This is a genomic window from Flavobacterium sp. UBA6135 (assembly GCF_002428305.1).
Classification (GTDB): domain Bacteria; phylum Bacteroidota; class Bacteroidia; order Flavobacteriales; family Flavobacteriaceae; genus Flavobacterium.
Genome location: NZ_DIVJ01000043.1, coordinates 1 through 41,933, shown reverse-complemented (window position 1 = coordinate 41,933; position 41,933 = coordinate 1). Strand labels below are relative to the sequence as shown.

General features: G+C 36.6%; 34 protein-coding genes, 1 tRNA gene and 1 pseudogene. 18 read left to right on the top strand and 18 right to left on the bottom strand.

Annotated features, from left to right (window positions below):
* The 7 genes and pseudogenes from B3L86_RS10885 to B3L86_RS10855 all read right to left on the bottom strand — a co-directional run.
* A partial coding sequence (locus tag B3L86_RS10885; protein ID WP_291118905.1) for a beta strand repeat-containing protein occupies positions 1-2,018 on the bottom strand: 2,018 nt, incomplete at its 3' end.
* Positions 2,019-2,653: 635 nt separating this feature from the next.
* The gene (locus B3L86_RS10880; protein WP_291118902.1) at positions 2,654-5,161 is read right to left on the bottom strand and encodes a T9SS type A sorting domain-containing protein; all 2,508 of its coding nucleotides are present in this window, start codon (positions 5,159-5,161) and stop codon (positions 2,654-2,656) included.
* 468 nt (positions 5,162-5,629) lie between these two features.
* Entirely contained in the window at positions 5,630-6,403 is a 774-nt protein-coding gene (locus B3L86_RS10875) for a sulfite exporter TauE/SafE family protein (RefSeq protein ID WP_291118899.1), read from the bottom strand.
* A 75-nt stretch (positions 6,404-6,478) separates the two neighbouring features.
* A complete protein-coding gene (locus B3L86_RS10870; RefSeq protein ID WP_291118896.1) occupies positions 6,479-7,111 on the bottom strand; it encodes a class I SAM-dependent methyltransferase in 633 nt (210 codons plus the stop codon).
* Between the two features lie 381 nt (positions 7,112-7,492).
* Positions 7,493-7,765, bottom strand: coding sequence for a DUF4242 domain-containing protein (locus B3L86_RS10865; RefSeq protein WP_291118894.1), 273 nt, complete (start codon positions 7,763-7,765; stop codon positions 7,493-7,495).
* 114 nt (positions 7,766-7,879) lie between these two features.
* On the bottom strand, positions 7,880-8,884 hold the full coding sequence (ahr, locus tag B3L86_RS10860; RefSeq protein WP_291118891.1) for an NADPH-dependent aldehyde reductase Ahr: 1,005 nt from the start codon (positions 8,882-8,884) through the stop codon (positions 7,880-7,882).
* A gap of 677 nt (positions 8,885-9,561) precedes the next feature.
* Positions 9,562-10,397: pseudogene (locus B3L86_RS10855) on the bottom strand (IS982 family transposase).
* A 718-nt stretch (positions 10,398-11,115) separates the two neighbouring features.
* On the opposite strand from B3L86_RS10855, the gene B3L86_RS10850 reads away from it, so the two are divergent.
* From B3L86_RS10850 to B3L86_RS10835, 4 genes are all read left to right on the top strand, one after another.
* Positions 11,116-12,519, top strand: coding sequence for an MBL fold metallo-hydrolase (locus B3L86_RS10850; RefSeq protein ID WP_291118888.1), 1,404 nt, complete (start codon positions 11,116-11,118; stop codon positions 12,517-12,519).
* Between the two features lie 52 nt (positions 12,520-12,571).
* The gene (locus B3L86_RS10845; RefSeq protein ID WP_291118885.1) at positions 12,572-12,937 is read left to right on the top strand and encodes a rhodanese-like domain-containing protein; all 366 of its coding nucleotides are present in this window, start codon (positions 12,572-12,574) and stop codon (positions 12,935-12,937) included.
* A 12-nt stretch (positions 12,938-12,949) separates the two neighbouring features.
* Positions 12,950-13,255 carry a thioredoxin gene (gene trxA, locus B3L86_RS10840; protein ID WP_291118882.1) on the top strand — a complete coding sequence of 102 codons (306 nt, stop codon included), beginning with the start codon at positions 12,950-12,952 and terminating at the stop codon, positions 13,253-13,255.
* Positions 13,256-13,327: 72 nt separating this feature from the next.
* Complete coding sequence (locus B3L86_RS10835) at positions 13,328-13,525, top strand: hypothetical protein (RefSeq protein WP_291118879.1); 198 nt, start codon at positions 13,328-13,330, stop codon at positions 13,523-13,525.
* Positions 13,526-13,582: 57 nt separating this feature from the next.
* Here B3L86_RS10835 and B3L86_RS10830 read toward each other — a convergent pair whose 3' ends face one another.
* From B3L86_RS10830 to prfB, 4 genes are all read right to left on the bottom strand, one after another.
* Entirely contained in the window at positions 13,583-14,833 is a 1,251-nt protein-coding gene (locus tag B3L86_RS10830) for a pyridoxal phosphate-dependent decarboxylase family protein (protein ID WP_291118877.1), read from the bottom strand.
* A 109-nt stretch (positions 14,834-14,942) separates the two neighbouring features.
* The gene (locus tag B3L86_RS10825) at positions 14,943-15,365 is read right to left on the bottom strand and encodes a hypothetical protein (protein ID WP_291118874.1); all 423 of its coding nucleotides are present in this window, start codon (positions 15,363-15,365) and stop codon (positions 14,943-14,945) included.
* 38 nt (positions 15,366-15,403) lie between these two features.
* Positions 15,404-17,032, bottom strand: a complete 1,629-nt coding sequence (locus B3L86_RS10820; RefSeq protein ID WP_291118870.1) for an acyl-CoA carboxylase subunit beta — start codon at positions 17,030-17,032, stop codon at positions 15,404-15,406.
* A 136-nt stretch (positions 17,033-17,168) separates the two neighbouring features.
* Positions 17,169-18,264 (bottom strand): peptide chain release factor 2 gene (gene prfB / locus B3L86_RS10815; protein WP_291118868.1). Its coding sequence is split into 2 segments (ribosomal slippage): positions 17,169-18,200 and positions 18,202-18,264, totalling 1,095 coding nucleotides; the frame shifts between segments, so codons are not numbered across the junction.
* Between the two features lie 179 nt (positions 18,265-18,443).
* Between prfB and B3L86_RS10810 the strand changes: the two genes are divergently transcribed.
* Positions 18,444-19,469, top strand: a complete 1,026-nt coding sequence (locus B3L86_RS10810; RefSeq protein WP_291118865.1) for a threonine aldolase family protein — start codon at positions 18,444-18,446, stop codon at positions 19,467-19,469.
* 54 nt (positions 19,470-19,523) lie between these two features.
* Here the strand turns inward: B3L86_RS10810 and B3L86_RS10805 are convergent, their stop codons facing one another.
* The gene (locus B3L86_RS10805) at positions 19,524-19,913 is read right to left on the bottom strand and encodes a hypothetical protein (protein ID WP_291118863.1); all 390 of its coding nucleotides are present in this window, start codon (positions 19,911-19,913) and stop codon (positions 19,524-19,526) included.
* A gap of 76 nt (positions 19,914-19,989) precedes the next feature.
* Positions 19,990-21,765 (bottom strand): AMP-dependent synthetase/ligase, encoded by a 1,776-nt coding sequence (locus tag B3L86_RS10800; protein ID WP_291118861.1) that lies wholly within the window; start codon positions 21,763-21,765, stop codon positions 19,990-19,992.
* Between the two features lie 131 nt (positions 21,766-21,896).
* Here B3L86_RS10800 and B3L86_RS10795 point away from each other — a divergent pair, with 131 nt between their 5' ends.
* Complete coding sequence (locus tag B3L86_RS10795) at positions 21,897-23,825, top strand: LTA synthase family protein (protein ID WP_291118858.1); 1,929 nt, start codon at positions 21,897-21,899, stop codon at positions 23,823-23,825.
* A gap of 59 nt (positions 23,826-23,884) precedes the next feature.
* Here B3L86_RS10795 and purL read toward each other — a convergent pair whose 3' ends face one another.
* Together purL and B3L86_RS10785 are read right to left on the bottom strand one after the other, a co-directional pair.
* On the bottom strand, positions 23,885-27,538 hold the full coding sequence (purL, locus tag B3L86_RS10790) for a phosphoribosylformylglycinamidine synthase (RefSeq protein ID WP_291118855.1): 3,654 nt from the start codon (positions 27,536-27,538) through the stop codon (positions 23,885-23,887).
* A gap of 76 nt (positions 27,539-27,614) precedes the next feature.
* Positions 27,615-29,183: a hypothetical protein gene (locus B3L86_RS10785; protein ID WP_291118852.1), complete on the bottom strand. Its 1,569-nt coding sequence runs from the start codon at positions 29,181-29,183 to the stop codon at positions 27,615-27,617.
* Between the two features lie 130 nt (positions 29,184-29,313).
* Here B3L86_RS10785 and B3L86_RS10780 point away from each other — a divergent pair, with 130 nt between their 5' ends.
* The 5 genes from B3L86_RS10780 (at position 29,314) to B3L86_RS13690 (ending at position 32,241) form a co-directional block, all read left to right on the top strand.
* Positions 29,314-29,742, top strand: coding sequence for a PaaI family thioesterase (locus tag B3L86_RS10780; protein WP_291118849.1), 429 nt, complete (start codon positions 29,314-29,316; stop codon positions 29,740-29,742).
* Positions 29,739-30,803, top strand: coding sequence for an isochorismate synthase (locus B3L86_RS10775; RefSeq protein WP_291118846.1), 1,065 nt, complete (start codon positions 29,739-29,741; stop codon positions 30,801-30,803). Before B3L86_RS10780 ends, B3L86_RS10775 begins: the two co-directional genes overlap by 4 nt.
* A 28-nt stretch (positions 30,804-30,831) precedes the next feature.
* Positions 30,832-31,548 carry a bacillithiol biosynthesis deacetylase BshB1 gene (bshB1, locus tag B3L86_RS10770; RefSeq protein ID WP_291118843.1) on the top strand — a complete coding sequence of 239 codons (717 nt, stop codon included), beginning with the start codon at positions 30,832-30,834 and terminating at the stop codon, positions 31,546-31,548.
* A gap of 62 nt (positions 31,549-31,610) precedes the next feature.
* Positions 31,611-31,686 (top strand) — tRNA-His (locus tag B3L86_RS10765).
* A 450-nt stretch (positions 31,687-32,136) separates the two neighbouring features.
* Positions 32,137-32,241, top strand: a complete 105-nt coding sequence (locus tag B3L86_RS13690; protein ID WP_414655134.1) for a YegP family protein — start codon at positions 32,137-32,139, stop codon at positions 32,239-32,241.
* A gap of 48 nt (positions 32,242-32,289) precedes the next feature.
* Here the strand turns inward: B3L86_RS13690 and B3L86_RS10760 are convergent, their stop codons facing one another.
* The 3 genes from B3L86_RS10760 to B3L86_RS10750 all read right to left on the bottom strand — a co-directional run bounded on the left by B3L86_RS10760 (position 32,290) and on the right by B3L86_RS10750 (position 34,932).
* Positions 32,290-33,021 carry a sulfite exporter TauE/SafE family protein gene (locus B3L86_RS10760; RefSeq protein ID WP_291118840.1) on the bottom strand — a complete coding sequence of 244 codons (732 nt, stop codon included), beginning with the start codon at positions 33,019-33,021 and terminating at the stop codon, positions 32,290-32,292.
* A gap of 79 nt (positions 33,022-33,100) precedes the next feature.
* Positions 33,101-34,132: a M28 family metallopeptidase gene (locus B3L86_RS10755; protein WP_291118838.1), complete on the bottom strand. Its 1,032-nt coding sequence runs from the start codon at positions 34,130-34,132 to the stop codon at positions 33,101-33,103.
* 41 nt (positions 34,133-34,173) lie between these two features.
* Complete coding sequence (locus tag B3L86_RS10750) at positions 34,174-34,932, bottom strand: dienelactone hydrolase family protein (RefSeq protein ID WP_291118836.1); 759 nt, start codon at positions 34,930-34,932, stop codon at positions 34,174-34,176.
* Positions 34,933-35,032: 100 nt separating this feature from the next.
* Here B3L86_RS10750 and B3L86_RS10745 point away from each other — a divergent pair, with 100 nt between their 5' ends.
* From B3L86_RS10745 to B3L86_RS10715, 7 genes are all read left to right on the top strand, one after another.
* Entirely contained in the window at positions 35,033-35,494 is a 462-nt protein-coding gene (locus tag B3L86_RS10745) for a DUF1801 domain-containing protein (protein ID WP_291118833.1), read from the top strand.
* Entirely contained in the window at positions 35,491-36,120 is a 630-nt protein-coding gene (locus B3L86_RS10740; protein WP_291118830.1) for a Crp/Fnr family transcriptional regulator, read from the top strand. The genes B3L86_RS10745 and B3L86_RS10740 overlap by 4 nt, the downstream gene beginning before the upstream one ends.
* A gap of 63 nt (positions 36,121-36,183) precedes the next feature.
* Positions 36,184-36,990 carry a sulfite exporter TauE/SafE family protein gene (locus B3L86_RS10735; protein WP_291118827.1) on the top strand — a complete coding sequence of 269 codons (807 nt, stop codon included), beginning with the start codon at positions 36,184-36,186 and terminating at the stop codon, positions 36,988-36,990.
* A gap of 1 nt (position 36,991) precedes the next feature.
* On the top strand, positions 36,992-37,975 hold the full coding sequence (locus B3L86_RS10730) for a YeiH family protein (RefSeq protein ID WP_291118825.1): 984 nt from the start codon (positions 36,992-36,994) through the stop codon (positions 37,973-37,975).
* Between the two features lie 16 nt (positions 37,976-37,991).
* Positions 37,992-38,516 (top strand): methylated-DNA--[protein]-cysteine S-methyltransferase, encoded by a 525-nt coding sequence (locus B3L86_RS10725; RefSeq protein WP_291118822.1) that lies wholly within the window; start codon positions 37,992-37,994, stop codon positions 38,514-38,516.
* Positions 38,517-39,219: 703 nt separating this feature from the next.
* Complete coding sequence (locus tag B3L86_RS10720; RefSeq protein ID WP_291118819.1) at positions 39,220-39,939, top strand: hypothetical protein; 720 nt, start codon at positions 39,220-39,222, stop codon at positions 39,937-39,939.
* Positions 39,940-40,154: 215 nt separating this feature from the next.
* Positions 40,155-41,882, top strand: coding sequence for a tyrosine-type recombinase/integrase (locus B3L86_RS10715; RefSeq protein ID WP_291118816.1), 1,728 nt, complete (start codon positions 40,155-40,157; stop codon positions 41,880-41,882).
* The last annotated feature ends 51 nt before the right edge of the window (positions 41,883-41,933 follow it).

The following is a 41,933-nucleotide window of genomic DNA, read 5'->3' as shown; positions in this document are numbered from 1 at the left end:
CTTAATGTTGTTGATCCAACTATACAAATAGCTTGTGTACCACTTAAAGTTCCTGCAACAACTGGTGCTGTTACCGTTATAATTCTTGTAGCAGTAGCATCAGAACATCCACCTATACCGGCTACGGTATAAGTCATGGTAGCTTCTCCGGCAGCAACACCTGTTACTTCACCAGATTGACTATCTATAGTTGCAATAGTATCATCACTTGAAGACCAAGTACCACCAGAAACTGTTGAACTTAATGTTGTTGATCCAGCTATACAAATAGCTTGTGTACCACTTAAAGTTCCTACTGATGGAGCCGCATTGATTACAAAATCAGCTTTTGTTCTACATGCACCTGGAGTTGTTGTACATTCTACCCAATATGAAGTTGTTCCTGGTGTATTGGTATCCACGAGACCAGAATTCGAAACGCCTACCGGATTAAAGCTTGAGCCTGTACCTATGATAGTACCCCCAGAAGATACGGTGTACCAGTTTAATGAACCTGGAAGTGTATAGGTGACTGTAATTTGCATGTGAGCTACATTGGCAGTTCTACTACTTGAAGTATTTGCATTTCTTGCAGATAAAACGACACCAAAATCAGCAGCATTAATTTCTTCTGCAGTTAATGAAATTCCCCATAAATCAGTAGGTTCACCGTAAGTTACATCATTTGAACTAGTTAGCCAATTTGTAGCTGTAACTGCTTTGTTTGTAGTTTGAATTGTACCTCCAACAACTAGTTTTACTTCATTGTCTTGAATTCCACCACTACTAACACTTGAAGATTGGCGATTTATGATTACAGATATACCGTTAATAATAGCGTTTGAAGGGATTTGAAAACCATAATTAGTCCCTCGCAAATAATTTGATATTTGACCACCTGATAAAGTTCTTGTAGCATTAGATCCTGAAATAGTTATATTATTAGGATTTGACCAATTATTAGATCCACCAACACCTGTCACATTAGCACCTGTACCTGCATCATTTGGACCACTTGTTTGTCCTGTTAAGTCTAAACATGATGAGGTAGCAGTTAATTCTCCCGTTCCACCGGCACAGACAATAGCGTTAGCTGTGATAGGAGTCTGATTTACTGTTACAGTTCGTGTAGCGGTACCATTTAAACATCCTCCTATACCGGCAATAGTATAAGTGATGGTTGCTGTTCCTACAGAAAGGCCTGTTACCACTCCTGAAGAGTTGACTGTTGCAACAGCTGTATTATTGGAAGACCAAGTTCCACCTAAAACTGTAGAATTTAATTGTGTAGCTCCGTTTAAACATATTGCTTGTGTACCACTCAAAGTTCCTGCACTTGTAATACATGGACTCAATACAATGGTTTGTGCTATCCAAGTTTCGGATACAGAGGCTATAGCCGTTTTAGCTCCTGTTTCACCCAATGTGGCTTGAACATAAGTAGCCATCATGTTTGAAGGAAGACCTCCTGAAGTATTTGGAGCATCATAACGCTCTGTAGTTCCTGAAGCAGCTGTATAAGTTGCATCTTTTTTATTAGAATAAAAATTTAAAATTAAATTATTTGCTGAAGTAGTAGTGATAGAAGGTGCTACTACACTAGTTGAAGAAGAACTACTTGCTGTTCCATTTGAAATAATGTTATCTACAGAAGCACCGGTTATTCTACTGATTCCGATGGACCATTTGCCTCCACCAAAACCCCAACTGTCTGAAGCAGATTCTGTGGCACTAGCAATTTTATAATAAGTTGCCATACCGATATTACTACTTTGATTAGTTCTAAGTATTAAAGTCCAACCCGTTGGAACTGCTAAAGTAGCACTAGAACCAGACTCAAACATCACTCCGGCTATCAGTAAATCTCCTGCTACTATTCCGCTTGGTTTAGTAATATTTGCACTGCTGTTGCTCCCAACAGCAGTGGTGGAAGATTGCCAAGTAGGTTGTGCAATGACCTGCAGGCTAAGTGAGAAAAAAATTAAAACACAAAAGCGTTTAATTAGTCTCAGTAAGAAATTAAATTCATTAGTTTTCATAATACACACGGTTTGTTTTTAAATAATTTGGGTTCATGAAATTTTACTTTCATTTTACGAGGACAAACTTATAAGCATAAAAATGAATTACAACAAATAGGAGTTGAGATGTTAAAAAAAATCGTTTAGCTACAAATCATTGAAAAAAAGAAGAAAAACATTATATAAATGGTGTGTTTTTATCGATAAACTACCTGTTTTTAAACAATTAGGGGAAAAACTCCCAATTCATTATACAATTGGAGACAACAATTATTGACATTAATTCCGTAGAATAGCAATTTTAAGAGAGAATATTGATTAAAAATTAAAAACATTTAATTTTCAGTTGATTATTATAAGTTTATAATAGTCAATTAGACTATTGAATACACTATAGTTCCTTTTATAAATTGTATACTTTGAACTTTAATCCAAGGACTTTGGTTTGGATTATTTGGTAAGTACTTTTAAGCTTATCCAATAAAGCAGGGTTTACTTTTGTACTTTTAGTTTTCAACAGCAAATACAGCAAGTGTGTTTTCAGAAAAATTCCGTTAGTACCTCTTTGAACAACCTCATTCCTAAAAAAAAATAATGGCCGGAATCTCTTCCGACCACTATTAGGGTTATTGTTTTTAAAAATTTTAGTTCAATTATCTTTTAATCAATTTTAAATGATTTTTATAATTGGTCCCTTGAATCTCTACCAAATACATACCTGCTTCATACTCTAAACCAAATTCATAGTTGGATTGTGCAGGTAGAATATGTTGTTTTGTAACAACTTTACCACTAATCGAGTACACAGTAACCGTCACATCAAATGCAGATGGATTAGTAAGTGTAAACGAAGCATTGGATGGGTTTGGATAGGCTGTAACTACAGTTTCCAAAGCTTTTGTTGACAATTCTTCTGCTGCCATTCTGGCTTCATTAGGCTGACAATCTACATAACCTGTAGCCACCCCATGGAAACTAAGATTTACTGCTTCACAGGCATTAGATAACTTAGATAACAAAGTACTGCTCACCGGCGTACTTGAACCAATCTTAGCTTGTGACTCGGCAATTAACCAAGCAATTGTTTTTCCATTAAAGCTTGCATCTTGCGAAACGATGGTGGCTTGTTCCATTCCGGGGTTCGCCGCAACATTTAATAGTAATGCAACTAACTGACCCGCAAATACATTTTTCACTTGCTTGTTGTTTTGATTCTCTTTATTACCCGAAGCTAATCGATCCGGTGTTCCTCCGTTAGGAAGGAAGTTTCTAATAGCCTGGACAGTAGTCAGTTTTAATGACCTTCCTGCTTGACCAATCATTAAGCCATTCGGGAAATATTGATTCATAAAACTAACACTCAAGGGTGAGTTCGTATTTGACCATCCTCCTTGGGAATAGGTTTGGAACTGACATGGTTGCGGACAAGCCTCTAAGTTCAAATTCAATACATAGATAACACAGTTGGCTGTAATAAACTCATAACTACCACTGTTCGTATAAACCAAACCACTAATAGCCCAAGTAAACGAATCACATGCGGTTTCATTAACTTCTATAGCATCCGGTTTTGTTCCGGTATTGTCCCATTTACAACTTACTGTATTAAAGACAAAAGCATCCCAACATTTTACTTTAGCTGGTTCAGTTGGTTGTGAACCTTGGTTTACCCATGAACAACTAGTTGTGTTGAATTGGTAATCATCCCAACAGTTAACTTTAGCTGGTTCAGTTGGTTGTGTTCCAGTTATATCCCACTGACATGATATAGTATTGAACGTTGCTGTTTCGTAACAAGCCGTTGTTGGTCGTTCCGGTTGAGCAACAATAGTCAATTCCAACTTTTTAGTTACACAATCTCCCGGTATAGTATAAGTACCGCTTTGTGTATAGGTTTGATTGTTTTCACTCCACGTATAAGTAACACAAGCACTAACAGTGGTCGTTTCAATCTCTGGTGTTGGCGGAGCCAAAGTCACCGTTGAAGTTGCCACACATCCTGCCGCATCAGTAACAGTAACAGTATAGGTTCCTGGTAATAAATTTGTTGCCGTAGCGGTGGTTTGAACAGGATTGGTGTTCCAACTGTAGGTAACCCCTGAATTTCCAAAACAATCAGTAACTGCTGTACCAGGAGCAATGGTAACCGTTGCAGATCCATTAGCAGCAATCACGCCATTTGAACAACTCACCGGCTGTGTTTCTGCAGCAGATATACTTAAAACACAAGCAGCCTCAGGACAACTAAAAGCTAAATTAGTAATAGCCGTACATGCTTGTGTAGTATTGTTATTTGTAATGCTGTTAGTAAAAAAGCTAGCAAAACTTCCACTTACACTTCCTCCACTTCTACAAAAATTAAAAATTTTTGCAGACCAAGATTTTTCTATAGAAGCATTTCCATTACTTATTCGTAAGGCTACTAAATCAGGTACTGTTGTACTGCCTGAGCCAAAAACGCCTTGTGAGCCAGAGGTGTTTTCTAACGAACCCGACCCGCTTAAACGTAAACTGCAATTGTCTTTAAAAGTAATTTTGTATTCATTTTTAAAATTACCACTACCGTGTAATCCGATAGTAATATTTGTAGATTCAAACAAATCATTGGCTCCTTTATTGATAAAATTTTCGCCAACTTTCAAACAGCTGTTTACTAATTCTCGAATACCACCATTGGAATTACTCTTGTCTTCCCAATTTTGAGCAATTTCAACGACGGAATTATATATGTATATTTTTCCGTTTTCGTTGACAAAATTCCCGGATTTGTTATCTCCTGAAAGAGAACCATAAGAGCCACTGAAAATCGGTAAATACATTTTGGCATTACACATGTTCCACGTAGCATTGGAATAAACAAATACGGACCGGTCTTCTCCATTACCACTCAAAGCGGTTCTGAATGTTCCGTTAATGATGTTGACTTTCCCATACACTTTCAAGTCATTACTGTTGTTGTAAGTAACCACATGGTTAATTGTAACTACATGATTGGAAGCAATCGTACTACTCGGTACTAATCCGTTTTGCCAAGTAGAAGCGCTGGTCCAGTTTCCGTTAGCTATCGTTTTATAAACGGTTTGGCTGATACTTAAATGACTAACTAACAGTAGCAAAAAAGTAAGTGATTTGAGATAGTTTTCTATCAATTTTGTTTTCATAATTAAGAACGGTTAAAATTAATTTAGGTTTACGAAACCAATTTGGGATTGATTTCTAGGCAAACTTACTACCGGTTATAAATGTTAAAACAAAAAAACAGTCATAAATCAAATTAAAATCGTTAAAGTGTAATTACTACATTTTATAACGATATGGTTGTCGATGACTAGTATTTATTTATTGATGAAGTGCATAATTTGTAGTTAATTACTACATAAAAACCAGATTAAAGGTTTTGGATATTTACATAAATAAGTCAATAAGTAGTCAAATTAAATGGTAATTATGAGAAAAATACTTTAAAAAGTAAAATTTCCATAATTGGTATCATAAAAAAACAAAATGAGTTTTCATTCACTTAAAGTAATCCTAAACAAAAAATACCATGTAAGCGTTTTTTTTATCTTGAGATTTTAGTGGCACGTGTTTCAGAGTGTATTCTAACCCAAACAGGATAAAAAAACCGATTATAAAAGCCCTGCTGCGAGTGCAAGGGAAATGGTCATGAGCAGTAGGGCTACCGTTACTTGTATAAAGCGTAGGGTTACTTTCTTTAAAAGTTTGTTGCCTAAATAGGATCCTGCAATTCCGGAGACAGTAGCAGCAATTACCAAAGTCAGATTGTCGGTTAGGCCTGATGTGGCAAATTTTGTAGCATAAAGGCTCAAACGAGTGAAGTCTACAAAAGTGGAGACTACTACTGCCGTGCCTACAAAAGCTTCTTTTGAAAGACCGGCTTTTATTAAAAAAGCACTTCTCAGAGCTCCTTGATTTCCTGTAAGTCCACCAAAAAAGCCACTCAATGCTCCTCCTAATGGAAGCTTATTTTTATTAAATTGTAGCTTGCTGAAATAGGGGATAAGTTCCATACTTGCAAAAATGAGGATTAAAATTGCAACAATGAACTTCAACGGGTATACCTCAAAGTCCTTTCCAAATGCCGTATATGAAAATAGGGGGTGCCAATCAGAACTATTTATTAATAGCCATGAACCTAACACTGCGGCTATAACCGCAGGTATGCCAAATCGTAATAATACCGCTTTATTTGCCTTACGACCCACTAATAACAGTTTAAATATATTGTTAAAAAAATGTACCACTCCCGTTAAGGCTATTGCTATTTCTACCGGAAAAAAGAGCATGAATACCGGTGTTAGAATCGTTCCGAGACCGAAACCCGAAAAGAAAGTGAGAATCGCTACCAGAAAAGCAGCTACGGAAATAATTACTAGTTCCATTTATTCTTGATTGGATGCGTGGTTAGCTTGTATGTCATAAACTGATACCTTTATAATACCTAATTGTAAACGTCACTATTGTTTAACTTGTAATTTTCTAAAACTACAAAAAACAAAATTCTGAATCGTATCAAATGGTGTTTTGTGGTCAATAGTTTTACATTGTAACTTTTCAAACTGTTTACTCAGTCGTTCTGCCATAGTTTTTTCAGAATATTGTTTGATACTTATGCCACTACATTTTTCGGGACCTTGTTCAGAAAAAGTTGCAATAACTAAAATACCGGTTGGGGTGATACTTTTTTGAACAGTAGAGAGATAGTTGGATATTTCTGTTTCATCTGTCAAAAAATGAAATGCCGCTCGGTCATGCCAAAAATCATATTGCTCAGTTGGTGTAAACTTAGTGACATCGGTTACAATCCATTTGACTTGATTTGAGCGTTCGCCAAGACGAAGTTTAGCTTTATCAATAGCAGCTTCTGAAATGTCTAAGACGGTTATATCTTGATAACCGTTATCTAACAAATGGTCTACTAGAAAACTGTCGCCACCGCCAATGTCAATAATCTTTGCAGTGATTGGCAAATTATAATGTTTGATAAAATCTAATGAAGTTTTTGGAGTGGGTTCAAACCAACTTACGTCTTTCAGTTCTTTTGTTTGATAAATGGATTCCCAATGTTTTTTGCGGTCAAATTTTTCCATTCCTTGTTTTACGATATTGTTGACTTGAAAGGTGAGTAAAATTATGTTTTTTTTTACCTATTTCTATTAGGTCATAAAAGTACGAAATTCTATTTTTCTTACAAAGAATATAGTATTTTTTTAAGAAACTAGTGAGGTTGTTCATAGACTGTCTAATAATAGTAACCTTATAAGTAGACAGTTCAAATAGCTGAAAAACAGTATTTAAGAGCTCAAAGGAACAATTGATTTTTAACAAAAGTTAAAGTTGATAGAATGACCTTTATCAACACGAGTCTTCGGTTAAATAGTAAAAAAAAAGGCAATTAATACTTTAGCTCAACCCAATTTGTTGAGTTTATAGAAAGAATAAATTGGCATTATCTAATCCAAGTTTTGGCTTCAATTGGCGGTTGAGGGATCAATGATTGTGGCCACTTCAGAAATAACATTAGCCGGAAATCCACCTCTTTTTGCGTGTTCACGAACCAGCTCCTCTGTTGAGGCGTTATACACACAATAAATTTTATCGGTGGTGACATAGCTGTGAACCCACTCAATTTCGGGCCCCAATTGATTCAAAACCCCACATGAAGTTTGCGATATTGCTTTCAATTGGTCAGGGGTTAAACTCCCGGCTCCTTGAATTTCTCTTTCAATGACATACTTTGGCATACGTATTTGATTTTAGTTTCTACTCGTTTGGCTTTTGGGATTCACTGCTTTTGAAGATATTCCGATGTTATTACATTTTTTCTCCAATTGGTGTTTCTCCATTTTTATAATTGTTTAATTCCGCAATACTATTCTAAATCTTGCTTTTCCTTCTTCTAAATGGGCAATCGCTTCGTTTACCTTAGCCATAGGAAATTCTTCTACTTCCGGATAAATGTTGTGTCGTACACAAAAATCAAGCATCGTTTTTGTCAACGCAGGACTGCCAATCGGACTTCCACCTACTGTTTTTTCTCCCATAATTAAACTAAAAGCAGGGATTGCCATCGGTTCCAAAACAGCACCTACCGTGTGAAAACGACCTTTTGGTGCTAAAGCTGTCAAATAGGAGTTCCAATCCAATGTAACATTAGTAGTATTCAAAATAAAATTTAGCTTTCCTGCTATACTTTCCAATTCTTCCGGAACTGTAGAGTTAATCACTTTACTCGCACCCATAGCTAAAATATCTTTCTTTTTATCGGGATTGGAACTAAATGCAATGACCTCACAGCCCCAGTGTTTTAAAAATTTTATAGCCATATGTCCCAATCCGCCAATTCCTATAACACTTACTTTATCCGTGGGTTTTACTCCGGCTAAAATGATAGGATTAAAAACTGTTATCCCGCCACAAAGCAAAGGTCCGGCTTTGCTTAGGTCTATGGCTTCCGGTAGTGGAATAGCCCATGACCAATGACCACGAACCGTATCAGCAAAACCACCGTTTCTGCCAACAATAGTTGCTTCGCCGTGAGAACAAAGATGATGTTGACCATCCATACATTGTACGCAGCTCATGCACGAGCCACTCATCCATCCGATTCCGACTTTATCGCCTACTTTTAGATTTTTAACCGCAGCTCCTGCAGCTATTACTTCTCCAATTATTTCGTGACCGGGAACTAAGGGATACTGCGTCATTCCCCAATCATTATTAATCATACTCAAATCGGAATGACAAATGCCACAATAGGCTACTTTGATGTCAACTTGTTCTGTCCCTAAAGGACCTAATTCATACGAATAGGGGGTTAGTTTTGCTTTGGGTTCAAGGGCTGCATATGCGTTTACTTTCATGGGTTTAGATTTTTAGATGAGTCATTTCAATGTCGCAGAATGATTCTTGCTTTGCGTTTTTGGCAATTTGTTCAAGTGCCTTAACAAATATAACTAAAATTCTAATACAATCGCTCTAATTTATTGATTATCAAAACATAAATGTGGGGATTGCTATAAGAGATAAATTGTGTATGGCTTGGTAAACGGTGTACTGCTTAAGAGGTTCCTGACTTCACTTCAATATTCCTCGGAATGAAAAAACTGAACCTGATAAGCTGCTTGTGACTTGGATAATGGGATCTCTCCTTGCGTCGAGGTTATAGGTTCGGTGTAATATGATTTGTGTTCCTTTTATTGTGAAAACTCTTCAGTATCGGCGGATAGGTCTCTGTAGGGATGACATAGTATTCTAGATTAACTGAAGAAGACAAAGTAACCTTATTCTAAAAATAATTATTTTAAATATAATAAAATTTGAAATTGTTTATTTGCTGAGAAGTCGTAGACAATGAGTAGGGTATTTATACTTGTTTTAAAACTTCTAAACCTAACCCGTTGGGTGTAATTATTTGTTTCAAGATTATCTTGTTTTTTTACCACGAATTCTCGAATTGTAAATTGATTAAACGCAATAATTTGTTCATCTTCGATGAAAATTCGAATTAAATCTAATAATTATAACCCGTTGGGTGTAATTAAATGATTTGATTTTTGATATTATTAATTGGTCTGTCAAAGATAAATTTATTGATATATTGAACTAAAGTTAGAGACGTTATTTTTGCTAAGATTCTTGTTTTAAACCTTTCAAAAGATTTGGCATAATTTCTTCTGATCATGAACTGGTCGCACAACTGCGAAAACAAAGTTTCTATTCTTTTTCTTGATTTTCTAAAGATGTAAGGCTGTGATTTATATTGCTTCTGATTTATTCTCATCGGTGTCTCTAATTTTACATTTGCTGTTTGAAATAAGTCCAACTGAATGCTTTCCGACAAATATCCTCTGTCACCAAGAAGCACACAATCAGACATTTGTTGTTTTATGTTCTTCAAAAAATGTACATCATGAACTCCTGCTTTTGTAATATCCAATGAATGAAATACTCCAGCTACAGAACAAACCCCATGAAGTTTATACCCATAAAACCAATTGTTTTGTGATGCACAAAATCCTTTTGATGGGGGCACTTTCAAATTCCTCTTTACATATTTTTACTCTATTATGGCGAGAAAATTTACATATCTCAAGCGGCATACTATCGACAATAAAATAGTCTTCAAATTCTAAAAAATTTCTTTGCTAATTTGGTTCTAACTTCCTCTGAAAACAAGAACAGTTTTCTTCTTCTTTTATTGAACTGACTTCGCTCTATTAAATTTGGAATTTCTACTTGATTTATCTGCTTAAACAATGAATTTTCACTATCTATAGACATAAATTCAGCAGTCAAACTCAATGCAACTACCTCTAAATCAGATATTTTTTCTCTTCTTCCAACACCTGATTTATAAACTAACTCACAATTCAAAGAACTTATAACTTCTAAAACTTTAAAATAATTTTTAACTATATTTGTCATAGATATTGGTTTGTTTGGCGACATCAAGATACTGAATTTCAGTATCTTGACCAATATCTAATCCATTTATTTTACTAAAAATAATTACACCCAACGGGTAATTATAATAAAAAATTAGTGAATTAGTGGCAAAATTATTTCCAAAATTTAATTACACCCAATGGGTTAAACCTATTATTTTTATAATTCATTTTTTCCGGGGCTGAAAGTTAACGACTAACTATTGAATCCACTCAAATATAATCAACTCTTCCATCCTTTTCAAAAGCAAATCAAGTTTTTCCTTAAAGACTTCGTTAGCTAGATTACCTAGTTTTACAATCACTAACCAAGTTTACCTGACAATACCTACAAGGAAATCCAAATCTAGAAAGCCAATAAAAAACAAATAATGACCTGTCATAATACATTGAAACCTGACTTCAGGTGTGTAGGTCAATGGTAAAATAAAACTGTAAACGCTATAATACAAAATTCAAAACAAGAGAGTCACTTCGATTCTTAACAATGGTAAACTACTCATATAGATACACCAAACACCTTTCTTAATTTCCTCACAAACTAACCCATCCCTTTCAATCCTTTTCAAAAATCCGTATCTTTGTAACTAATGTTACTGTATGAGTACCCATGCAGGTTTACTTTTGTAATCAAAAAAAAACGAATTATGAAAATTGAACAAATATACACCGGTTGTTTAGCTCAAGGAGCTTATTTTATTGAAAGTCAAGGCGAAGTTGCCATAATTGATCCGTTACGGGAAGTACAATCTTATATTGACAAAGCAGATGCAGTTGTTGGAAAAATTAAATACATTTTTGAAACACATTTTCATGCCGACTTTGTTAGCGGTCATGTTACTTTAGCGGAAAAAACAGGAGCTACTATTGTTTACGGTCCCAATGCTAATCCGAGTTTTAAAGCTCATATTGCCACCGATGGTGAAGTATTTCAACTCGGCGATATCACCATTACTGCTTTGCATACCCCCGGACATACAATGGAAAGCACCACCTATCTGTTGAAAGATAAAAACGGTAAAGATCACGCCATCTTCAGTGGTGATACCTTGTTCTTAGGTGATGTAGGTCGTCCCGATTTGGCTCAGAAAGCCGCACACATGACACAAGAGCAATTAGCAGGCTTGTTGTTTGATAGTTTACGTACAAAAATCATGACATTGGCCGATGATGTTATTGTTTATCCGGCTCATGGTGCAGGTTCTGCCTGTGGGAAAAACTTAAGTAAAGAAACGGTGGGTACTATTGGGGAACAAAAAGCAACCAATTATGCCTTGCGAGCCAACATGACCAAAGAAGAGTTTGTCGCAGAAGTAACTGATGGTTTATTACCTCCTCCGGCTTATTTTCCAATGAATGTGAAACTTAATAAAGAAGGCTACAGTAATGTAGAAGACATCATAAAAGAAGCAAAAGCATTGGATGCCAATGCCTTTGAGTTGATTGCTAATGACACCAACGCCTTGATACTGGACGTGCGTCATCAGGATGAATTTGCAAAAGGCCATATTCCAAAATCCATTTTTATCGGTCTCGAAGGTGGTTTTGCTCCTTGGGTAGGTGCCTTAATTTTAGATTACAAACAACCCATTCTAATTGTAGCCCCCGAAGGAAAAGAAGTAGAAACCATCACCCGTTTGTCTCGTGTGGGGTATGACAGTGCCATTGGCTATTTAAAAGGTGGCTTTGACGCATGGCGTAGTTCCGGTAAAGAATATGACACGGTTACTACCGTATCTGCTACCGAATTGGAACAAAAGATGAACGAAAATGCCGCAGTCTTTGATGTCAGAAAGCCGGGAGAGTACAATTCGGAGCACATTGAAAATGTACCGTCCACACCTTTGGACTTTTTAAATGACCATATCGCTGAATTCCCTAAAGACAAAGATTTCTATGTGCATTGTGCCGGAGGCTATCGCAGCATGATTGCCGCTTCTATTTTAAAAGCTCGTGGCTACCACAATGTGATTGATGTCAAAGGAGGTTATGCCGCGATTAAAAATACAGGTATTAAACGTACGGCCTATGTTTGTCCGAGTACGTTGTAATAGAACGAATGCTTTACCTGTTTAGAAAAATAATAAAATAAATGTAAAGAAGATGAAAAAAATACTGGTTATACTATTACTGTCGGTAATGACAATTTCGTGTCAGTCGCAGTCAAACCCCAAAGTAAAGATCATTGCTCCCGATGCTTTTAAAACAGCAATCTCAAAAGGGGAGGTGCAACTGGTAGATGTCAGAACTTCCGAGGAATTTTCTGAAGGAGCTATTGCTCACGCCCTGAATATCAATGTTAATGGAGCTGATTTTGAAACGGAGATTCAAAAACTAGACAAAACCCAACCCGTTTATATTTATTGCCGTAGTGGAGCTAGAAGTCAAACCGCAGCCAAGAAAATGGTTGACTTTGGTTTCACTGAAGTCATCGATTTAGAAGGTGGTTATTTGAATTGGAAACAATAAAATGGATTACTAATGAAAACCTTTCAAGATATCATCAACACTGACAAACCTGTGTTAGTAGATTTTTTCGCCACCTGGTGCGGACCTTGTCAATCCTTAAGTCCAATACTCAAAGAAGTAAAGGACAGCCTAGGTGAAACCATTTCAATTATCAAAATTGACGTAGATAAAAATCAGAGCCTAGCGTCTCAATACCAAGTAAAAGGAGTACCCACCATGCTCTTATTTCAAAACGGAAAACAAGTGTGGCGACAGTCGGGTGTATTGTCCAAACAACAGTTGCTTCAAATCATTTCTGAAAAAATTATACAAAATTAACACTGTTCGTTTTAAAAAAATATATATATTTGTTTTTCAATTCATTACATTAACCGTTAAAATTTAAATAGTATGAAAAAAATTGTAGCCTTATTTGCAGTAGCATCGTTCTTATTCTCAATGGATGTTATGGCTGGTGAACCAAAAAATAAAGACAAGAAAAAAGCGAAAGCTAAAACAGAAAAAGCAGAAGCTTCGGAAGAGAAGAAAGACTGTGGTTCTGCTAAAAAAGCATGTTGTTCTGCAAAAAAAGCAGAAACAAATTCGTAATTAAAGTTCTATACAAACAGAAAAGCCACTTTTAGTGGCTTTTTTTATGTTTACTAGTTAAGAAATAATCGTCACGGTGTTTTCTTTAAGTTCTTCCAACAATTGGTTAAGATGATCTACTTCTACATGTTCCATCAAAACCACTTTATACCATTGGTTTTGGTCATTGTGTTTTTGTGGAACTAAATCAAAATGAGCCGCTATTTCTGCCGGAATATATTCAGACTTGATGGTCACAATATTCATATTGACTTCTCTAAAATAAGTAATTTTCATTTGGTCTAATTGTTTGCAAAACCAATCGGTACGCATTTGAAGAATTTTAATTTTTTCAAACCATCCATTCGGTCCGTAGGTATTTAAAATCATCCAAACAGCAACTGCATTTGCTCCGGAACGACTTCCCGATAAGGTCAAATCCATCCCTTCAACATATTGAGCTTCTTGTGTTAACACATTTTCAATTAAATTTTTTCTACATAAAAAAACTCCCGTTCCATAAGGAGCTTGTAACATTTTATGAGCATCCACAGTAATAGACGATACCTTTGGGTTTTTGAAACTTAAAGGGGTATTATCCTTTGCCAAAAAAGGATAAACAAACCCTCCATAAGCGGCATCAATATGAATAGAAAATTGGGCATCATAGTTTTCCAATATCTCACAATAGTCTTCTGGGTTGTCAACAGAACCAAACATTGTGGTTCCCATATTACAGACTACAATAAAATACTTTTTACCTTTTTCAATCGCATCAGCAAGCATAGTATTCAAAGCTTCTTTGTCGATTTTTCTATTTTCAAACCCAACCGGAATGCTTATCCAATCAATTAAAAGTAAGTTGGCTCCTTTGGCAATAGAGTAGTGGGTATCTTCAGAAGCTATGATTGCAATCTCATTGGGTTGTGCATTGAAATGCTTCATAAAATTGTTTCGATACATCCACAAGGCTTGCAGGTTGGCTTCAGTCCCGCCTGAAGCTATGTATCCATCAAATTGATTTTTTTCAGCTCCAAAAATATCTACAGCCAAAATATCCAATGTTTCTCTTTCAATTTGCTGTGTCCCTTTAAACGCCTTTTCCGACGTACCTGTGGTATGACAACCGATATGATTCGGATTGGCCACAAAAGTCATTAATACCGGAGCATCTTTTAAGAAAGGAGCATCATCATAAAACACTTTACCGTCTAATTTTGACGCCGGATAACCTAAAGAGGCATCTTTTGAAAAATTTACATTTTCCTGTAAGGCTTTTTCAATATGTTGTAGTCGTTCTGCGGCTGTTCTTTTTTTCCAAAATTCCATGTTGCTATATTTTGGAGCAAAATTGGGTGTTTTTTTAACCCTAAAATATGATTTTAGTCATATTTAATGAAGTGTCACAAAAAGGTATGATTTTGTGTTTTAGAAATAGTTATTCTACAAAAATGAGTTTTAGATTGGCTATCCAAAAAATTTTAGATTTATAAAATTGAAGTGCTGTGGGCACTACTTTGTCTGACATATCTCTGGGTGACTTTTTGATGATTCTTGCCGTTGTTCCTGTAAAGTCTAAAGTGATCTTTTCCTCTAAATCAATATCTTCAGTTGAAAAATGAATCACTTTATTTTTAACCGTCCATTTACCTTTGCTGTAATGATGGTACTCATTTTTTCCAATATCTGTGCGATAACTAGTAAACTGAAATGTGCCGTCACCATTCAAATCGAGTTTATATTCTAAAACTTCATTTTTTTCTGATTCTCTATTAAATACATATGTTCCTGAATATTCTTCCGTTTGAGCAGATAGATGAAGACTTAAGCAAGCAATAATAAAAAGTATATATTTTTTCATAAGAGTTGTTTTTTGTTTTTAATCAAAAAACAGACCAATTACACTTGTATCACCCCCAAATTAAATTTCTTTTCAATAGGAGCGTGGTTAGCCGCTTCAATACCCATAGAAATCCAAGTACGTGTCTCTAATGGGTCAATAATCGCATCAGTCCACAATCTTGATGCGGCATAATAAGGTGAAACCTGGGCATCATAACGGGCTTTTATTTTGTCAAAGAGTTCTTTTTCTTTTACTTCATCAATTATTTCCCCTTTAGCTTTTAAAGAAGAAGCTTCAATTTGTGCTAAAACTTTAGCGGCTTGCGTACCACCCATTACGGCTAATTCGGCACTTGGCCAAGCAAAGATTAATCGAGGGTCGTAGGCTTTTCCACACATGGCGTAGTTTCCTGCTCCATAGGAGTTGCCTACAATCACAGTGAATTTGGGTACAACAGAGTTGGAAACCGCATTCACCATTTTGGCTCCGTCTTTGATAATGCCGCCGTGTTCTGATTTACTTCCTACCATAAATCCGGTGACATCCTGAAGGAAAACTAACGGTATTTTCTTTTGGTTGCAATTCGCAATAAAACGGGTCGCTTTATCGGCAGAATCCGAATAAATCACACCACCAAATTGTATTTCCCCTTTTTTTGTTTTGGAAACCGTACGTTGGTTGGCCACAATACCCACGGCCCAACCGTCAATTCGAGCATAGCACGTGATGATGGATTGTCCGTAGCCTTCTTTATACATATCCATTTCGGAGTTATCAACCAGTCGTTTGATTACTTCCATCATATCGTATTGGTCTGATCTCGATTTTGGAATAATACCATAGATATCTTCCTCCTTCAAGGCAGGTTTTTCTGCTTTTATTCTGTTGAATCCGGCTTTGTCATAATCGCCAATTTTCCCAACAATACTTTTAATGCGGTCTAAAGCATCTTTATCGTCTTTAGCTTTGTAGTCTGTCACCCCTGAAATTTCGCAGTGTGTTGTGGCTCCACCTAAGGTTTCGTTGTCTATGTTTTCGCCAATGGCGGCTTTCACTAAATAACTTCCGGCTAAGAATATACTTCCGGTTTTGTCCACAATCATGGCTTCATCACTCATAATTGGTAAATAGGCTCCACCAGCCACACAACTTCCCATTACGGCAGCAATTTGTGTAATTCCCATACTGCTCATTATAGCATTGTTCCTGAAAATGCGACCGAAATGTTCTTTATCCGGAAAGATTTCATCTTGCATCGGTAAATATACGCCGGCACTATCTACCAAATAGATAATGGGTAATCGGTTTTCAATGGAAATTTCCTGAGCTCTTAAGTTCTTCTTTCCGGTAATCGGAAACCAAGCTCCGGCTTTTACAGTAGCATCATTGGCTACGATCACACATTGTTTTCCTTTAATATAACCTATTTTTACAACCACACCTCCGGAAGGACAACCACCGTGTTCGGCATACATACCGTCACCTACGAAAGCTCCAATCTCAATGCTTTTTGCTTTTGGGTCTAGCAAATAATCAATACGTTCGCGAGCCGTCATTTTACCTTCTGCATGCAGTTTGGCAATACGTTTCTCACCGCCACCCAATTTTACTTGAGCAAACCGCTGTTTTAAATCAGAAAGTAAAAGCTTGTTGTGGTCTTCGTTTTTGTTGAAGTTGATGTCCATTATATGTTGTAGTGTTTTTATTTGTTGCTAAAATACGAAAACGTTAGAGAATTTGAAAAATGATTTTTAGGTAACAATAGCGTATACTTTTTTCAGCGTTTCTAAAACCCGTAACTCGCAACCTGCAACCCGAAAACTATTCCTCTTTCTGACCCATCATCATCAAATACGCTTTTAAAAATTCGTCTATTTCGCCATTCATGACGCCGTCTACATCGCTGGTTTCTTGTCCGGTTCTTACGTCTTTTACCAATTTATAGGGTTGCATGACATAGTTTCGGATTTGAGAACCCCATTCAATTTTCATTTTTCCGGCTTCAATATCAGCTCGCTGTGCCATTTGCTTTTTCAATTCAATTTCATATAACTGCGAACGCAACATTTGCATGGCTCGTTGACGGTTGTCTTGTTGTGAACGGGTTTCCGAGCATTGAATTTGAATTCCGGTTGGTTTGTGAAATAATTGTACTTTGGTTTCCACTTTGTTTACATTTTGACCGCCAGCACCACTCGAACGAGAAGTAATGATTTCTAAATCAGCCGGATTGATGTCAATTTCAATAGTGTCATCCACCAAAGGATACACATATACAGACGCAAACGAGGTATGTCGTTTGGCATTACTGTCAAAAGGGGAGATACGCACTAATCGATGTACGCCGTTTTCCCCTTTTAAATAACCAAAAGCATAATCGCCTTCAATTTCTAGGGTAACGGTTTTGATTCCGGCTACATCGCCTTCCTGAAAGTTGAGTTCTTTGATTTTATAGCCTTCTTTTTCGGCCCACATCAAATACATCCGCATCAGCATAGAGGCCCAATCACAACTTTCTGTACCACCGGCTCCGGCAGTGATTTGCAACACAGCACTCATGCTGTCTCCTTCTTCGGAAAGCATGTTTTTGAACTCTAAATTTTCGATTAAAAGATTCGCTTGGTCAAAGACAGCATCTACTTCTTCTTCAGACGCATCACCTTCTTTGTAAAACTCAAAAACCATTTGCAGTTCTTCTGAGAGATTGACTGCTTTTTGGTAATCCTCTACCCATTTTTTCTTGGAACGAAGTTCTCGTACTATAAGTTCCGCTTCCTTAGCATTGTTCCAAAAATTGGGGTCAAACGTTTTTTCTTCTTCGTTGGTAATTTCTATTAACTTCTTATCGATGTCAAAGATACCTCCTCAACGCACCAAGACGCTCCACAATACCTTTAATTTGTTCGGTATTTGTCATAATTATTGTAGTTTTGTTTTTTGCAAAGGTAGGAACAAGTTGTGATTTGTCCTAATCAAAAAAATGGGATTTACTTTTTAGACCTATATGTCATATAAGTAGTTGAATGTAAAAGATTAAGTTCTTTTTAATGAGTTCACATAACAAGTAGTAAGATTTAATTAAAATAGATTTTAATAATGGAAATAAATTTAGTGAGTGATACGGTTACCAAACCAAATGCGGATATGTTACGTGCCATGTTTAACGCCAAAGTAGGAGACGATGTTTTCAAACAAGACCCTACCGTAAATGAACTGGAAGCAAAAGTTGCTGCATTTTTTGGCATGGAAGCCGCTTTGTTTTTTCCGTCAGGAACGATGGCCAATCAAGCAGCAATCAAATTGCATACGCAACCCGGAGAACAATTGATAGCCGATAAATATGCGCATATTTATAATTATGAAGGTGGTGGTGTTTCGTTTAATAGTGGGGTTTCCTGTAAATTGCTTGAGGGCAATCGAGGGATGATAACCGCACAACAAGTGGAGGAAGCTATTAATCCGCCTGACTTTTACCATAGTCCGTTGACTTCCTTAGTTTCTTTAGAAAACACGACTAATAAAGGAGGAGGAGCTTGTTATGAAATGTCAGATTTAGCAGCCATTAAAAAAGTATGTGTAAAACATGGATTGAAATATCATTTAGATGGAGCCCGTTTGTGGAATGCTTTAGTGGCAAAAAACCAAGACCCATTGCAATATGGACAATTGTTTGATACCATATCCGTCTGTTTTTCAAAAGGTATGGGAACCCCAATTGGGTCCGTACTCTTAATGTCGCAAGAACACTACAATAAAGTCATGCGAATCAGAAAGGTGTTAGGTGGTGGCATGCGACAAGTAGGTTTTGTTGCCGCCGCCGCTATTTATGCACTAGAAAATAATATCGAACGTTTAGCAGAAGATCACAGACGTGCAAAAGAATTGGGCTTACTGCTGCAACGATTGCCTTGGATTCAAGGGGTGGAACCGGTGGAAACCAATATTGTGATTTTCTCGGTACAACCTAAAATTGCGGACTTAGATGTAATTGAAAAACTAAAGCAAAAAAACATAGCCATTAGTTCCTTAGGAAAAGGAAAATTGCGAATGGTGACGCATTTAGATTACAAAGAAGTCATGCATACTTATGTGCTGGAAACGCTGGAAAAGATTACTTTTTAAAAACAAAAAAAAACGCTCTGTTTAGAGCGTTTCTTTTTATAATCCATGCTTTTTTTATTTCAGCTTACCATTAATTACCGCAATAATAGCACCAATAGCTGCACTCATTATAATAGTGATCGCAACATCAAGCAGCATCATTTGTACATCTAATTCACTAGAAGAGGCCATAAACAGATTCACCGATAGTGCATAGAAAAATCCAAAAATAGCTCCTGCAAGTGCTCCTGTTTTTGCTAAACTTATAGTGGCCCATTTAACAAATACATAGGCCATAAAAAGACCGTAGACCAAACAGCCTAGGAAGATAATGACTAAATTCATATCTTCTTCATTAGACTGCGGAAAGAAATCTTTAAAGAGCATGGCATAAAAAACCCAGCCTAAAAAGAAATTAACAATACCTCCAACTACACCGGAAATTAAAACGTTTTTTGCATTCATAAATTTAAATGTTTTTTGGTTAGTGGCGTAAATTTATGAAAAATGATAAACACTTGTTAAAAAATGCTAAAATTTTTTATGAATTATATATTTTATTATATAAATGTTGGTATTTTTCTTTAACTATTTTTCTTTTCAGTTTCATAGTTGGAGTTAAATGGCCACCATCAATGGACCAAACATCAGGAGTCAATTCGAAACGTTTGATTTTCTCCCAATTACCAAAATTTTCATTGGCAGTTGTAATTTCTTCTTGAAAACGTTCAATAACTTTAGGATTATTTACCAATTCTTCATTGGTAGCTATATCTATCACTTGATGTCTTTTTGCCCATTCGCGTACAAAATCAAAATTAGGCTGAATGAACGCAGCCGGCATTTTTTCGCCATCACCAATCACCATCACTTGTTCAATAAAGAACGATTGTTTTAATCGGTTTTCTATTAATTGAGGAGCGATGTATTTTCCGCCAGACGTTTTAAACATTTCTTTTTTACGGTCGGTGATACGAAGAAAGCCATCACTATCAAATTCACCAATATCTCCCGTATGAAAATATCCATTTTTGATTACTTCGTTGGTTAATGTTTCGTCTTTATAATAGCCCATCATGACGTTAGGTCCTTTACAAAGAATTTCACCGTCTTCAGCAATTTTAACGTTAACGTTTTTAATCAATTTTCCAACTGTTCCAATGCGGAACAAGCCATTACGCATGTCATTTACAGAAATAACGGGAGATGTTTCCGTTAAACCATAACCTTCCATTACGGGAATACCTGCTGCGGCAAAAATTCGAGCTAATCGCGGCTGAAGAGCGGCACTACCGGAAACCATCACATCAAGATTACCTCCCAAAGCTTCTTTCCATTTACTGAAAATCAATTTTCGGGCGATACCTAATTGTTTTTCATACCACCAGCCATTTTGGCCATACGGTTGGTATTTTAAACCTAAATCGATGGCCCAAAAGAACAACATCTTTTTAATTCCGGTTAATTCAGCTCCTTTTCCATAAATTTTATCATATACTTTTTCTAACAAGCGAGGCACAACGGTCATTACGTTGGGATGCACTTCTTTTAGATTGTCTGTTAGCTTCTCTATGCTTTCGGCAAAATAAACAGACACAGAATAATATTGATAGATGTATAAAATAACCCGTTCAAAAATGTGACAGATGGGTAAAAAACTTAAAGCGGTACTTGTACCTTCATTAAATGGTATTCGCGGAGCACTGTCCAATACGTTTGAAACAATATTGTTGTGGGAAAGCATAACACCTTTGGGTCTTCCTGTAGTTCCTGAAGTATAAATTATAGTGGCCAGTTCCTCTGGTTTGACGTTGTTTTTTCTTTCTTCAACCTCATTTTGATTAGAAGCATCAGCCCCTAATTCCAATAATTCTTTCCAATTTTTACATCCTGAAATTTCATCAAATGAATAAATTTCAGTTAAGGTTGGTACGTTATTTTTAATGGCTATCAATTTATCATAAACCACTTGGTCTGAAACGACACAAATCTTAGATTCCGAATGGTTTAATATATATTCATAATCTTCGGATGCGATTGTTGGGTAAATAGGTACCGTTTGAGCTCCTACTTGAAGCGAACCAATATCAAAAATGTTCCATTCTGTTCTGTTTGTTGAAGAAATCAGAGCAATTTTATCGTTTTTTTTTATTCCCAATCTTATAAAAGCACGAGAAATAGCATTGGCTTTATCTACATATTCCTGAGTGGATGTTTTAATCCATTCTCCATTGTATTTGGTTACCAAGCAATCGGCAATATTATTTTTTTCAAGTTGATAATAAGGAAAATCAAAAAGTCGGGTTATGTTAATCATGAGAATACAGGTTATATTTTCTGCAAATTAGTAAATTTTGTTAGGAATAAAAAATATTAGTTTTTAAAATTTTGATGCTTCATGTTTTGTACTTTTGCAAAAAAAAATTACATTCATTTAACCATTTAATAATGAAAGCTTTTTTTAGAATAGGAGAATACAAAGTGTTGTTATACAGACTGCTATTAGTGTATGTCTTTTATTTTATTAGCCGATTTCTGTTTTTATGTTATAATAATGAAGTTTTAAAAGTTACCTCTGTGGTTGATTTTTTCTCCATTTATTATCATGGATTGGCATTTGATACTACCGCTATTTTGTATGTAAATAGTCTTTTTGTCTTGTTGTCTGTCTTACCTTTTTGGGTAAATACGCGTCAAGGCTATCAGAGAATGTTATTTTATGTGTATTTTCTAACGAATTTATTAGCATATGCTACCAATTTTATAGACTTAATATATTACAAATATACCTATGCCCGAACGACTATATCGGCTTGGGAGTTAGTGCAAAATGAATCAAACAAAGGTGGTATGCTATTTCGCTTTTTGATTACATATTGGCATGTGTTTTTGCTTTTCATTCTATGTTCACTTTTATGGATTTATCTATATAAAAAAGTCAGAATCAAACACATCATTTATCCCAAAGGGAAAATTAGTTATGCTTCAACGTCTATTTTTTCACTTTTGGTTATTTCAACCTTGATGGTTGGAGGAATTAGAGGCGATTTCAAAAAAAGTACCCGTCCTATTAATTTGGTGGATGCCAACAGACACGTCACCCGAATGGAGCAAGCTGATTTAGTGTTAAATACTCCATTTGCTATTTTAAGAACAATCCGTGTAAAAACTTTTAAAAAGGCGGATTATGAGTTGGATGATCAGGTTATTGATTCTTTATTTCATCCAATAAAACACTATACTAATAATCCTAAAACAACACCAAACATTGTGTTGATTATTACCGAAAGTTTTGGTAGGGAATACATTGGTGCTTTCAATAAAGATAGCGGTATAAAAAATCATGTGAGTTATACACCATTTATTGATTCTTTGTCCACTAAAAGTTTGATTTTTCCAAACGCTTTTGCCAACGGTAGTAAATCCATCCACGGAATGTCTTCGGTTTTGGCGGGAATACCTTCTTTTAAAGATGCATTCACCTCGTCACCATACAGCAAACAAAACATAGAGTCGTTAGTATCCATTTTGAATAATCAGGGCTATGATACTTCCTTTTTTCACGGAGCACCTAATGGTTCGATGGGGTTTTTAGGGTTTGGAAACATCCTTGGTTTTGACCATTATTATGGCATGACAGAATTTAAAGATGATACCCAATTTGACGGTTCGTGGGGTATTTGGGATGAACCCTTTTTTCAATTTATGAATCAAACCCTATCAAAAAAGGAAGGACCATTTTTTACAACTTTGTTTACGGTTTCTTCTCATGAACCTTATTTGGTGCCAAAACATTTAGAAGGAAAATTTCCAAAAGGAAATGTGCCCATTCATCAATGTATTGGTTATACGGATTATGCATTCAAAAAGTTTTTTGAAGCCGCAAAAATAGAAGCTTGGTTTGAGAATACCATTTTTATCATCACAGCAGACCATTGTAACCAGGTGTATTATGATGAATATTATAAGATAGTCAACCGATTGGCGATACCAATTTTGATTTATACCCCGGATGAAAAATATAAAGGAGTGGACTCAAGTTTGAGCCAACAAATAGACATTTTTCCAACCATTTTAGATATGATTGGCTATGACAAACCTTTCAGAAGTTGGGGGAGGAGTTTGTTTGATACTAAAACTACAACACCATATGTAATCAACTATAACGGTAAGAATTATCAATTTCAACAAGGCAATTACATCTGCGTTTTTGACGGTAAAAAAGCTATCGGGTTTTATGACATCAATGATAAAGACCTGCAAAAGAATTTAATTTCTATGCGAAATAAAGAAATGGATCAGGTTGAATTGGCCTGTAAAGCGTTCTTAAAAGATTATTTTGATAAAATTATAGACAAACGTTTGGGAGGTATCTAAATCCCACTTTTTCAACATAATAAAAGGTGCAATTTGATTTAATTGCACCTTTTCTTATTTTATATTTGTTCAATCCATTTTCTTGCATTCACAAATGCTTCAATCCATGGCGACACTTCATCGTTGCTGTCTTTTGGATAATGGGCCCAGTTCCAAGGGAATGTCGAACGTTCGATATGTGGCATCATCACTAAATGACGCCCCGTTTTATCACACATCATGGCCGTATTGAAATCGGAACCATTTGGATTGGCAGGATAATTTTCATAACCGTATTTGGCTACTATATGGTACTGACTTTCTTCATAAGGCAATTTGAATTTTCCTTCGCCATGTGAAACCCAAACTCCTAAAGTTGAACCAGCTAGTGTTTTTAACATGATAGAATTATTCTCCTGTACTTTTACAGAAGTAAAAATACTTTCGTGCTTCTGACTATCATTGTGATGCATTTTTCCGTGAATTTCGTGTTCCGGGTTAATCACTTCCAATTCCATAAACAACTGACATCCGTTACAGATTCCGACAGACAAGGTGTCTTCTCTTTTAAAGAAATTATCCAAAGCACGTTTTGCTTTTTCATTGTACAAAAAGGCTCCGGCCCAACCTTTGGCAGAACCCAAAACATCTGAATTGGAAAATCCACCTACCGCACCAATAAACTGAATGTCTTCCAAGGTTTCACGCCCTGAAATCAAATCAGTCATGTGTACATCTTTTACATCAAATCCGGCTAAATACATCGCATTGGCCATTTCACGTTCCGAATTACTTCCTTTTTCACGAATGATTGCGGCTTTTGGTCGCGGTTTTGTAGCATCAATTTCCGGTTTCTTTCCATCAAAATGGGAAGGAAATTGGTACTGCAACGGTTGCATTTTATAATTTACAAAGCGTGTGGCTGCTTTTCCGTTTTTGGATTGTTTTTGGTCTAATAAATAGGAAGTTTTAAACCAGATATCTCGCCATTTTGAGATGTCTAACGAATAGTCTCCAATTTCTAAAGCACTTGAATGGGTGACATTTCCTAATTTATGGAAAGTGACATTTTCCGCTTTTAAGAATGATTCAAACACGCTGTCATCATTCGCTTGAAGCACAATTCCAATGTTTTCTGCGAATAAAATTTTCAATACATCTTTTTCTTCAAATGAGGAAAAATCAAGTTTTGCACCTAAATTGTTATCGGCAAAACACATTTCTAATAAGGTCGTAATCAAACCACCGCTTCCAATATCGTGTCCGGCAGCAATTTCATCGTTTTTGATTAATTCCTGAATCACATTAAATGCTTTTTTAAAGAAAGCGGCATTTTGGATGGTGGGTGTTTCTTTTCCAATCGCATTTCTAACTTGCGAAAACGATGAACCACCTAATTTAAACCCGTCTTGCGACAAATTAATATAATAAACAGAACCGGCATTCTTTTGAAAAACAGGTTCAACTACTTTCGTAATGTCATTGCAATTTCCGGCGGCAGAAATTATAACCGTTCCGGGTGCAATTACTTCCGCATCAGCATATTTTTGCTTCATGGAAAGGGAATCTTTTCCGGTGGGAATGTTGATTCCAAGTTCGATAGCGAAATCGGAACACGCCTCAACCGCTTCATACAAACGAGCATCTTCGCCTTCGTTTTTACAAGCCCACATCCAGTTGGCAGAAAGCGAAACACTTTTTAAGCCATCTTTTAACGGAGCAAAAACAATGTTGGAAAGAGCTTCACCAATGGCATTTCTACTTCCGGCTTTCGGGTCAATTAACGCAGAAATAGGCGAGTGGCCTATTGTAGTGGCAATTCCTTCTTTTCCTTTGTAATCTAATGCCATCACACCAACATTATTTAAAGGTAACTGTAATGGACCGGCACATTGTTGTTTGGCTACTTTACCACCAACACAACGATCGACTTTATTGGTTAACCAATCTTTACAAGCAACAGCTTCTAACTGTAAAACGTGCTCTAAATAGGTTTCAAAATCGGCTTCTTTATAATTAATTTCGGTAAAATTGCGTTCCACCGAAACATCATTCATGATCACTTTTGGCGAACTTCCGAACATATCGGCCAATTCAAAATCCATTGGTTTGGCTCCGGTTGTTTTCGATTCAAAAGTAAATCGATGATCTCCGGTTACATCACCTACTTGATACATGGGTGAACGCTCCCTGTCGGCAATGCGTTGCAGCGTATCCATATCTTTTTGACCAATCACCAAGCCCATTCGTTCCTGACTTTCGTTGCCAATAATTTCTTTGGCAGATAGGGTAGGGTCGCCCACTGGTAATTTATCCAAATCGATTAATCCTCCGGTGGCTTCCACTAATTCCGATAAACAGTTTAAGTGGCCACCCGCACCATGATCGTGAATGGAAACAATCGGGTTTTCATCACTTTCCACCAAACCACGAATGGCATTAGCGGCTCTTTTTTGCATTTCGGGATTCGAACGTTGGATGGCATTTAATTCAATTCCTGAACCAAATGCTCCTGTATCCGCTGAGGAAACAGCGGCTCCACCCATTCCGATTCGGTAGTTTTCACCTCCTAAAATGACGATTTTATCTCCTACTTTGGGTTCGTGTTTTTGGGCTTGTTCGGCTTTTCCGTAACCAATTCCGCCTGCCAACATGATTACTTTATCAAAACCTAATTTGCGGGCATCTTCTTCGTGTTCAAAAGTCAAAACCGAACCGGTAATTAACGGTTGTCCGAATTTATTACCAAAATCAGAAGCTCCATTCGATGCTTTGATTAAAATATCCATTGGCGTTTGATACAACCATTGGCGTTCTTTCATCGCATTTTCCCATGGACGGTTTTCTTCTAACCGAGAATAAGAAGTCATATAAACGGCAGTTCCTGCTAATGGCAATGAACCTTGACCACCGGCCAAACGGTCTCTGATTTCTCCACCCGAACCGGTTGCTGCTCCATTAAAGGGTTCAACTGTTGTTGGAAAATTATGTGTTTCTGCTTTAATCGAGATAACCGAATCAAATTCTTTCGTTTGATAGAAATCCGGTTTATCGGCACTTTTTGGAGCAAATTGTTCCACTTTCGGCCCTTTGATAAACGCGACATTATCTTTATAAGCCGAAACAATATCATTCGGATTTTCTGCCGATGTTTTTTTGATTAATTTGAATAGGGATGAAGGTTTTTCTTCGCCATCAATCACAAATGTACCATTGAAAATTTTGTGACGGCAATGTTCTGAATTCACTTGAGAAAAACCAAAAACTTCGGAATCCGTTAAATTGCGTTTTAGTTTAATCGCTAACGTGTTCAAGTAATTAACTTCCTCTTCGCTTAAAGCCAAACCTTCTTGTTTATTGTAAGCCGAAATATCCTCAATTTCAATAATCGATTCCGGTTGAATTTTGATGGTGAAAATGTCTTGATGCAGTTCCGAATATTTTTGAAATAACATCGGATCAAAATCAGTGAAACCTTCTGAAACTTTTTGGAATTCTTCAATGCGAATGATTCCTTCAATTCCCATGTTTTGCGTAATTTCCACAGCATTGGTACTCCAAGGTGTTACCATTGCGGCACGAGGTCCAACAAAAAAATCCGTCAGGACGGATTTTTCTATTTTATATGTGTTGCCAAATAACCAGTTTAATTTTGAAATACTTTGTGCCGAAAGTTCGTTTTGCGTTTGAACCGCAAAAACAGTTGTACTTTCGCTTCCGAAGAAATGAATCATTATATTTTTATTAGTTGTGTTGTACGTGCAAAAGTACTCTAAAAAAGTAAAATGTAAAAACTTTTAAATACTAAAATTATTCCGGAAAAGGTGCATTTTGATAAGCCCCTAAATCAGGTGGTGTGGAACGGGTTCTGTTTAAAATATCTTTTTCAATATAGAAACTGTTTGCCCCTTTTCCAATCACACCGGAAGTATCGTCAATAAACAATTTGTTGGCATTCACATTAAAATAATTCGGATTGAATAACGAAGAATTGGTGGCCAAATAGACCATGTTATAATGTAGCGAATCGGTTGGAAATTGATACAAAGGGTTGTTTGTAAACGGATTGGAAATGTTATTGAACTTAATCAAACAATGATCAAAAAAGTAATTGAAGGTGTCGGTGCCTTCTTTTACAATCAGCATTTGAATTTGATTGGAACCGTAGATAATGGAATTTTGAAAAGTGGCTTTAACAAGCGGTTGAGTAGGAGGAATAGCTCCTTCTATATAATTGTCAATAATGACAGAAACTTGTCGTGCGTTTGGAAAACTATTGTTAAACGTGCAATGCGTGAACTCATAACTTCCGCCATACGAACACGCTAAACTCACTTGACCGGCTCGGTTAATCACTACATTTTCTCCCGTAATGTATCCGGTTCTGGCCAGAATACCCACATTGGTAGAGTTGTATATTTGAACATTTGAAAGTTTTACATCCGGTGCTATGTTTGACAATCCCGTATTTCCTGTAACAAACAAACCTACAGTTGCATTTTTTATAATGCAATTGTTGAACTCATTCTCTTTACTTCCTTGAGTCAACCAAATGGTGCCCCATTGACCGGCTACATTCTCAAAAAATGGTTCCAATCGGTCCCCTTCAAAAATAACTTGATTTTGCAAGGGTTGTGTTTCATCGGTTACAGGCAATCCGTTTACTTTTATAGAAGCGTTGTTGCCAACAATCAGTCCTGAACCTGAATGAAAGTGAATTCTGGCTCCGGCTTGCACAGTTAAGGTTTTATTTGGAGCTACTGCCGCATAGCCATAAATGACATAAGGTTTGGAGTTATTCCAAAAGTATTCGTTGCCATTTATCGGATCGTTTTCATCCAAATAAAAACCATATATTTCATCGTCACCAATAGGTAGTGTTTCTGTTGTACCGTTTTCAAATCGTTGCGGATATAAAAAATAAGCATCTTGAATCAAAGTGACCAATTCCACTGTTTGAGGTGTAACAGTAGCAATATTATGAAACTCTATCTGGTCGGTATATAAAAAATCACCCGGATTCGCATCGGCAATACCGGCAGTCATTTCAATAAAAACAAACATGCTGTCTTTGGCCAGTAATTCTACATTGGTAAAAATACGGTTGTCTTGCCCAACTAGACCATCAACGGTAATGCGGTATTTAGATTGCAAGCCTTTTCCCAATCGAATGGAAGGAATGCTGATGTCTTTATTTGATTTGTTGTACACTTTCAACATGTACGTACTCGAACTTACATTCGTAAAAACAGTGTCTAAGTAGATGGTATCTCTTGAAAACTCCAATCCTCCGGTACTGGGAGAAAATTCAAAATCATTACGACATGAAATAAACGAGATAACTATAAAACCAAATACAACTAATAGGAGTGGACGCATTCTGTTAGAATTTTTGTAAAAATAACTATTAATTTCAAAATCTAAGAATCATAACGAAAAAAGTAGGATAATAGTTTGATGCCTTTATTTTGAAAATTATAAATAGTAAATTTACCAAAAATTTTAATTCATGTTTGACAAGCAAAAAGTACTGCAATTGTGCAATGACTGGTGTAAAAACACCTTAATGGAAACCTTAGAAATTGAATATATAGACGCTGGAGAAGGATATTTAACCGCCAAAATGCCTGTGAATTCAAGAGTGCATCAACCGATGGGACTTTTACACGGCGGAGCCACAGTGGCCTTAGCTGAAAGTGTGGGAAGTGCGGCTTCCCTATTGTTTATTAATCCTGAAAAACAAGAGGCGAGAGGTATTGAAATTTCAGCCAATCACTTGAAAAGCAAACGCGAGGGAATGGTGTATTGCACGGCTAAAATCATTCATCAAGGCAGAAGTATTCATTTGTGGGAAATAAAAATTACCGATGAAAAGGACCAATTGATTTCGTTGTGCAAATTGACCAACATGATTCTGCCTAAAAGAGTTTCCTCATGACAAAATGCGAAATAGCAGTAAAATTATACTTTGAGCAAGAATTGCCGTTTGTTATTTATTCCAAACCTAATGCTACTAAAATGATTGCTGTTCTTCAAAAAAACAGCAACATTTATAAGCCTTCACATGCGGCTAGTGGTTTTGTTTTTGCCCCTTTTAAAGGAGAGGCAAGTATCCTTATTTCAGAAAAGCATGCGGAAGTTTTTGTAGAAACTATTGATTTCCTGCAAAACCCGAAACCTTTTACTCCAAATGCCTCTTTCTCAGAAAAGGATAAAAGTAGCTTTGAAGCTATGGTGACGGTAGCTGTTACCGCTATCCACAGTAAAGCATTGGAAAAAGTAGTTTTGTCCCGAAAAGAGTTGGTAAAAACTAAAGAAATACAACCTTACGAACTTTTCAAACGATTGAAATCGACCTATCCCGATGCCTTTTGTTATGTATGGTATCATCCGAAAGTTGGGTGTTGGGCCGGAGCTACACCGGAACGTTTCCTGAAGAAATCAAAGCAAACTATTGAAACCGTTTCTTTGGCAGGAACGCAACTCTTTCATGAAAATACTGTTGTAAACTGGTCGGATAAAGAGATAGAAGAGCAACAAATTGTCACTTCGTATATTCAAAGTGGGTTACAAAACTATTGTTCGGAAGTGCATATTTCTAAAACATATACCCAAAAAGCAGGGAATTTGTTGCATTTGAAATCGGATATAAAAGGGGAGTTGCTTTCGGATGCTGATTTTATAAAAGTCATTCAAAAATTGCATCCTACTCCTGCGGTTTGCGGTGTTCCGAAAGACAAAGCACTGGAATTTATTGACAAAACTGAAGGATACGACCGAACATATTATACCGGTTATCTGGGGGAATGGTTGAAGGATTACGAACATGAAATTCCCAATTCATCTGATTTGTTTGTCAACCTACGTTGTATGAAAATGGAAAAGAATGAAGCCGAACTGTTCATGGGTTGTGGTATTACAAAAGACAGTACTCCTGAAAATGAATTTTGGGAAACGGTAAACAAATCACAAACCATGAAACGAATTCTGGCAGATTAAGTATCTTTGAATAATGAAATATCCTAAAATGAAATTAGACATCTTAGCTTTTGGAGCCCATCCGGATGACGTGGAATTGGGTTGTGCCGGAACTATTGCAAAAGAAATTGCATTGGGCAAAAAAGTCGGAATTATTGATTTAACGCAAGGAGAATTGGGCACACGTGGTTCCGCTGCAATTCGAGCTACTGAAGCGGCAAAAGCGGCTCAGATATTGGGTCTTTCAGCTCGCGAAAATTTAAAAATGCGGGATGGTTTTTTTCAAAATGATGAAGCCCATCAATTACAAGTCATCCAAATGATTCGAAAATACCAACCGGAGATTGTGTTGTGCAATGCCATTCAGGATCGCCATATTGATCATGCTAAAGGAAGTAAACTGGTTTCAGACGCTTGCTTTTTATCGGGATTGCAAAAAATTGAAACGGATTTTGAAAGTGAAAAACAAACGGCTTGGCGTCCGAAAGTAGTCTACCATTACATTCAATGGGAAACTATTTCACCCGATTTTGTAGTTGATATCTCCGGATTCATGGATAAAAAAATGGAAGCAATTATGGCCTATGATTCGCAGTTTTTTAATCCGAATACCAAGGAACCCATTACTCCAATTGCTACAAAAAACTTTCTGGACAGCATTAAATACCGTTCACAAGACTTGGGAAGATTGATTGGTACTGATTTTGCAGAAGGTTTTACTGCAGAAAGGTATGTGGCAGTCAATAGCTTAGAAAATTTGATTTAATTTATTTAAAAAATCTTTGCAAAATACAAGGTTTGCACTATATTTGCACTCGCAAAATAAATGGTGATTGTAGCTCAGTTGGTTAGAGCGTCGGATTGTGGTTCCGAAGGTCGCGGGTTCGAGACCCGTCTTTCACCCAGAAATACAAAGCTTCAAGGAAACTTGAGGCTTTTTTTGTGGCATCAATCAATGCTACTCTTTGGAATTTCACAATTAGACACTATGAAATCTAAAAATATCTTAGTAAATTAGACGTTTTTATTGAGCATACAATTGAAAATAACTTAACCAAGGGATCATTTGTAACTAATAAAAGTAAAAATTGCGGATTTTAGTTGTAGTATAGTCGGAAACGGATAACTTAACCCGTTGGGTGTAATTATTTAATTCAAGATAGTTTTTGTTTTTTTACCACAAATTCTCGAATTATAAATTAATCAAACGCAATAATTTGTTCATCTTCGATGAAAATTCGAAATAAATCGAATAATTATTATAAAAAATTAGTGGCCCGAGCGTAGCGAACAGACGAAGTAAATTAGTGGCAAATTTATTTCCAAAATTTAATTACACCCAACGGGTTAACTTATATTATCTAATACAAGATATACAACTAAAGCCACTCGCGAAAACGGCATTGCTTCTGTTGCTAAAAATGTACCTGATGCAGATACAAAAGAAGATTTAGGATAACCACCGTACTTACTATAGTTTTGAGGCCTCGAAAAATCGGGGCTTTATTTATTTTAAACTTTGGTACAATGAAAAGATTCCAATTAACAGAATTAATACCAAGGCAATTCGTTTAAAATAATCTTGCGAAATGTGGTTTAATATCTTTTGACCGATCCAACTTCCCACAAAACCAATGAGAAGTAAAAACGGAATATAAATCAGAATGTCTTTTGTCAAGTATCCGTTGCTGTAATAAACGATAGTTCTCGAAAAGTCAATCATCATATCAATGGCGGCAGAAGTGGCAACAAACACACTTTTTTCTAAGTTAAAAGCAGCCATAGTCAATCCCCGAATGGCACCTCCCGTTCCTATTAAACCGGCAGAAAATCCGGAAAGGGCACCTCCGATGACGGTTTGTTTTAATTTGGGAGGAATAACAAGTTTGTCTTTTATTAAAAACAATAAACTGAGAGCTATTAGAAAAATACCTAAAGCAATTTCCAATATACGACTCTCAAAAAACTTGCTCAAAAAGCCTCCAATAATAACAAATACTACAGATGGTATTCCAATTTGTAGAATCAATTTTTTGTCTAACCCTTTTCGGAATAAATAGATTTTAGAAAGGTTGCTTGATAAATGAAAAACAGCAGTAATTCCTAATACAGTATGAAAATCAAAGAAAATGTTGGCAAAGGGCACAAAAAAAACAGAAGAACCAAAACCACCAATGGTACCAATGATTTCTGCCAGTAAGGTCAATAGTAGAAACAGCAAAGTTCTGTCGAGTGCCATATGTTTGTAAATGAATTCTAAAGGTACAAAAAACGCAAAAGAAACTTTTGCGTTTTAATTGAATTATACTAATGTAAAATTACTTCCCGTCTTTATCCACCAACGGTCTTTCTTTTGCATTGGCTAGTTCCCAAGCTACGGCAAAAGCCAATTGTGCTCTCTTGGCTAACAACGGATAATCAATTTTATCAGGCGTGTCAGTTGGTTTGTGGTAATCGTCATGAACGCCGTTAAAGTAAAAGATGGCCGGAATTCCTTTTTTAGCAAAGTTGTAATGATCGGAACGGTAATAAAAACGGTTTGGGTCATTCAAATCATTGTATTTATAATCCAATTCCATACCTACATATTTCTCATTGGCTTCTTCAGAAATACGGTGTAAGTCAGTACTCAATCTATCTGAACCAATTACATACACATAATTATCGTTGTCTTCTTTGCCATAGCCTCTTCGTCCAATCATGTCAATATTGATGTTGGCAATGGTTGCTTTTAAATCATATAAAGGATTCTCGGCATAAAAACGAGAACCGTGTAAACCGTGTTCTTCACCGGTTACGTGTAAAAATAATACCGAACGTTTTGGACCTTTGCCGTCTTTTTTGGCTTTTTGAAAAGCGGCAGCTAATTCTAACAAAGCAACAGTTCCGGAACCATCATCATCTGCTCCGTTATATACTTCTCCGTTTTTCATACCCACATGGTCGTAATGAGCTGAGATGACTAAAATTTCATCCGGTTTTTCAGTACCTTCAATGAAAGCCCAAATGTTTTCGGAATCTCCTAGTTTGGGACTGAATGCTTTTTTAAAAAATTCAGAGGGGATGGGTTGGTAATAAGAAGTAGCTCTTTTGGGGTAACTTACACCCATTTTTTTATACTGATTGATTAGATATTCTCCTGCCTTTTTTTGACCGGGTTCACCTGTGTTTCTTCCTTCCATTTCGTCAGATGCCACAATAAAGAGGTGTTTGCGTAACTGTTCGGCTTGGATTAGCTCTAAATACGGCTTAGCACCTTCATCTGTTGTATTGGCTGAAGAACTTTTGTTGGTGGAACAACCAGCTACTAAAAAAGCGAGACAAGCATATCCTAAAAGAATTTTTTTCATAAAGTATCTTGATTTTGAACAAATATACTAATTCTTATGAATTATAAAACTTCTTTGAGAAAAGTCAAAAAATGTTGAAACGAGCGTTTGTCTGCCAATTCATTATAGGCAGCACCTCTTGAATTATCAGTACCCGCACTTTTATTGGTGAAGGAATGAACCGCTCCCGCATAATAAATCATTTGCCAATCAGCATTGGCGTCACGCATTTCTTTTTGAAAAGCAGCCACTTCTTTTTCCGGTACAAATGGATCATCAGCTCCGTGTAATACCAGAACTTTTGGTTGAATAGTGTCAACCAATCGGTCTTCTGCTTTGCCTAGGCCTCCATGAAAGGAAACAACACCTTGTATGTTCATTCCACCACGTGCGGCTTCAAGAGCACCTGTGCCTCCAAAACAATAGCCTATCACAACAATTTTATTTTTGTTTGCACCGGTCTGAATCAATTCATTTAAAGCCAACTGAATTCTACGTTGGTAATCGGCTACATTATTTTTATAATATCCCGCCTGTTGGCCTGCTTCTTTGGTAGAAGTGGGATAGTTGCCCTCGCCATATATATCTGCCACAAAAGCATGATAGCCCAAATCTGATAGTTGTTGTGCGACTTCTTTCGAATGATTGTCAATTCCCATCCAAGCCGGTAAAATTAAAACACCTGATTTTTCAGCATTTGGCTTCTTGGGTTGCGTGGCAAATCCTTTCAGTGTTTGGTTACCATCTTTATACGTAACCGCTTTCAATTGAGCATTTACAGAGAAATGAAGCAATAAGAAACCCAGGAGTACTTTTTTCATAATTTTTTTTTTAGCTATTTTGTTTATCAAATTTCGATAAATAATTTATAACAATCTTGCTATTCCATAGTTTTTTCTAATTTTATAAAAATTTAAATCTATGCAATCTTCTGCTTTAACTGTTGATGATTACATCAACGCATTACCTCAAGACCGTAAAGAAGCGATACAAAAGCTTAGGGCTATCACCTTAAAGAACTTACCAAAAGGATTTGAAGAAGCTATGGGTTATGGCATGATGGGCTATTGTGTACCACATTCCCTTTATCCCAATGGGTATCATTGTGATCCTAAACAACCTTTGCCTTTTTTTGGAATGGCTTCTCAAAAGAATTCTATTAACGTTTACCACATGGGAATGTATGTTCAAAAGGAGTTGTATGATTGGTTTGTGGCAGAATATCCAAAACACGTTAGCTCCAAATTAGACATGGGAAAAAGCTGCATTCGCTTTAAAAAACCGGAACATATTCCCTATGATTTAATTGGAGAATTACTAACTAAAATGACCATATCCGACTGGATTCAAATGTATGAATTGAATATAAAACCAAAAAAATGAAAGAGCTTTTAAAGAACACTTACGGATTTATTTTTGAAGATGCTTTGATTGATGAAATTACAGCAGTTTCTTTGCTTCGCGACTTTAATGAAGGCGATGTTTTGATTGATTTTGGCGATTACATCAAAAAAATGCCGCTTTTGTTAGAAGGAGCCATTAAGATATTGCGGGAAGATTTTGATGAAGGTGAATTGCTGTTATATTTCATAGAAAAAGGTGACACTTGTGCTATGACTATGGCCTGTTGTATGGGAGAATCTAAAAGTGAAATCAGAGCTGTTGCGGAAACAAAAGGAAAGGTAATTATGATTCCTGTGCAGAAAATGGAGGAGTGGTTAGGCAAGTATAAAAGTTGGCGAAACTATGTTTTTAATAGTTACAACAATCGTTTAAAAGAAATGCTTTTAGCTATTGATAATCTGGCATTTATGAACATGGATGAACGCTTGTTGAACTATTTGTATGAGAAATCTAAAATCAATAATTCCAGAGAGATTCATGCCACCCATCAGGAGATTGCCTATGATTTGCATACCTCAAGAGTGGTGGTTTCCAGGCTGTTGAAAGTTTTAGAAAATGAAGGAAAGATTCGTTTGCATCGAGCCAGTATTGAGTTTTTGGTATAGATTTAATTGTATCAAAAGTTACCAACATTTCGTTTCATACCCGTTACATTTGCACAAAAAAGCATGGAGTTTACTCAAATTATAGGCTTTTCTTTAGCCGTTTTGGTTGGCATTACCTTAGGCTTAATTGGAAGTGGCGGTTCTATTTTAGCTGTTCCAATTTTGGTATATGTAATGGCTGTAGAGCCGGTTTTGGCAACCGCTTATTCCTTGTTTATTGTGGGAGCCACGGCTCTGGTTGGTGGTTTGCAAAGAGCCAAGCAACAGCTTGTGGATTTTAAAAAAGTATTTCTTTTTGGCATTCCCACATTGCTGGCGGTATTTCTTACCCGTAAATTTATTGTACCCGGTTTACCCGAAGTGTTGTTTCCAACTTCTTTTTTTCCCGTTCAAAAATCGGTATTCATCATGTTGGTTTTTGCTGCAGTCATGATTGTAGCGGCGTTTAAGATGATTATGTCTAAGGTTGCAACACCCGAAGCATCTGAAACAAACCAAGAGTTAAATTATTTCCTTATTGTTACTCAAGGGTTGTTTATTGGTTTGCTTGCCGGATTTGTTGGTGCGGGAGGTGGGTTCTTGATTGTTCCCGCCTTGCTTTTTTTAGGTAAAACCCCAATGAAAATTGCAGTGGGTACCTCACTTTTCATTATAGCCTTGCAATCATTACTTGGCTTTTTGGGTGATATTAGACCGGATCAAGTAATTGATTGGAAGTTACTCTTGTTGTTTGCTTTTTTTTCTATCCTTGGTATTTTTATAGGAAACCGACTTTCAAAGACCATAAACGGAAGTAAATTAAAAGCAGGTTTTGGATGGTTTGTATTGGTAATGGGATTTTATATTATTATTAAAGAATTAGTTTTGTAACATGGAAAACACCAAAAATTCCCTCTTAAGTGGTATTCTTTTTTCAGTGTTTTTAGCTGCAGTTGTTCTGTTGTTGGTTCACTTATTCAGTGCGTTAAACGCTATCGTTTTGGGTTTGCTGCTTGGAATTTTAGTAGGTAATATATTTACAATGCCCACACATTTTCAACCGGGTATTGGGTTTATTGGCAACAAAATGTTGGAGTTATCCATTATATTTCTGGCTTTTGGGATTAATTATACCCACATGGGAAAACTGGGATGGGAGAGTTTTTTACTCATTGGTAGTGTTGTTTTTATTCTCTTGATTCTTACCGTATATCTTGCCAAGAAGCTTAACTGTCCGAGTTCCGTTGGATGGTTAGTTGGTTTTGGAACAACCATCTGCGGTTCCAGTGCCATTGCTGCTTTGGCTCCAAGTGTCAGTAAAAACAAAGAGGATGTGGGCGTTGCCGTTGCCGTAGTTAATTTTTACGGAACACTAGGTATGTTGATTATGCCTTTGCTTTTAGCTGCTTTTTCATTTTCAACCTTAGAAAGCAGTTTGCTCTTGGGAGGTTCGTTGCATTCTGTGGGCAATGTTGCGGGAGCCGGGTATGCCATGTCTTCAGAAATCGGAGAACAAGCATTAACCATCAAGCTAGCCCGAGTGGCCTTGTTGTCTCCGGGATTGATTTTCTTTTCCTATTTGACACAAAAAAATACAGGTAAACATTGGAAGCACTATTTTCAATTGCCTTGGTATTTGTGGGGATTTCTCTTTATAACTGTAGTAGTCTCGCTTACAGCTATGCCAACGGGTTTTATAACTGCCACTTCAGAAATCGGTAAGGTTATTTTAACTATTGCGATGACTGCCATTGGTTTGAAAGTGAGTTTCAGGTCGCTTATTCAGTCCGGAAAGCGGGGGATGGTTTTTGGATTGCTCATCTTTGTTATCCAAATCGTTTTGCTTGGTTTGGGTATTTGGTTTTTTGTTTCATAAACACATTTATGCAATTATGTCTAGTAGTATAGCCATTCAGTATTATAAATCACCTTTGGGTGAACTCGTTTTAGGGGATTTTAACGACCAACTTTGTTTGTGTGATTGGCGGTATCGCTCCATGCGAACTGAGGTGGATGCTCGAATCTTAAAAGGTTTAGCTGTCGTTTTTGAAGAAAAGCCTACGCCTTTGCTTACTGAAACTCAAAACCAGTTGCAAGCTTATTTTGAAAGAAAGCTTGATGTGTTTACCATTCCCTTGTTGTTGGTGGGCACGCCTTTTCAGCAAACGGTTTGGAAAGCCTTGCAGACGGTTCCTTATGGTAAGTCCCAAACCTATATGGGGTTGTCTAAACATTTGGAAAACCCTAAAGCGATAAGAGCTGTAGCGGCGGCTAATGGAGCCAATGCTATAGCAATTCTCATTCCTTGTCATCGGATTATTGGTAGTAATCAGGAGTTGGTGGGTTATGCGGGTGGTTTACCGGCAAAGAGGAAATTGTTGGCTTTGGAGCAGGGGAATCAGTTGGAGTTGTTTTAGGTTTTTGGTTGTATGCTAAGGGTTGTTGGTATTGGAAGTGTTTATTGGGCTTACTCTTCTATATTAAATTTTTAACAAAGGGTACCACAACTACGGGGTATCTATGGAGTATCTTCGGGGTATCTACGGAGTATCCTCCTAGTTGACCCGTCCTGTGACCCGTCCTGATTTAGCTATACAAATTAATAAATAAACCCGTTGGGTGTAATTAAATTTTGGAAATAAATTTGCCACTAATTTACTTCGTCTGTTCGCTACGCTCGGGCCACTAATTTTTTATAATAATTATTCGATTTATTTCGAATTTTCATCGAAGATGAACAAATTATTGCGTTTGATTAATTTATAATTCGAGAATTCGTGGTAAAAAAACAAAATAATCTTGAATTAAATAATTACACCCAACGGGTTATTATAGTTATACAACTATACTTCTTAATCCTAAACATACTGGCCGGTCCTAAAATAATTATACAGATTATTAAATCCTTTTTGGGTTTTTAGGGAGGGGAAAAGTGTTCAATTGTTCACTATATTGTTGATATAAAGTGCAGATATACTGCGGATTGGTTGGGAAAAGGATGTATTTTTGGGAAATAGATAGGAATAAGTTATTAACAAGGGGTACCACAACCCCGAAGCAATCCCGAACCAAACCCGAAGAAAACCGGAGTTGAATTCGAAACATTTAAAACCTACAACAATGGCAAAAATTATCCCAACCGGTTATCCGATTCCTAAGCGATTAGGAGGTGGTTTAGTGGTTTATAAAATGGATGGTGAATACATCCTTCGAACGCAAAGTGGCTTTACGAGCAAGGCGTTAAAAAAGTTGGCTAAATATGCGAATTGTCGCCACAATGCGAGTGAGTTTGGTCGGGTTTCTAAAAGTTGTAAAGGGTTGCGGGACTTATTGACGGGTATTTTACCTAAAGAAAACAATTTAGCGGTGGTGAATTCACTTACTAAGAAAATGCGGGCTTTGTTGGTTTATGATATGGAACACGAACGAGGTCAGCGGTTGTTGGCTACCGCTTTTGAGCAAGAGGAAGTGCGACAGCAATTCAAGGATTATGCTTTTAATCCGGATAGTGGGTTTGTATTTACTTCGGAGGTGAAAAAGAAGCAGTTGCGGTTGGTTCTTGTTCAAAAGCCTTGGGGATTGGAATGTGTGGGCATTCGATTGCATGTGGTTAATTATGACTTTACGGAAATGAGTGGGCAATTGTATTCCGGTGATTGGCAGATAGAAAGAGGCTGCAAGCGGTTGTTGCGGTATCGATTTCCGACGGTGGAGCCGAGTGGTGAGGGGGTGTTGTTTTACTTGGTGGAATTGCAGCCGTTTGAGGAGCAAGATGGAACGTTTGTGCCTATTAGGATGAAAGAGAAGGGGGTTGAAGTGGTGTTGTGTGGATTAGGATGATGTGAAGGGTTGCGGGTTGCGGGTTACGGGTTGCGGGTTTCGGGTTTCGGGTTGCGAGTTGCGGGTTGTAGGTTAGTTTTTTTGTTTATTTGGTTCTCTTGGTTCTCTTGATTTATTCATTTTTTAGTTTAGGTTGTTTTATGATGTAAAATTGGGTTGTATGTTTTTGTTAGTTCTTTGATTTTTATTATTTTAGTGGTTTAATTATTCGCCAGATGGAATTAGTTGTTAGGAAGATTTTTCATAGAGGTGCTTATCGAATAGGTTTGTTTTTTGAACGGGATTATTCTGTACAGCAGCAATTGAAGGGCATTGGTGCTGTTTATAGCAAGACGCATCGTTGTTGGTATATTTCTTATTCAAAGGAGCATTATGGCGTTTTAAAAAAGTTATTTCCCAATTTAATTGTAGCCCAACCGGTGGCCGGCGAAGTGAGTAGCCGTGACCTTCCACCCATAGCCAAAAGCGAACGTCAGTTAGGTTCTTCTGAAAACATGAACAATCCTGACCATATAGCGAACCCTGTTTCGTTAGCACAAAAGTTGCGGTTAGAATTATTAACTAATATAGGTAAGTATTGGGTTTTTAAGTTGAACTATCATCATTTGATTAGCAAACAGTTGCTATTGGTAAAAGGTGTTTATTGGAATGCCAATTATAAATGTTATATGGCTTTGCGACATCCCGATGTTAAAAATAAGGTTGAGCAAATTTTAGAGACACCCCATTTTTTTGGAGAAGATTATTTAAGTAAAGAGCGAAGTTTTAAAGGCGAGAAAATAACCATTAGACCCCATTTGGAGGACACTGCTTGGATGGAAGTGTATGTGCCTAAATTAGTAGCAATACATGAAAAAATCAAACGTTTTTCGATGGCTCGTTACAGCAAAACAAAAGATTGCTATTTGATTCCTGCGGCTCCTGTGGCTTATGATAGTTTGGGTTTGCAGATGGAAGTTTTAGAAGTAGCAATTACGAACGAACTTCCGAGTAATTATTTACAAAAGAAACATTTACCCAACCGGAAGCAAATTGAATTGCGAAATGCAAAGACGCGTATTTTTGATCAGGTTCCGGAAATTGGCAAACCTTATGTATCAAAAATGATGGATACTATTTTGGCGTTCAACTACAGCCACAACACTTTACAATCGTATAGCAGTGCATTTATTCAGTTTTTAAAACATTTTGACTATCAAGACCCTGCTACGATTGACTATGATGCCATCATTGGTTATTTGGCTTCCTTGATGGAACGAGGATTGAGTGCCTCAAGTGGTCATACAATGGTGAATAGTGTTCAATTTTATTATCATAATGTGTTGGATAAAAAATTCTACACGTTTAAATTACCTCGACCCAAGAAAGAGAAAAAACTACCTTCGGTTTTGACAATGGAAGAATGTTTGCGAATTTTTCAGGTAGTGGAAAACCCCAAACACAAATTATTGTTATTGATTGGTTATGGAGCCGGATTACGAGTAAGCGAAATTGTAACATTAAAATGGGTGGACATTTTGTTTGCTGAACATAAAATTCATTTAAAAAATGCAAAAGGAATGAAAGACCGTATGGTGATGTTACCGTATTCTATTGTACACACGCTAGAACTCTATAAAGAATTGTATAAAGGGAAGCAGTATGTTTTTGAGGGTCAATTTGCCGGAGAGCCCTACAGCACTACAAGTGTTCAGGCGGTAATGCGACAAGCTTTGCAAAAAAGTGGTTTAGACAAAAAAGCCACCGTACATACCTTGCGACACAGTTTTGCAACACACTTGTTGGAGAATGGCACAGACATTCGCTACATTCAACAGTTTTTGGGTCACTCGAGTATTAAGACGACAACCATTTATACGCACTTGACCAAAAGTGCTGTGGATAAAATAAAAAGTCCGTTAGATATCATGGTGGATGAAAATAATAGGAAAAAACTTGAATAGTTATTTTGAAAAATGAAATAAGTTATATAAACTTGCGTATATTTACTAGTT

Bases quoted from the DNA above. Each gene is read 5' to 3' on its own strand.
- B3L86_RS10880 (WP_291118902.1), bottom strand. From the start codon at position 5,161: ATGAAAACAAAATTGATAGAAAACTATCTCAAATCACTTACTTTTTTG.
- B3L86_RS10875 (WP_291118899.1), bottom strand. From the start codon at position 6,403: ATGGAACTAGTAATTATTTCCGTAGCTGCTTTTCTGGTAGCGATTCTC.
- B3L86_RS10870 (WP_291118896.1), bottom strand. From the start codon at position 7,111: ATGGAAAAATTTGACCGCAAAAAACATTGGGAATCCATTTATCAAACA.
- B3L86_RS10865 (WP_291118894.1), bottom strand. From the start codon at position 7,765: ATGCCAAAGTATGTCATTGAAAGAGAAATTCAAGGAGCCGGGAGTTTA.
- ahr (WP_291118891.1), bottom strand. From the start codon at position 8,884: ATGAAAGTAAACGCATATGCAGCCCTTGAACCCAAAGCAAAACTAACC.
- B3L86_RS10850 (WP_291118888.1), top strand. From the start codon at position 11,116: ATGAAAATTGAACAAATATACACCGGTTGTTTAGCTCAAGGAGCTTAT.
- B3L86_RS10845 (WP_291118885.1), top strand. From the start codon at position 12,572: ATGAAAAAAATACTGGTTATACTATTACTGTCGGTAATGACAATTTCG.
- trxA (WP_291118882.1), top strand. From the start codon at position 12,950: ATGAAAACCTTTCAAGATATCATCAACACTGACAAACCTGTGTTAGTA.
- B3L86_RS10835 (WP_291118879.1), top strand. From the start codon at position 13,328: ATGAAAAAAATTGTAGCCTTATTTGCAGTAGCATCGTTCTTATTCTCA.
- B3L86_RS10830 (WP_291118877.1), bottom strand. From the start codon at position 14,833: ATGGAATTTTGGAAAAAAAGAACAGCCGCAGAACGACTACAACATATT.
- B3L86_RS10825 (WP_291118874.1), bottom strand. From the start codon at position 15,365: ATGAAAAAATATATACTTTTTATTATTGCTTGCTTAAGTCTTCATCTA.
- B3L86_RS10820 (WP_291118870.1), bottom strand. From the start codon at position 17,032: ATGGACATCAACTTCAACAAAAACGAAGACCACAACAAGCTTTTACTT.
- B3L86_RS10810 (WP_291118865.1), top strand. From the start codon at position 18,444: ATGGAAATAAATTTAGTGAGTGATACGGTTACCAAACCAAATGCGGAT.
- B3L86_RS10805 (WP_291118863.1), bottom strand. From the start codon at position 19,913: ATGAATGCAAAAAACGTTTTAATTTCCGGTGTAGTTGGAGGTATTGTT.
- B3L86_RS10800 (WP_291118861.1), bottom strand. From the start codon at position 21,765: ATGATTAACATAACCCGACTTTTTGATTTTCCTTATTATCAACTTGAA.
- B3L86_RS10795 (WP_291118858.1), top strand. From the start codon at position 21,897: ATGAAAGCTTTTTTTAGAATAGGAGAATACAAAGTGTTGTTATACAGA.
- purL (WP_291118855.1), bottom strand. From the start codon at position 27,538: ATGATTCATTTCTTCGGAAGCGAAAGTACAACTGTTTTTGCGGTTCAA.
- B3L86_RS10785 (WP_291118852.1), bottom strand. From the start codon at position 29,183: ATGCGTCCACTCCTATTAGTTGTATTTGGTTTTATAGTTATCTCGTTT.
- B3L86_RS10780 (WP_291118849.1), top strand. From the start codon at position 29,314: ATGTTTGACAAGCAAAAAGTACTGCAATTGTGCAATGACTGGTGTAAA.
- B3L86_RS10775 (WP_291118846.1), top strand. From the start codon at position 29,739: ATGACAAAATGCGAAATAGCAGTAAAATTATACTTTGAGCAAGAATTG.
- bshB1 (WP_291118843.1), top strand. From the start codon at position 30,832: ATGAAATTAGACATCTTAGCTTTTGGAGCCCATCCGGATGACGTGGAA.
- B3L86_RS10760 (WP_291118840.1), bottom strand. From the start codon at position 33,021: ATGGCACTCGACAGAACTTTGCTGTTTCTACTATTGACCTTACTGGCA.
- B3L86_RS10755 (WP_291118838.1), bottom strand. From the start codon at position 34,132: ATGAAAAAAATTCTTTTAGGATATGCTTGTCTCGCTTTTTTAGTAGCT.
- B3L86_RS10750 (WP_291118836.1), bottom strand. From the start codon at position 34,932: ATGAAAAAAGTACTCCTGGGTTTCTTATTGCTTCATTTCTCTGTAAAT.
- B3L86_RS10745 (WP_291118833.1), top strand. From the start codon at position 35,033: ATGCAATCTTCTGCTTTAACTGTTGATGATTACATCAACGCATTACCT.
- B3L86_RS10740 (WP_291118830.1), top strand. From the start codon at position 35,491: ATGAAAGAGCTTTTAAAGAACACTTACGGATTTATTTTTGAAGATGCT.
- B3L86_RS10735 (WP_291118827.1), top strand. From the start codon at position 36,184: ATGGAGTTTACTCAAATTATAGGCTTTTCTTTAGCCGTTTTGGTTGGC.
- B3L86_RS10730 (WP_291118825.1), top strand. From the start codon at position 36,992: ATGGAAAACACCAAAAATTCCCTCTTAAGTGGTATTCTTTTTTCAGTG.
- B3L86_RS10725 (WP_291118822.1), top strand. From the start codon at position 37,992: ATGTCTAGTAGTATAGCCATTCAGTATTATAAATCACCTTTGGGTGAA.
- B3L86_RS10720 (WP_291118819.1), top strand. From the start codon at position 39,220: ATGGCAAAAATTATCCCAACCGGTTATCCGATTCCTAAGCGATTAGGA.
- B3L86_RS10715 (WP_291118816.1), top strand. From the start codon at position 40,155: ATGGAATTAGTTGTTAGGAAGATTTTTCATAGAGGTGCTTATCGAATA.